The sequence below is a fragment of the Janibacter sp. CoH_79_TC_3 genome, from assembly GCF_058197955.1.
In genome coordinates this window covers 1-40,799 of sequence record NZ_JBXWIV010000020.1, presented here as the reverse complement: position 1 = coordinate 40,799, position 40,799 = coordinate 1, and the positions used below count along the sequence as shown (strand labels likewise).

General features: G+C 44.3%; 32 protein-coding genes and 1 tRNA gene. 21 read left to right on the top strand and 12 right to left on the bottom strand.

Annotation, left to right across the window (positions count from 1 at the left end; all coding sequences use genetic code 11):
• Positions 1-199: 199 nt before the first annotated feature.
• The 6 genes from AC2FA3_RS12980 to leuS all read right to left on the bottom strand — a co-directional run bounded on the left by AC2FA3_RS12980 (position 200) and on the right by leuS (position 9,105).
• Positions 200-275 (bottom strand) — tRNA-Lys (locus AC2FA3_RS12980).
• A gap of 366 nt (positions 276-641) precedes the next feature.
• Positions 642-2,693, bottom strand: coding sequence for a MacB family efflux pump subunit (locus AC2FA3_RS12975; RefSeq protein ID WP_490509930.1), 2,052 nt, complete (start codon positions 2,691-2,693; stop codon positions 642-644).
• Positions 2,694-2,783: 90 nt separating this feature from the next.
• Complete coding sequence (locus tag AC2FA3_RS12970) at positions 2,784-4,124, bottom strand: efflux RND transporter periplasmic adaptor subunit (RefSeq protein WP_490509929.1); 1,341 nt, start codon at positions 4,122-4,124, stop codon at positions 2,784-2,786.
• A gap of 189 nt (positions 4,125-4,313) precedes the next feature.
• Positions 4,314-5,393 carry a DNA polymerase III subunit delta gene (gene holA, locus AC2FA3_RS12965; protein WP_490509927.1) on the bottom strand — a complete coding sequence of 360 codons (1,080 nt, stop codon included), beginning with the start codon at positions 5,391-5,393 and terminating at the stop codon, positions 4,314-4,316.
• A 123-nt stretch (positions 5,394-5,516) separates the two neighbouring features.
• The gene (locus tag AC2FA3_RS12960; RefSeq protein WP_490509926.1) at positions 5,517-6,230 is read right to left on the bottom strand and encodes an LPS-assembly lipoprotein LptE; all 714 of its coding nucleotides are present in this window, start codon (positions 6,228-6,230) and stop codon (positions 5,517-5,519) included.
• 142 nt (positions 6,231-6,372) lie between these two features.
• Positions 6,373-9,105, bottom strand: a complete 2,733-nt coding sequence (leuS, locus tag AC2FA3_RS12955; protein WP_490509925.1) for a leucine--tRNA ligase — start codon at positions 9,103-9,105, stop codon at positions 6,373-6,375.
• Between the two features lie 170 nt (positions 9,106-9,275).
• On the opposite strand from leuS, the gene AC2FA3_RS12950 reads away from it, so the two are divergent.
• The 5 genes from AC2FA3_RS12950 (at position 9,276) to AC2FA3_RS12930 (ending at position 12,096) form a co-directional block, all read left to right on the top strand.
• Entirely contained in the window at positions 9,276-9,437 is a 162-nt protein-coding gene (locus tag AC2FA3_RS12950) for a hypothetical protein (protein WP_490509924.1), read from the top strand.
• Between the two features lie 65 nt (positions 9,438-9,502).
• Positions 9,503-9,760, top strand: a complete 258-nt coding sequence (locus AC2FA3_RS12945; protein ID WP_490509923.1) for a hypothetical protein — start codon at positions 9,503-9,505, stop codon at positions 9,758-9,760.
• Between the two features lie 87 nt (positions 9,761-9,847).
• Positions 9,848-11,269, top strand: a complete 1,422-nt coding sequence (locus AC2FA3_RS12940; protein ID WP_490509922.1) for a pentapeptide repeat-containing protein — start codon at positions 9,848-9,850, stop codon at positions 11,267-11,269.
• Positions 11,266-11,640 (top strand): arsenate reductase, encoded by a 375-nt coding sequence (locus AC2FA3_RS12935; RefSeq protein WP_490509921.1) that lies wholly within the window; start codon positions 11,266-11,268, stop codon positions 11,638-11,640. The genes AC2FA3_RS12940 and AC2FA3_RS12935 overlap by 4 nt, the downstream gene beginning before the upstream one ends.
• Positions 11,641-11,736: 96 nt before the next feature.
• On the top strand, positions 11,737-12,096 hold the full coding sequence (locus AC2FA3_RS12930) for a hypothetical protein (protein WP_201612019.1): 360 nt from the start codon (positions 11,737-11,739) through the stop codon (positions 12,094-12,096).
• A gap of 91 nt (positions 12,097-12,187) precedes the next feature.
• Here AC2FA3_RS12930 and argB read toward each other — a convergent pair whose 3' ends face one another.
• The 5 genes from argB to AC2FA3_RS12905 all read right to left on the bottom strand — a co-directional run bounded on the left by argB (position 12,188) and on the right by AC2FA3_RS12905 (position 19,233).
• On the bottom strand, positions 12,188-13,099 hold the full coding sequence (gene argB / locus AC2FA3_RS12925; protein ID WP_490509920.1) for an acetylglutamate kinase: 912 nt from the start codon (positions 13,097-13,099) through the stop codon (positions 12,188-12,190).
• Positions 13,100-13,234: 135 nt separating this feature from the next.
• Entirely contained in the window at positions 13,235-14,968 is a 1,734-nt protein-coding gene (locus AC2FA3_RS12920; RefSeq protein ID WP_490509918.1) for a phosphomannomutase/phosphoglucomutase, read from the bottom strand.
• Positions 14,969-15,077: 109 nt separating this feature from the next.
• Positions 15,078-15,542: a dUTP diphosphatase gene (dut, locus tag AC2FA3_RS12915; RefSeq protein ID WP_490509917.1), complete on the bottom strand. Its 465-nt coding sequence runs from the start codon at positions 15,540-15,542 to the stop codon at positions 15,078-15,080.
• A gap of 146 nt (positions 15,543-15,688) precedes the next feature.
• A complete protein-coding gene (mgtE, locus tag AC2FA3_RS12910) occupies positions 15,689-17,092 on the bottom strand; it encodes a magnesium transporter (RefSeq protein WP_490509916.1) in 1,404 nt (467 codons plus the stop codon).
• A gap of 107 nt (positions 17,093-17,199) precedes the next feature.
• Positions 17,200-19,233 (bottom strand): UvrD-helicase domain-containing protein, encoded by a 2,034-nt coding sequence (locus AC2FA3_RS12905; protein WP_490509915.1) that lies wholly within the window; start codon positions 19,231-19,233, stop codon positions 17,200-17,202.
• 943 nt (positions 19,234-20,176) lie between these two features.
• On the opposite strand from AC2FA3_RS12905, the gene ndhC reads away from it, so the two are divergent.
• From ndhC to AC2FA3_RS12835, 14 genes are all read left to right on the top strand, one after another.
• Positions 20,177-20,806: an NADH-quinone oxidoreductase subunit A gene (gene ndhC, locus AC2FA3_RS12900; RefSeq protein ID WP_490509914.1), complete on the top strand. Its 630-nt coding sequence runs from the start codon at positions 20,177-20,179 to the stop codon at positions 20,804-20,806.
• A 127-nt stretch (positions 20,807-20,933) separates the two neighbouring features.
• Positions 20,934-21,602: a NuoB/complex I 20 kDa subunit family protein gene (locus AC2FA3_RS12895; protein WP_201546587.1), complete on the top strand. Its 669-nt coding sequence runs from the start codon at positions 20,934-20,936 to the stop codon at positions 21,600-21,602.
• Between the two features lie 140 nt (positions 21,603-21,742).
• Positions 21,743-23,518 carry an NADH-quinone oxidoreductase subunit C/D gene (gene nuoC / locus AC2FA3_RS12890; RefSeq protein ID WP_490509913.1) on the top strand — a complete coding sequence of 592 codons (1,776 nt, stop codon included), beginning with the start codon at positions 21,743-21,745 and terminating at the stop codon, positions 23,516-23,518.
• Between the two features lie 171 nt (positions 23,519-23,689).
• On the top strand, positions 23,690-24,199 hold the full coding sequence (gene nuoE, locus AC2FA3_RS12885) for an NADH-quinone oxidoreductase subunit NuoE (RefSeq protein ID WP_490509912.1): 510 nt from the start codon (positions 23,690-23,692) through the stop codon (positions 24,197-24,199).
• Positions 24,196-25,620 carry an NADH-quinone oxidoreductase subunit NuoF gene (gene nuoF, locus AC2FA3_RS12880; RefSeq protein ID WP_149489630.1) on the top strand — a complete coding sequence of 475 codons (1,425 nt, stop codon included), beginning with the start codon at positions 24,196-24,198 and terminating at the stop codon, positions 25,618-25,620. The genes nuoE and nuoF overlap by 4 nt, the downstream gene beginning before the upstream one ends.
• A gap of 10 nt (positions 25,621-25,630) precedes the next feature.
• On the top strand, positions 25,631-28,735 hold the full coding sequence (gene nuoG, locus AC2FA3_RS12875; RefSeq protein WP_490509911.1) for an NADH-quinone oxidoreductase subunit NuoG: 3,105 nt from the start codon (positions 25,631-25,633) through the stop codon (positions 28,733-28,735).
• Between the two features lies 1 nt (position 28,736).
• Positions 28,737-29,780 carry an NADH-quinone oxidoreductase subunit NuoH gene (gene nuoH / locus AC2FA3_RS12870; RefSeq protein WP_490509910.1) on the top strand — a complete coding sequence of 348 codons (1,044 nt, stop codon included), beginning with the start codon at positions 28,737-28,739 and terminating at the stop codon, positions 29,778-29,780.
• Positions 29,781-29,834: 54 nt separating this feature from the next.
• Complete coding sequence (nuoI, locus tag AC2FA3_RS12865) at positions 29,835-30,383, top strand: NADH-quinone oxidoreductase subunit NuoI (RefSeq protein WP_079691073.1); 549 nt, start codon at positions 29,835-29,837, stop codon at positions 30,381-30,383.
• The gene (gene nuoJ, locus AC2FA3_RS12860; protein WP_490509909.1) at positions 30,380-31,117 is read left to right on the top strand and encodes an NADH-quinone oxidoreductase subunit J; all 738 of its coding nucleotides are present in this window, start codon (positions 30,380-30,382) and stop codon (positions 31,115-31,117) included. Before nuoI ends, nuoJ begins: the two co-directional genes overlap by 4 nt.
• The gene (nuoK, locus tag AC2FA3_RS12855; protein WP_490509908.1) at positions 31,117-31,524 is read left to right on the top strand and encodes an NADH-quinone oxidoreductase subunit NuoK; all 408 of its coding nucleotides are present in this window, start codon (positions 31,117-31,119) and stop codon (positions 31,522-31,524) included. The genes nuoJ and nuoK overlap by 1 nt, the downstream gene beginning before the upstream one ends.
• A 4-nt stretch (positions 31,525-31,528) precedes the next feature.
• Positions 31,529-33,403, top strand: coding sequence for an NADH-quinone oxidoreductase subunit L (gene nuoL / locus AC2FA3_RS12850; RefSeq protein WP_490509907.1), 1,875 nt, complete (start codon positions 31,529-31,531; stop codon positions 33,401-33,403).
• A gap of 1 nt (position 33,404) precedes the next feature.
• Entirely contained in the window at positions 33,405-35,030 is a 1,626-nt protein-coding gene (gene nuoM, locus AC2FA3_RS12845) for an NADH-quinone oxidoreductase subunit M (RefSeq protein ID WP_201546579.1), read from the top strand.
• 3 nt (positions 35,031-35,033) lie between these two features.
• Positions 35,034-36,512, top strand: a complete 1,479-nt coding sequence (locus AC2FA3_RS12840) for an NADH-quinone oxidoreductase subunit N (RefSeq protein ID WP_490509905.1) — start codon at positions 35,034-35,036, stop codon at positions 36,510-36,512.
• Positions 36,513-36,708: 196 nt separating this feature from the next.
• Positions 36,709-37,578, top strand: a complete 870-nt coding sequence (locus tag AC2FA3_RS12835) for a ferredoxin--NADP reductase (RefSeq protein WP_490509904.1) — start codon at positions 36,709-36,711, stop codon at positions 37,576-37,578.
• Positions 37,579-37,711: 133 nt separating this feature from the next.
• Here the strand turns inward: AC2FA3_RS12835 and AC2FA3_RS12830 are convergent, their stop codons facing one another.
• Complete coding sequence (locus tag AC2FA3_RS12830) at positions 37,712-38,509, bottom strand: hypothetical protein (protein WP_490509903.1); 798 nt, start codon at positions 38,507-38,509, stop codon at positions 37,712-37,714.
• A 344-nt stretch (positions 38,510-38,853) separates the two neighbouring features.
• Between AC2FA3_RS12830 and AC2FA3_RS12825 the strand changes: the two genes are divergently transcribed.
• Positions 38,854-39,741 carry an energy transducer TonB gene (locus AC2FA3_RS12825; RefSeq protein WP_201546576.1) on the top strand — a complete coding sequence of 296 codons (888 nt, stop codon included), beginning with the start codon at positions 38,854-38,856 and terminating at the stop codon, positions 39,739-39,741.
• Between the two features lie 103 nt (positions 39,742-39,844).
• On the top strand, positions 39,845-40,720 hold the full coding sequence (locus tag AC2FA3_RS12820; RefSeq protein WP_201546575.1) for a mechanosensitive ion channel family protein: 876 nt from the start codon (positions 39,845-39,847) through the stop codon (positions 40,718-40,720).
• Positions 40,721-40,799 lie beyond the last annotated feature (79 nt).

The window sequence follows — 40,799 nt, the reverse complement described above, 5'->3', positions numbered from 1 at the left end:
ATTAAAAGTCAACTGCTCTACCAACTGAGCTATCGGCCCTGAAGAGTGTATAAAAAAAGCACTGCTTTTTTAACTCTGCAAGAGAATTTACATTTTCGTAAATTCTGTGAAGCTTTCTAAAAGAGAACTTCTTAAACTTTCTAACTTATTACGCTACTACCGGATAGGGTAGCATACATGATAAGGATAATACTAAAGATGGTGGGCCGACCGCGACTCGAACGCGGGACCAATTGATTAAAAGTCAACTGCTCTACCAACTGAGCTATCGGCCCTGAAGAGTGTATAAAAAAAGCACTGCTTTTTTAACTCTACAAGAGAATCTTACTTATTAGGTAAAATTCTTAAAGCTTCATTTCTTTATCTATTCATGAATCAATATCAAAAGAGACAATAAGCTTGTTTACCCGTTTAGATTATTTGTATCTCTAAACGTGAGAGCACATTATATATATAATTATGACAATTACAACCCCGAATGTTGAAAAAAGTGCAAATCCATGTGAATTAATCCTATTTTTTTAAATTTAAGGCTTAATGGGTTTAGAGATATCCCAAAATCCTAGCAATTAGATGTTTTGAAGCGTAAGTTTTAAACACTTGGACTTAAACGCGGTATTCATTAATGCACTCAAAATGTTTTAATCTCTAGACAGTGCTTCTACTGGATCTAGTTTGGCGGCGTTGCGTGCCGGCAAAAAGCCAAATACAACCCCAATAAGCGTTGAGCAGACAAAGGCGGCAATAATAGAGGTTGATGAGTAAATGACTTTGAAACTATCGCCGCCGACACGGTTAATCAGCTCACCAATCGCAAATGCCATGCCTATACCCAATAGTCCGCCTAAAATACAGACCAAAACGGCTTCAATCAGAAACTGCTGCATGATATCGCTTTGACGCGCACCGACGGCCATACGTACGCCAATCTCATTGGTGCGCTCGGTCACTGATACCAGCATGATGTTCATGACGCCAATCCCACCAACGATTAATGAGATAACAGCAACCGATGAGATAAGTAGCGTCATCGTGCCTGTGGTTGATTCAATGGTCTGACGAATAGAGTCTGAGTTAATAATATTAAAATCATCTTTACCATGGCGACCTTCTATTATGTCGGAAATAGCTGACTCGGCTACACTAGATGAGACACTATCATCTAACAGTGCTATAAAACTATCAATATTTGCACTACCAGTTATACGTGACATCACAGTGGTATAAGGCATATATATGGCGGGTGTCGTGCTACTTGGTCCAAAGCCACTGTCGCTGGCTTCAAGGACGCCAACCACGCGTCCAGGCACACTACCGATGAGTATGACTTCTCCGATAGGGTTATCTATATCTGCAAAAAAAGCACTCTTGGCATTGTCATCGATAATAATATCTTGACTGCGAAGGTCGATACTTTGCGAATCGAAACCTTGACCTAATGCCAGCGTCTTACCAGTGACCTCTAGATAATACTCACCAACACCATTGATGGTCGAGTCTTCCTGCACGCTGCCATAGCGTACACTAGAGCTGGTATTGACTTGAGGGCTTACATTGGTCACATACGGTTGACTGCTGACCGCTTCTGCATCTTCTGGTGTGAGGTTGTCGTCATTATATTTACGTCGCGGGTCGCCTCTAGGGTAGCCGTCATTGACTGTGATGGTATTGGTGCCCAGTGAGCTAATATTTGCGAGAATTTGCTGCTGAGAGCCTTGACCAAGACCAACGATAGACACAACCGCAGCGATACCGATGATAATGCCTAACATGGTCAGCAAGGTGCGCATCTTGTGTGCAGCCATGGCAAGTAAGGACATCTTAAAAGCTTCGAGCAAACGATCCACAAAACTTCCAAAGGCACTTTTACGATGTCCACCAAGTATAGATTCTGGGTGTTGATTTGTAGGTTTATAATGCTCAGTTTTATAATCAGCAATGACATAGCCATCTTTTAACTCAATAACCCGTTCGGCTTGGGCCGCAAGTTTGGGATCATGAGTGACCATGATAATAGTATGACCTTTAGCATTTAGATCATGTAGGATGGCCATGACATCTTCGCCAGATTTACTATCTAGCGCGCCAGTTGGCTCATCAGCTAAGATAACATCGCCACCATTCATAAGGGCACGAGCAACAGATACACGCTGCTGTTGGCCACCTGAGAGCTGACTGGGTCGATTGTTTACCTTTTCACCAAGGCCTAGATCGGTCAAGAGTTTTTCGGCACGGTTAATTCGTGCCTCGGTATTCATGCCCGCATACACGGCAGGGACGGCGACGTTGTCTTTGGCACTGATATCGCCAAGTAGGTGGTAGCGCTGAAAAATAAAGCCAAAATGTTCTCGGCGTAACTCAGCCAGTTCATCTGCCTCTAGTTTGTTTGCTGATTGACCATAAATCTTATATTCACCTGCTGTCGCCTGATCTAAGCAACCCAAGATATTCATCAAGGTTGATTTACCTGAGCCGGATTGCCCAATGATAGCGACCATTTCACCTTGATGAATGGTCAAATTGATATCATGCAATACGCGAATAGTTTGCTCGCCGGCAGCAAACTCTCGAATAATACCCGACAGCTCCATAATGGGCTTGTCAGCGGTAGATGTAGTGTTATTCGGTGAGTTGGTTTCTATCGAAGCGCTAGTGCTGTCGGTCGGCTGTTTAGCAGATTGAGATATAGTCATAGCAATGTCTTTAATCAAAGATAGTGAGTGTCGTGATGAAAGGGCTAATATTTTTAAGCCCTTTTATCGTTAACATAGTCAAAGAATTAGTTACCTCCTTGGAGTAGCACCAGGTATACGAGTACGACCACCACCGTTACCTGAAGCGTTGGCACTACCTTCGCCGATGATAACCTGCTCACCTTCTTTCAAGCCACTTAAAATCTGCGCATTTACTCGATTATCAATTCCTACTTCTACTGTACGAGGCTCTACGGTACCGTCATCACTTAGTACGCGTACAACCTTGCTGGTTTTTGCTTGACCTTCAGTTTGATTTTTCGCGGGTCTTTCTTTTACTGCCGCTGATGGCACAAGTAGCGCATCTTTGGCTTGGTCAATGATGATATAAATCTGCGCGGTCATATCAATTCGGAACAAGCGGTCAGGGTTCGGTACTTCTACGTAGCCGACATAATAGATAGCAGCGTCCGTTGAGCTGGTACTACTGATTTGCTCTGGAGCAGGCTCGATAGCAGTCAACGTCGCATCATATTTTTGGTCGGGATTGCCAATTATATTAAAATAGACTGGCAAGCCTGCTTTGACGTTAATGACGTCGGCTTCAGAGATTTGCGCATTGATACGCACGGTGGATAAATCGGCTAAGGTGACGATGGTTGGTGCGGTTTGATTGGCATTGACGGTCGACCCTTGCTCAGTGGTCACCGATACCACCGTCCCTGATATGGGTGCACGAATGGTGGTATAGCTTAAATCTTCCTGCGCGGTACTGACGTTGGTCTGAGATTTGCGCAACGCGGCTTGCTGGCTATTGATATTCGCTTCGGTGGTAGCAATCGCCGCTTTTGCCGTCTCGATGGCAGCTCGGGCGTTAGCAACCGATGCCTGAGCGGTAGCAACCTTTGTCGCTTGCGTATCATAATCCTGCTGCGATATCGCATCGATAGCCAATAAGCCTTGTAGGCGCGAGAAATCTGCTTGTGCTTGTTTGAGCTCAGCTTGACGGCTGGCAAGATCGGCATAGGCACTTTTTAGACTTGCCTGACGGCTTAGCGACTCGGCACGGGCACTTTGTAGCGCCGCTTCACTTTGCTCAAGGCTCGCTTGCTCATTGCTTAAATTATTCTTCTGCGTCACCTGATCAATCTGCGCAATTAAATCGCCTTTTTTGACTTCATCACCGACGTCAACAAACAGCCGCGTCACCTCACCCGATACCTGCGCACCAACATCGACGGTATTCAACGCTTTTACTTTACCGGATGCCATGACGTTATTTTCGATATCGCCAATCTCAGCCGTCGCTGTTAGATAGTTGGGTGTGGTTTCTTTTGGCTTTAGGGTTTTGTAGGCTAAAAACCCTAAAGCGATGATGACGAGGGCAATAACGCCCCATTTAATAGCAGACTTCTTGCTCATTTTGCGCATGACAACAATCCAATCACAGTTAAATCAAGTGTAGCTATGATAGAGGCTTGATGGACAAAAGGGAATGGCAATTAGTTTGCGAAACGTTAAGAGGAAAAATCGCGACGGTAATAAATGTTAAATTTTAGACAAAAAATGACCCTACAGAGAGGGTTAAATAATGAAACGTGATGTTTTATCGTTAATGAATTATTGTGCTTTAAACAAACGTTGCCCTGATAGCTCAAGTGCTGCTTGTAATAATAACTCCCATGCTGGCTGGCGCACCAAGCCCTTAATTGCTTGGTCACATTTATAAAGCAGAGCTGGCCAAGTTGCAGTTTGTACTTTTAAGTGGCGTCGGCAGGCTTGTTGGTATAAGCCTTGCTTGCTACGCCAAATGCCAAGGGCTTGCGGATCTTGTCCATTCATTAACTGCATAATCTGCCGCATATCTTTACTGATTGCCCATAAAACCAAAGTTGTTGGCTCATCAGTCGCTTTCAGCTGAAAAATGATTTTAGCAACTTGGGCGCTATTGCCAGCAAGCATCGCATCGGATAAATCAAATACACTGAACTGGGCATCGCTGACCAATGCTGCTTGTAGATCATTAATATCTAATGCCACGTTTGTCACAGGCTGGCTTGAGGTGCTTGCAGAATTAGCATTTGTGATATCAACCTCGGCCATCAATTGCGGCGCAAATAAATACGATAACCGCCACAAGGTTTGATACGCACTGAGCAGATGGTGTTCGGTATGTGACATCAGCAGCTGCCAAGCTTCTTGCGATAATGTTAAGCCAAACTGCTGGGCTTGTATCTGCAATAACTGCTGGCGCTGCTGCTCGTTATACAAATTGCAATCGATAACGTGACCATATTGCGCAAATGGCGTAAACCATTTGCTGGTCTGCGCGCGTTTGTCTTGCTTTGGCGTCAACCATAATAAGCTATGGCTATGCGCTCCTGTCTGCGCATCGACGGCAAAACGTTCGAGCTCGGCAATAACGGCTTTATCAGGTTTATGATTGCCAGTCACGATAAGCGCACTCGCATCATCGAATAAAGACTGACTGCCAAGCTCTGATAAGACCTCTTGCCAGCTCTTAACTGACACCAGCTCGATACGCTTAATGGCGTAATTCTGCGCGCGCCAATGCGGACGCAGCGCATCGATAAGCCATTGACTGAGCAACGGCTCATCACCGTGCGCCAGCCACAAGCCCGCTACTGCAACGGATGGTCGTAGTAGTTTTGGATAAGCTTGTATAAAGGTGTCTTGCATAGAGAGAATGACACAAGGTTATGAATAGGGGAGTAAAGCTGCCATTATTTAAAAAAGTACTTTAGAAAAAGAGCCATTTAAATAAAGGCAACTTTAACAAAGGTGTTATTAAAAACAGCAACATTAAGAACTCGGTACGATAACGGCGGTGGATACTGAGCCTTTACCATTTTCCTTAGCGGCACTGTTAGGCGCGACTTTAGGCAGTGCAATCGCCACATATTGGTCGGTAATTCGGCGCGCTAAGCTATCGTAAAGCCAATCACGAATTTGGTCGCCCTGCTGATCATCGGTACTCACCGACGCTTCGTTATATTGGTAGCTACGCTCAACTTGGATAGGGTTGGTAAGCGTCACAGGTTTGCCATTTTCCACACTTTGATAGCTGACATCTGCTGATATCACCAAGCGAATTTCTGTCAATACGCCAACCAGCTCATAACGCTTAAAACGTATATTATTAACGGCAATAGTAGAGATGGTTTCAGCACCCAGTTTTTGGTTATTGCTAGCCACATCAGCTAAAGTCATGTTATCAATAACCTCGACACCTAGTGATTGTAGGCGTCTGGTCAGTGGACGTTTCAACGGAAATGAGGTGCGATTGTCTTCGATAATCACCGCTGTCTTAGCAACATCAAATAACATCGATGCATCATAGCCGCGTAGCTGAAAACCGCAACCACTGAGACTGGCACCTGCTCCCAAAACTGCGAACATTGGCAAGGCAGTCAGTAGCGCTGTTGCTAGTTTTTGGACGCCTGATTTATGAGTCATGGTGCTTTTTCCATCTGATTTTGCTTGATGTGCCTGCAAAGCTTGGTATTTATACGACATAATCGCTATCCTTATTTTTATAAGAAGACCTCAAACGCAATTTCTAACAATGCTTGTTTTAAAAACCCTAGGTTTGAAAACGCTGCCTGTAAGATCACAACGTCTAAAAACCCAGTATTTGAAAACTTAATGTTGAAAAGGTCTAGCCTGCAACCACAATATTAACCAGTTTATTCGGTACGACGATTTCTTTTTTAATATCACCAGTAAGGAATTTTGCCACGCCTTCAAGTGCTTTTGCTTGCGCTTTTAGCTGCTCAGGGTCGCTATTAGGAGCGACATCCATTTTACCGCGCATTTTACCGTTAACCTGCACCACCATGGTAATTAGGTCTTGCACTAAAGCGCTTGTATCGACTTCTGGGTAGCTTAGGGTAACGGTATCCATTCCTAGTTGCTCAAGCAAATGCTCACCAATGTGCGGCGCGTATACCGATAGAATAATCAATAAATCAATCAATGCTTCATGCTGTACTTGCAGATCTTGCTCACTGCTAGCTTTAAAGTTACTCAGCTCATTGGCAAGTTCCATCAGGCTGGAAACTGGCGTATTAAGTGCTAAGCGTTTACCCAAGTCACTATCAATCTTGCCGATAGTTTCATGGGTCTTACGGCGTAAGGCTTTGGCTTCTTTGCTTAAGTTATCGGTATTTAAGGCGTTATTATTGAGCGTACTATTATTAAGCTCATCAATGCTTAAGTTGGCAGCAGCCAGTGCTTGCATATGCTCAGAAGCAATACGCCATACTTTTTTCACAAAGTTATAAGGGCCTTTTAGCGCATCGTCTGACCATTCAAGAGTTTGGTCAGCAGGTGCAGTAAATAGGGTATATAAACGAACGGTATCCGCGCCATATTTGTCAATGGTAATTTGCGGGTCAACGCCATTATTTTTTGACTTTGACATTTTTTCTATTTTACCAATCGTCACTGGCTGACCGTCTGATTTTAAAATGGCTTTAATCGGTTGACCGCGCTCGTTAAAATCAATATCGATGTCTTCGGTGAAATAATAAGTGGTACTGCCATCGGCATTGACGCGGTAGAATGTACCGGCAAGTACCATACCTTGGGTCATCAAATTGGCAAATGGCTCATCGCCTGATACCAGGCCTTCATCGCGCATGAGCTTATGGAAAAAGCGGGCATAAAGTAGATGCATAACCGCATGTTCGACACCGCCGATATATTGGTCGACAGGCAGCCATTTACTGGCAGCAGATTTATTGACCATGTTGGTCGTATCATGTGGGCTAGCAAAGCGCGCATAGTACCAGCTTGATTCCACAAAGGTATCAAAGGTATCGGTTTCGCGCTCAGCAGGATTGCCACATTTAGGACAAGTGGTATTGACAAATTCTGGGATGTTTTTTAGCGGATTACCGCGACCATCAGGGACGACGTTAGTTGGTAGGATAACTGGTAAGTCCTGCTCTTCAACCGGCACCGTACCGCAATGCTCACAGTTGACCATTGGGATAGGGCAGCCCCAATAGCGCTGGCGAGAGACGCCCCAATCACGTAGACGGTATTGAATTTTTTTCTTAGCCAATTCTTGTGGTTCAAGTTTGGTTAGCATCGCTGCAAACGCTTGCTCAAAATCCATACCATCAAACTCACCTGAATTGACTAAGGTATTGCGTTCGGTATAGGCACGATTACTTTCCGTGTTACTTGCTTCGGCATCAGCTTCTACAGCATCGAAATAGCCAGCAGGGATGTCAATCACTTGCTTGATAGGCAAATTGTACTTAGTTGCAAACTCATAATCACGCTCATCATGGGCTGGTACTGCCATGACCGCGCCTGAGCCATAGCTCATGAGTACATAGTTGGCAACCCATACTGGCACTTCTTCACCAGTGAGTGGATGAGTGACGGTAAGACCGGTATCCATACCAATTTTTTCGGCTTTGGCCAAATCCGCTTCAGCAACTGAACCTTTTTTGCACAGCGCATTAAACTGGGCAATAGCGTCGTCATTTTCAGCGGCATATTGTGCCAATGAATGCTCAGCGGCAACGGCGACATAGGTGACGCCCATTAAAGTATCTGGACGCGTAGTGAATACATCTAAGGTACTGGTTTCGCCAGCAAGCTCATAAGGGAAATGAACTTCCATACCGGCACTACGACCAATCCAGTTACGCTGCATAGTCAGTACTTCAGAGGGCCAGTGACCTTCTAACTGGTCTAAATCATCAAGCAGCTCATCGGCATAATCGGTGATGTTAAAGTAATACATTGGAATATCGCGCTTTTCGACCGCCGCGCCACTACGCCAGCCTTTACCGTCAATAACTTGCTCATTGGCTAACACGGTATTGTCGACCGGATCCCAGTTAACGGTGGCAAGTTTTTTATAAACCAAGCCTTTTTTGTATAACTGCAAAAATAACCACTGCTCCCACTGATAATACTCAGGGCTACAAGTGGCAAATTCACGTGACCAGTCAATAGACAAACCAAGCAGTTTTAGCTGCGCGCGCATGCTGTCAATATTAGCAAACGTCCATTCAGCAGGAGGTGTTTGATTGGCAATTGCGGCGTTTTCAGCTGGCAAGCCAAAACCATCCCAACCCATTGGTTGCATCACTTCGTAGCCTTTGAGGCGATAATAACGGCTCAGTACATCAGAGATCGTATAGTTACGCACGTGACCCATATGCAGCTTACCGCTTGGGTAAGGGAACATCGACAGCATATAACGGCTTGGCTTATCGCTTGGCTCATTGCTCACTTCAAAGCGCTTGTCAGTTGCCCATTTGGCTTGCTGCGCGGCTTCGATGAGTTGCGGCTGATACTGGGCGTTGTCGATAGAAGTATTATTGGTATGGGTAGTATTAGCAGTTTCTGCTGTCACGGCGTTGCTCATAGTTGGCTCGGAATAGGTTGTTACAGATAAATTGGGTAAAATTTTATAATGCCATAGCATAGCGTAATTTGGCGAAAATTGCGATTGATTGTGAGGTTGTTATAGTCGAGAATAGTTGATTAATCGTTATAAACAGATGATATTCCTATCAACTATAAAGTAGATAAAACATGAGTGAAATTATTCTCAAGCAACCAGTCAGCTTACTTAACCGTAACGTCAAATTTGATTTGAAAGCTTTTTTTATTCAAGCATCGTCCACTGTAGCAGGCACTGCAATTCAAGTTGCTACCGTAAATCCTATTGGAGCATTGACAATCATCATATATTAAGTCAAGAGAATCTATTAAATGAATCCAATCTTCTTCTCATATTCGATGGTTTGGATGAACTGTCAATGCAAGGTGCCAACTCGAAAGAGGTGGCAAACAATTTCACAGAAGAATTGAAAGAAGTGTTGAGGGAAAAGAGGAGTTTGAACTGGAAAGCAATTGTTACAGGTCGTGAATTATCTATACAACAGCAAAAAAATAAATTAAAAAAGCAGAAAACGATTTTATATTTATTACCATATTTTATTAACGAAGATGATAGGGATGGGTTTGATGATCCTGATAATTTATTATTAAAAGATCAACGTAACGAATGGTGGTAGAGTTTTGGTGAGCTGAAAGGTCAGGGGTATGACGGATTACCCGAGATACTAGCAACTGAACATTTAGAACCTATAACGAAGGAACCTTTGCTTAACTATCTTTTGTCGTTAAGTTATCTACGACAGGATATAAAATTTACATCAGATACTAACCTTAATCAGATATATGCAGATTTACTAGATTCAGTACATGAACGAAAATATACAGGTAGCCGTACTCATACTGGAATAAATAATCTTGAGAAAAATAATTTTATACGAATTCTCGAAGAAATTGCTTTAGTAGTTTGGCATGAAAATGGTCGTACTGCTAGCATTGATAGGATTATGGAACGATGTAAAGAGGCTAATATTGCAAGCTATTTTGATGAATTTAAAGGTGATGCGGAGTCAGGCGTTATTCGGTTACTAATGGCGTTTTATTTTAGAGAGTTTGATGGTAGTCAAGGAGATAAAACATTTGAGTTTACTCATAAAAGTTTTGGTGAGTATCTGACAGCAAAGCGAATAATGCTAGAATTAGACATAATGTTAGATGAAGTCGAACGTGGAAGAAGTCGTGCAGGTTCAGGCTGGACAGTAGAGTATGCATTTGAAAAATGGATAAAAATTTGTGGTGCCCAATATATCTCCTATGAGTTAAATCGATTTATAGGTGGTGAGCTTAAAATAATGATGTTAAAACAGAACGGACTAGAAAAAGTAAAAAAATATCAGAGTTTAATGATCGAATTAATACAAATGTCAGTAAATGGACAATCGCCTATAAAAAACCTTAGTTTAAGCTCTTTTAAAGAGGATTTAACATATAGCAATATAGCTGAAATTGATATGTTAATAATACATTCACTATGTGCCAGATATACTAATGATGTAATTAAAAACGTTAAATATAATGATGAAAAAGCCTTTGATAGCTGGATACATAGGCTAGATTATAATATTGACGGGCAATTTAATCATTTAGATCTTAGAAAGTGTGACTTAAGAAATATATTCTTAGGTTGTAATTTTGACTCCACAATACTAGATGATGGTAACTCGCTTTTTTCCTCCTTTTTTATGTCGACATTTAAAAATGCAAGTCTTAAAAATGCCAAACTATATGTTACTAACTTTGAAAATGTAGACTTTGAAGGTGCAAATTTTGAAAACGCAAAACTTGTAGAGTCTTCCTTGAAAGGTGCTAATATAAAAAATGTTTGTCTTTCAGGTGCTAACTTAGAAAGAACGAATTTTACTAAAGTCCAAGCTGAAGGCGCGGACTTCATGATTGCCAACCTTGAGGATGCTAATTTGAATGAAGCAAATTTTACGAATGCTAATTTCGTAGGTGCTAATTTTAAAAATGCTAATCTTAATGGCACCGATTTCACTAATGCAAACCTTGAAAATGCGAACTTTGAATGCACTAACCATGAGGATGCTATTTTCATTGGATCAAATTTAAAAGGTACTATTTTAGAAAATATATACATATCAGAAGAGAAATTAGAGGAAGAAAAATGACCATCACTATCTACGGCATCAAATCATGCAGTACGATGAAAAAAGCCTTTACTAAACTTGATGAGCTAGGCGTCAGCTATGATTTTCATGATTATAAGAAACAAGGCATTGATAAAGCAACGCTACAGTATTGGGTTAACCAGCTTGGTATCGATAAAGTACTGAATAAGCGCGGAACAACATGGCGCAAGCTGACTGACGAGCAGAAGCAAGCCGCTGATAATAACGTCAATAACGCCATAGATTTGCTGGTAGAAAACACCAGTATGATCAAGCGTCCGATAGTTGAAGGTGAGCGGACAGATAACAATCAGCCGATACTATTATGCGGTTTTAATGAAGCTGAGTTTGAGGCGGCTTTTTATAAATAAACCGTTCTCATAAAAACGCTATCAGTTTGGCACATTATAAATTATTATTAGAATTAAGTTTGCCAGTTTATAATGTTCAAGGACGAGGAGAGGGTTATGAAGAAATTAATATTGATTGCTGCGCTTGCCGTTGCACCATTGATGGTTACAACCGTACAAGCAGCAGACACATCTACCAAGATTACCTTTGCTAAAGACAGCTATTGTGGTAATTTTAGTGGTAACCTTAAAAACGGCAAAGTATTTCGTTTATGGTTACTGTCCGATCAAAACTTAGTGATTCGTAACGTCGGTGACGACCAAATTAATGTCGCTTATGTCTCAGGACCAAATGGTCGCTTAAACGGCGATCGCTACGAAAATGAAAACTCTTATATCACCCAGCGCAAAGGCAATCACCATATGAAGGTGTATGGTAATAGTAGCCATAGTAATGTGGAGTTTTGCGCTTATTAAACGCTTCTAAGTTAAGCAGCTTTGATAAATAAAAAGCCCAAACTTAAATGTTAAGCTCGGGCTTTTTTATATGAAAAATTACCACAGCTCGCTAGCTCATTGACGAATCCAAATCACGGCTAATCAAGGTGCCGACGCCTTCGTTGGTGAAAATCTCTAACAGCGTGGCATGCGGCACGCGACCATCGACAATAACCGCACTTTTTACGCCGCTACGTACCGCATCAAGTGCGCATTGAATCTTAGGAATCATACCGCCCGAGATAATACCATCTGCAATCAAACCATCAACTGTCTTTGGCGTCAATCCAGTCACGACTTCACCATCACGACCCAATACCCCTTTGATATTGGTCAGTAGCATAAGCTTTTCTGCTTGTAAAAACTCTGCGACTTTACCCGCAACCAAATCGGCGTTGATATTATAAGTATTGCCTTCTTCATCGACACCAAGAGGGGCGATAACGGGAATGAAATCAGAGCCAATCAGCATATTAATCACGTCTTTATTAACGCTGACCACATCACCGACAAAGCCCAAATCAACGGGAACCGCTATACCATCAGCGCCGATTTTTTCCATCATTAACTTTTTAGCTAGGATTAAATTAGCATCTTTACCGGTCAGACCAATGGCGCGTCCACCGTGCTTATTGATTAAGCTGACGATAGATTTATTGACGCTACCGCCGAGCACCATCTCAACGATATCCATGGTGCTTTTGTCAGTCACGCGCATGCCGTCGATACGATCAGATTGACGACCAAGCTCTTTTAACAAGTTATCTACTTGTGGACCACCGCCGTGTACAACTACGGGATGCATGCCGACGGTTTTTAATAAGACGATATCACGGGCAAAGGAGCTCTCAAGCGCAGGGTCGGTCATAGCATTGCCGCCGTATTTGACTACAATGAGCTTATCAACAAAGCGTTGAATATAAGGCAGCGCCGTGGTTAATACTTCTGCGGTAATTTTGGCTTCATCCAAATTAAGCGTCATGACAAGCTCCTAAAAGACAGGGTTTAGCGGTTGATTGATTGAGAGTTTTTGTTTCTTGCTAGTATTCTCGAATAATGCGCTTTCTAATTAGATGTTCTCTAATAAAAAAAAGGTAAAAAATCAGTTAAATAATAGCTATTCAGCAACGATAGATAGTATTTGAGTGACTAAATGCTCGTCAAATGGGCGGCATAAAGCGGCGAACCTCGTTTGAATTTCGATAAGATCATCGATACTATCACCGGCAAAGCGCACGGTCAGATTTTGACTGGTATTTGATTGACGCAATACGCCAAACCCGCGCGCAAAATCCAAGCGTACCCCATCAATACAGCTTAGTGTTGTGCCAATTGGCAAGAGCTTTTTTGCTGCTTCTAAAGTTATAGCGTGTTTTTGAGCAGAACACGTACAATGCGCTGGTGCACAGTTGATGACAACGTGATCATTAGAATGAGTCGAGCAAAGTGCTGTGACTGTTATAAGTTGTTGTAAATAAAGACATAGACGGGTCAGCTGCTCGACGATTGAGCACTTTGTCAAAGCTGTTTCTGGCAGCGGTAAATAATGGTCAGCCGTACTGACGATAACCGGTAAACCATCAATAATATCGGCTAATTTTTTTATACCAGTCGGCTTGGTAGACTGTAGTTTTGCTAGCCAATGAAGCAGTCTTAACGCGGCATACATGGCATCATCATAAAGTATAAAGCGGCTATCATTAAAAATAAAATGCCCAGATAACTCACCGGCAAAGACAATTTGACCGCCAGACTGCTGCATTTGTTGCCGCATCAAACTGCTACCTGTTTTACTAATCACAGGCGTTGCGCCAAGTTCAGTAATGAGCTTTGGTAAATGATGACAGCATTTAATATCAAAAAGCACTTGAGCGTTTGATAATGACTCATTTAACGGCTGAGGGCACTGATTGACAGCTACTGTTGCCAACATATAAAGAAGATGGTCAGGCGTGACGACTTTGCCATTATTATCCACCACCATTAACCGATCGCCATCACCATCAAAGGCGATACCTATATCTGCCTGATGCAGAAGTACGCTTTGTTGTAACTGATTAAGACGCTGCGGCTCAGTAGGATCCGGATTGCCGGCAGGAAAATCACCGTCTGGCGTATCATTCAGCATAATGACACTTTGGCAAAAATTGGTAAATAAAGGCTTGGCGATATTGCTGGTTGCGCCATGCATACAATCAATCACCACCACTAAATCAAGTTTGGAGGAGGGTGTATGACTATCTTTTGCGCTTTGGCTATTTGACTGGTTGTTATATTGATAAATTTGCTTAAAAACTTGTTTAATAGCGTCGATATAAGCGCTTGCGACTTGATTAACAGGTAAATGTTCCTGTTTATGATAAATAGGCTTATCAATAGCGACTAAAAAATTATCTTGTGCGTCGCCGCTAGCTAGCTGCTGATAGAGAACTTGAATGTCTGCGCTGCTCGGAGAGGTATGGTTGACTAGCCACTTGACCCCTAAAATGTCTTTAGCGGAATGACTGGCAGTGACAATAATGCCATGCCCCTGATATTGCTCCGCCCAAAAAATCATCATGGGCGTGGTAACAAGACCTAATTGAATGACCTGTATACCTTGCTGGGATAACACATCAGTAAGTGTTTGGGCAATGGTATCGCTACCGCAGCGTACATCATAACCAGTGACGATGATGGTTTTTTTGTTAGCGCTTTGGCTATGTTTTTCGTTATTAGTTTTTTGCTGAACTCGATAAAGATGAGCAAATGCGTGCCCCAATGCGTGAATAAAGTCATTGGTAAAATGCTGGCGCGAACCACGAATATCATAAGCACGAAATAAGGATTGCTGCGCAGCAAAAGATGGCATCGCTTACTCTCCTTATTGTCGTGATAAATGGGGTAATGGTGATTATTAAATTACTATGATTTCTAGATTGCCATCATGATAAACAATTAAAATGATAAATCAGTACGGACTATTGACGACCAGAATGTCCAAAACCGCCCACACCGCGCGCACTGGTATCACTAAATTCTGCCACCAATTCAAACTCAGGACGAGCAACCGGTACAACCACATATTGCGCCATACGCTCGGCAGGATTTAACACAAAATCTTCATTGCTGCGATTCCAAATACTGACCATCAGCTCGCCTTGATAATCGGCATCAATCAAGCCGACCAAATTACCCAAGACGATACCGTGCTTATGACCAAGACCTGAGCGCGGTAAAATCATACCCGCAAAATTAGGGTCTTGGATATAAACCGCTAAACCCGTGCCAATCAAATGCGTCGCACCGGCTTTAATCGTCAAAGGCTCGTCAATACAAGCGCGTAAGTCGATACCTGCGCTGCCATCGGTTGCGCGTGTCGGTAGCGAGAAAGCTTTATCTTCAGTAATCTTGGGGTTTAATACTTTAACTTGTACAGCTTGCATAACACACTCACTTAACGATGTAATGGTTGTATAAACAGAATGAATCACATTTTTAACTTTTAGTTTTTAAATGCTTAACAACAACTATTTTTATAAATAGCTGCTGATTTCTAACTTTTGGTTTTTAACTTTTCATAGGCGATTGACTAAAGAATCAGCACGCTTGCCAAGCCCAAGAACGACATAAAGCCAACAATATCCGTTACGGTGGTCAAGATAACCGAGGCGGATAGCGCAGGGTCGATATTCATACGTTTGAGCATCAGCGGAATACTGATGCCTGAAACGTTGGCGGCGGTCATGTTAATCGCGATAGCCAGCCCAATGACAGCGCTGATTTTAATATCATGAAACCACAATTGGGCAATAAACGCCATGATTATCGCCCATATGATACCGTTTATCGCCCCAACCCACAGCTCTTTATTGAGTAGCCACAAGCGATTTGAACCACCGATTTGACCCATTGCCATACCGCGAATGACCACCGTCAGCGTTTGCGAGCCTGCAATACCGCCCATACTAGCAACCACTGGCATCAGTATCGCTAGCGCCACCACTTTTGCTAATACTGCTTCGAACTGCCCAATCACCGCCGCGGCCAGTAGCGCGGTGCATAAATTAATACCGAGCCAAATACTCCGACTCTTGGCACTGGTCAAAATAGGGGCAAACAGCTCTTCATCTTGGCTGACACCAGCAAGGTTTTTCATGGTGCTATCGACATCGTCTTGGATAATCTCCATGATATCTTCGCCATTTAATTGACCGACCAGCTCGCCATGACTGTTAATCACAGGCGCAAAGCGAATGTCTTCTGAACGGAAAATCGCTGCCGCATCTTGAATATCTAAGCGATCATTGACAGTGATGGCGCTATCGATTAAATCAGCGACTAAGGTGCTTTGTTCATGCTTAATTAAATCAGCCAGACTTAATAAGCCAAGCAGTTGCTGGCTTTGGTCGACGACCAACAGCTCTTGGCTCTCGTCATCGAGCAAGTCCGCATTTTCTCGCAGCCAGTTTTGTACTTCTGCAAGGGTGATATCGTCCCTGATCTGAATGAGGTCAGGATCCATATAGCTGCCAACTTCCCAGTCGGCATAGGTATCAAGCTTATTAACCTGAATGCGAATATCTTCATCCAAAGTCGCCATCACCGAAGTACGCACACTTTCGGTAACGGTATCTAGAATCTCGGAGATATCTTGCGCATCAAGGTCTTGTGTAAAAAGTGATATCTCTTTTGAAGAGACGTTTTCTAACAGCGGCTGGCGTGTATCAAACTCTAACTCCGCAAGCACTTCACCTTTGATATCTTCTGGCACCTGTGCCCATATCAATAAACGGTTTTGGCTAGGGAAAGATTCTAATAAGCTGGCAATCTCATATTCTGATTGCTTTTCTAAAAACTCAGTAATCGCCTCGTACGCCTTGTCAGCAACCAAACCTTGCAAATACAGAAGCTTATATTCGCCGCTCGACTCTGCCGGATTATAGTCGCCTTGTCGTGTCAATGGTCGTTCAGGATTCGGCGTCGAGGTGGGCATAAAGGTTCCAAGTTTTTCAAAAGTGTAAATAAAAAGTTAAGCTTAGCGCTTATTTTAAGCGCGGTAAGCATAAGCATAAGCATGAGCGGCTTTTCTAAGTGCTAGGCTTAGCGATTCCCTAATAACGCGCGAATATTGGCCAAGTATTCATCAGCGACAGCTTCTGGATCTTTGCTGGCTTTTTTCTTTTTCGCTTTTGCTGGCCAGTCGATATGTTCTTCTGGCAACTCATCTAAGAATCTGGATTCAGACGTCACGCGCATTTGACCGCCCGCGCGGCGCTGAGTGGCGAGCGTCAAGGTTAGCTCACGACGGGCGCGGGTAATACCTACGTACATCAAGCGCCGCTCTTCTTCGACCGTCTCGCTCAGGATAGAGTTGCGGTGCGGTAGCATCTCTTCCTCAAGCCCCATGATATAAACAAAATCAAACTCCAAACCTTTTGCCGCATGTAAGGTCATGAGGTTCACTTTATTGGTGTTTTCTTCTTCTTGCTGTTGTTCGAGCATATCAAGCAACACCAGCTTACGAATGATGGTATCAATGGTGCGGTCTTCATCTTCTTCGGCACGATTAATCAGCGATTGAATACTGGTATAGAGCATATCGATATTATCGATGCGGTTTTTTTCTTGTTGTGGCGTTTTTGAGTCACCGCGAACAAAATCAATATAACCAGTCTCATCAATCATTTGACGCACGATAGGTACAGGATCAGGATGCTGATCGAGCTCACGGGTATAGTGGCCAATAAAGTCGCCAAACTCTTTTAAGGTGCCATACGCTTTAGACGGCAAGACGTGAGCAAGCCCGGCATGGGTACAAGACGCCAATAACGAGATGCTATGCTCTTGTGAAAATAAGCCAAGCTTTTCGAGCGTTGCCGGTCCCATTCCACGCTTCGGCGTATTGATAATGCGTAAAAATGCACTGTCATCTTCAGGGTTAAGAATCAGACGCAGATAGCCCATGATGTCTTTGATCTCACTACGGGCAAAGAACGATTGACCACCCGATAACTTATAAGGCACTTGCAGCTGGCGTAATTGTGCCTCTAGCATCCGCGCCTGAAAGTTACTACGATAAAGAACGGCATACTGTTCCCACTCATTACCAAAACGCAGTTTATGCGTGACAATCTCTTTTGCAACGCGCTCTGATTCATCATCGTCATTACGGCAATTAATAATACGAATTTTCTCGCCTTGACCTTTATCTGACCAGAGTTTCTTTTCAAATAAATGTTCGTTATTGGTAATAACGGCGTTGGCAGAGGTCAAGATACGCGTGGTTGAACGGTAATTTTGCTCAAGCATGACGATTTTAAGCTTTGGAAAATCTTCTTTGAGCAGCGCCATGTTTTCAGGTTTTGCGCCGCGCCACGCATAGATAGACTGATCGTCATCACCAACGACAGTAAAGCGCCCTTGTGGTCCGACCAGATATTTAATCATCTCATACTGAGCGGTATTTGTATCTTGATACTCATCGACTAATAAGTAGCGAATACGGTTTTGCCATTTATCGCGCAGCTCTCTGTTTTCACGTAATATTTTGGTTGGCAGGACAATCAAATCATCGAAATCAACAGCGTTATAAGCCCGCAAATTGCGCTCATATAATGCATAGAGGGTGGCAAAAATCATATCTTCCGGATCGTCTAAGGTTTCCATCGCCTTGTCCGGCTCAATCAGGTCGTTTTTCCAGTCAGAAATCATTTTTATCGCTTTACCAACCAACTCGCGGCTTTCCGCGCCACTTAAGTTGTCACGCATCATTAGCTCCATCAGCAAACGCTTGCTATCGTCGCTGTCCATGATGGAAAAGTTGCCTTTGAGTGGGGTATGAAGCAGCTCATAACGCAAAAACTGTAGCCCAAATTGGTGAAAGGTAGACACCGTCAGCCCGCGGGTTTTTTCACTCGGCAGCAATTTACTGACACGAGCTTTCATCTCACGTGCCGCTTTATTGGTAAACGTCACCGCCGTGATACGCTCGGCTGGCATATTACATTCTTCGATCAGATACGCAATCTTACGTGTAATCACCGATGTCTTACCGGAGCCGGCACCTGCTAGCACAAGCAATGGACCAGATACGTAGAGCATCGCTTCTTGTTGTTTGGGATTAAGTTGACTCATAAGGTGACCTGTAAGACAAAAGCAAAAAAAGAAAGCAAAAATAGGCTAGCGCTGATTAAGAGCGGCTAAATCAAATAAATACTGCGCGTATTAAGCAAATGGATAGAGCAACATGACAACATAGCGTTATGGCTTATTGTGTCATCTCGATATCAAAACATGGCATCGATAAGGGTATTTAAACCATCCGCTCATTAAGCGCATCGCAGTTAATATTTTGTGACAATTAATCATAACCGCTGTCATTAAAACAGCCGCTGATATAACCATGAAATTCGGTGGGTCATTATAAAGCAAAAACCCTATCTTTGGGTGAGGAGTTAGTAGATGAGTGCGCAGTAAAAAAGCGTTTGGATTGCGCGACTTACACTATATATAGCAGTGACTTTTTAGAAATATGGATTTGGGCTTAATATAAGGTAACGTCTATATCATAGTTTGTGGTAAAAAAAACATATTTTTTTTGCAGAGAAAATGACCGTTCAATGCAGTTAAAAACTAGCTTTTGATTACCGATATGCGTATAGTACGTAAATAATTTATGCCAGTTGTCACGTCATTGTTGACCACGTGTAATGAGCTATTAAATCAATTAAGTAAGCGATTGAATACGATATTGATTTAATACGTTGATCTTACGTTGTTAAAAGATGCGTTAGGCGACCAGCCTTTTTATCCGTGTACAGAGCGGAACATCTACAGTTGGTCATGTCTGACATCGTCGTCAATAAGCTTGATAATTGGTTATTACCAGCACAGTAGCTATAATAGTCATTGATTGATCATAATCACTGAGTTATTTAAACAAATTTACTCAAATAAAGTGACTCAATGACAGTTACTTTGTGTTTTCGTCTGCGTTATGCCTGTCGCCATTACCACCATTATTTGTGAGTATTCGCGGTGCGCTTGACACTCGATTGGGTGAGGAGCACGTATTATCATGTCTGCTTTTAATTGGTCAGCAATTGCTTTTATTTTAGCCGCCATTGGGCTAGTTGTTTTTATGCTGGTCGTTCCGCGCTTACTGGGCGGTCGCTCTCATGGCTCACAAAAAGAAGAGATATTTGAAGCGGGTGTTGTCGGAGCTGGCAACGCCCGCATTCGTTTGTCTGCCAAATTCTATTTGGTGGCCATCTTCTTTGTCATCTTCGACTTAGAAGCCCTGTATTTGTATGCATATGCAGTGTCAGTGCGTGAGACGGGCTGGCTTGGCTTTGCGACAGCCGCGACTTTTATCGTCGACTTGTTGATTGGTCTGGTTTATGCCTTGAGTTTAGGTGCATTGAACTGGGCACCAGCAGATAAGCGCCGTAAACAAGCACGTTTATATGCCGCTCCAGCAGGTTTCAATTTGGCAGATATCACCAAGTTTGATGGCGTTGATGAGCTGATGGTCGACCCGACGGGTAAAATACCGGCGCAGTCATCTGGTCAGATTAATGTCTCGAATAATATTGAAACCAATCGCCGTCATTTGCAGAATATCGATCATAATATTAATACTACAGGCAATGTTACCTCCGTGGATTTTGCCACTTCTGCGCAACAAGAAAATGCTAAAGGCGTTTAAAGCTAGTTGCTTTTGGCTATCTTGCTGCAGTTGTACACCAGAATGGTTACTTATTAATAATAGAAGTTATGGCGATAATAATATCAATCTGATTGCTACAAGTCGCTTAAAATAAAGGTTGTATGTTATGAAATACACATTAACAAAAGCCAACCCTGATGCAGATATCTATCCTGCACAGACTAGTCAAACGGTCAATGATCCGCTCGAAGACGAAGTCAATAAAAACGTCTTTATGGGTCGTCTTGAAGACCTTGTCCATTCAACAGCAAACTGGGGGCGCAAGCACTCACTATGGCCATTTAACTTTGGTACTTCTTGCTGTTATGTCGAATATGCCACTACCTTAACCGCGGTCCACGATTTATCACGCTTTGGTGCCGAAGTTATTCGCGCCTCGCCGCGTCAGGCGGACGTGATGATTGTCGCTGGTACCTGTTTTGTGAAAATGGCACCGGTTATTCAGCGTTTATATGAGCAAATGCTTGAGCCAAAATGGGTCATCTCAATGGGTGCTTGTGCCAACTCGGGTGGCATGTATGACATCTATTCAGTGGTACAAGGCGTGGATAAAATTATCCCTGTCGATGTCTATGTACCCGGTTGTCCGCCGCGTCCAGAAGCCTTGATTCAGGGTTTGATGCTGCTACAAGAGTCTATTACCAAAGAGCGTCGTCCGCTGGGTATTCATGTCAATGAGCAAGGTATCTATCAGCCACAAATGACGCCTGAGCGTGACCGTAAGCAAGCAGATCGTATCGCTGTGAAAAACTTGCGTAGCCCAGATAGTATCTAGCTATAAGTTATTTAATAGTTAACGTTATAGTTTGGCTCAATCATTCATAATCCGTAAAAGTGCTCAGTACGCATATATTCATCGTAGTTTGGTTATGTTTAACATAGCTCGGTTATGATTAATGAAGGAAGACATCATTCATGGTCACGGTAGTTGAAAACATCGATCCTAAGATCAAGCCTGTTCCAGCAGTTATCAAAGAGCTGGAAGAAAAATATGCCGGTAAGTTTGTCGTACAGCACACAGTGGATGAGATTCCAACGGTGTGGGTGGCGCGTGCCGACTTATTAGACATTCTATTATACCTGCGTAAATTGCCAAAACCTTATGTCATGCTGTTTGACTTATCAGCGATAGATGAGCGTTTGCGTCAACATCGCCAAGGTTTGCCTGACAGCGATTTTACGGTGTTTTATCATTTGATGTCGCTTGAGCGTAATAGCGATGTGCGTATCAAAGTCGCGCTAAGCGAAGACGATCTCAATGTACCGAGCGCCACCAAGATTTGGCCAAATGCCAACTGGTATGAGCGTGAAGTGTGGGATATGTTCGGTATTGTCTTTAGCGGTCATCCACATTTGACCCGTATCTTATTGCCAAAATATTGGGAAGGTCATCCACTGCGCAAAGAATATCATGCGCGGGCGACTGAATTTACCCCGTATTTCTTGAATACCGCCAAACAACAATACGAGCAAGAAAACCTGCGCTTTGTCCCTGAAGAGTGGGGCATGAAACGCTCGGGTCGTGATGAAGACTTTATGTTCTTGAACATTGGTCCTAACCATCCATCAGCTCACGGTGCTTTCCGTTTGGTACTGCAGCTTGATGGCGAAGAAGTCGTCGATTGTATTCCTGATATTGGCTATCACCATCGCGGCGCCGAAAAGATGGCTGAGCGTCAGACCTGGCATTCATTTATTCCTTATACCGACCGTATTGACTATCTCGGCGGCGTCATGAATGAGCTACCGTACATCATGTCGGTTGAAAAGCTTGCGGGTATTACAATTCCGCCGCGCGCTGAAACCATTCGTGTGATGATGAGTGAGTTTTTCCGTATTACCAATAACTTGCTGTTTGTCGGTACCTTTATTCAGGATGCGGGCGGTATGACGCCGGTATTCTATATGTTTACCGATCGCCAAAAAGCCTATGACGTCATCGAAGCTGTGACTGGTTACCGTATGCACCCAGCGTGGTTCCGCATCGGCGGCACAGCGCACGATTTACCGCGCGGCTGGCAGCGTTTGGTTCGCGAGTTCTTAGACTGGATGCCAAAACGCTTGGATGAGTATGTCAAAGCAGCACTGCAAAACAGTGTGCTTAAAGGTCGTACCCAAGGCGTTGCGCAATATAATACCAAGCAAGCATTGGCGTGGGGCGTTACTGGCGCAGGCTTACGTGCGACAGGCTTGGATTTTGATTTGCGAAAAGCGCGTCCGTATATGGGCTACGAGAACTATGATTTTGAAGTCCCAGTCGGCTATAACGGCGATGCTTATGATCGTTGTATGGTAAAAGTAGAAGAGATGCGCCAGTCGCTACGTATCATCCGTCAATGTATGGATAATATGCCACAAGGCCCTTATAAGGCAGATCACCCATTGGCAGTACCACCGCCAAAAGATCGCACTCTAAACGATATCGAGACCTTGATTAACCACTTTATCTCCGTCTCTTGGGGTCCTGTGATGCCAGCGGGTGAGTGCACCACGATTGTGGAAGCGACCAAAGGTCTAAACAGTTATTACATCACCTCAGATAAAGCGACGATGAGCTATCGTACCCGTATTCGTACGCCGACGTTTGCGCACCTGCAGCAGATGCCATCAGTTATTAATGGTTCGCTAGTCTCCGATGCCATTATGTATTTGGCATCGATTGATATTGTGATGGCTGATTGTGACCGCTAGACGTTGACGGTGATGCGTTTATCGTCATCATCGTTTATAAATGCTAGATGTTAAATATTAAAAGTAAGACACGTTCATTAATATGTTATCGCCAAACTGGCACACCAAAACGCTGTCATTGCGCCATAAGCGCAACCTTAACAGTGGGCTGAGTGAGGAAAGAAAAAGATTATGAAAATTGTTTCCGATAAAATGCCAAAAGTAGATGTGGCAAGTATTTTAACCGCTGAAGAAATTGCAGCTATCCACGAGTTTATGCATCATTATCCCCATCCACGAGCAGCATCTTTAGATGCGCTAAAAATCGTGCAAAAGCGTAACGGCTGGGTCAATGATGCACAAGTCAATGCTATCGCCAATATTCTAAATGTGCCAATGACAGATATGGATGGGGTGGCAACCTTCTTTAACCGTATTTATCGTCAGCCAGTTGGTCGCAATGTCATCCTTATTTGTGATTCAGTGGCTTGTTATCTAACCGGTTACGAAGCGCTAGCCGCTGAATTAAAAGCGCAGCTGGGCATCGACTATGGTCAGACTACCGCTGATAACCGCTTTACGCTATTGCCGATTTGCTGTTTGGGTAACTGTGATAAAGGTCCTTCTCTCTTAATCAATCAAGATACTTATGGTCCTGTGCAGCCTGAAGAAGTCGCCCAATTGTTGGAGCTATACGCATGAGTTTAACGATTTCAGAGCAGATTGCTCGTCGCGGTCAAGGCAAAGCGCCTAGCCAATTAAATGACCAGCGCATTCCTGTTTATGGCGATAAGGCTACCGCTACCAGCGAAACCAAACCGCTTACATGGCGCCTCGCACATCACGATGCGGTATTGGATTTGGCCACTTATGAATCGCTACGTGGTTTTGAAGCGCTAAAAATGGCCTTAAACCAATCGCCAGACGATACTTTGAATACCATTAAAGAAGCTGTGGTAAAAGGTCGTGGCGGTGCAGGTTTCCCAGCAGGTATCAAATGGTCGCTAATGGCACCACCCGATGGTGGTCCACGTTATCTCGTCTGTAATGCCGATGAGATGGAGCCGGGTACCTTTAAAGACCGTTTGCTGATGGAGCGTTTACCGCTACAGCTTATCGAAGGTATGCTTATCTCTGCCTATGCGATTGGTGCAACCGCTGGTTATATCTTTATTCGCGGTGAATATATTTTAGCAGCAGAGCGTTTAAATACAGCGCTTGAAGAATTGCGTGCCAATAACTTAGTCGGCGACAATATCTTAGGGTCAGATTTTAGTTTTGATTTACACGTCCATACCGGCGCAGGTCGTTATATTTGCGGTGAAGAAACCGCTTTGATTAACTGCCTAGAAGGTCGCCGTGCCAATCCACGTACTAAGCCACCATTCCCACAAGTTGCAGGTGCATGGGGACGTCCGACGGTAGTCAATAACGTTGAAACCTTACATAACGTTTCAGCGATTATTTTGCATGGTAGTAAATGGTATCAAGATTTACCAAAAGCCAAAGGCGTGGTCGAAACTCCGGGTACCAAGCTATTTGGTTGTTCAGGTCTAGTTAATGATCCCGGTCTGTGGGAGCTCCCATTTGGTTATACGGCGCGTGAAATTATCGAAGATTTCGCTGGTGGTATGCAGGAAGGCAAAAAGCTTAAAGCATGGCTACCGGGCGGCGCATCAACAGACTTTTTAACCGCTGACCATTTAGATACCGTCGTCGATTTTGACACCATTCAAAAAGCCGGTAGTCGTATGGGTACGGGTTTATTAATGGTGGTCGATGAAGAGCAAGATATGGTGCCATTACTGCGTAACCTTGAGATTTTCTTCCAACGTGAATCATGCGGTTGGTGTACGCCATGCCGTGATGGTCTACCGTGGGGCGTGAAAATATTGACTGCCATTAACGACGGTCAAGGTCAAATCGGTGACGTTGAGAAACTAGAAGAGTTGACTCGTGATTTATGGATCGGTAAAACTTTCTGCGCGCATGCCCCAGGTGCGATGGAACCATTGATGAGTGCTATTAAATATTTCCGTCCTGAGTTTGATCAAAAAATTGCGCAGGCGGTTGGTGAAGATGTCATTGAGGCTGCAGCCAATCAACAGCCAGAAGTGAAATAAGGAGAGCGGCATGGCAGTCATACATATTGATGGAACCACTGTCGAAGTAGATAGCGCAGATAACTTGCTCCAAGCATGTTTATCACTCGGCATTGATGTGCCGTATTTTTGTTATCACCCCGCCTTAGGTTCAGTCGGCTCTTGCCGTCAGTGCGCGGTTAAGCAATATCAGTCTAAAGAAGATATGGAAGCGGGTCGTGGTCGTCTCGTGATGTCATGTATGGTCGCACCAGGCGATGATATGTACATTTCAGTGACCGACGATGAAGCCAAAGCATTTCGTAAGTCGATGGTTGAGCTATTGATGGTCAACCATCCGCATGACTGTCCAACTTGTGAAGAAGGTGGACATTGTCATTTGCAAGACATGACCTATATGTCAGGTCATAGCCGTCGTCGCTATCGTTTTACTAAGCGCACCCATCACAACCAAGAGCTTGGTCCATTTATTGCTCATGAGATGAACCGCTGTATCGCTTGTTATCGCTGCGTCCGTTTTTATAAAGACTATGCGGGTGGCGAAGATTTGGGCGTTTATGGCTCAAACGAGCGCGTTTATTTTGGTCGTGATAAAGACGGTCAGTTCGAAAGCGAGTTCTCAGGTAACTTAACCGAAGTATGCCCAACCGGTGTGTTCACTGATAAAACCCACTCTGAGCGCTATAACCGTAAATGGGATATGCAGTATGCGCCAAGCATCTGTCATGGTTGCTCAGCGGGCTGTAACATCTCTCCGGGCGAGCGTTATGGTGAATTGCGCCGTATCGAAAACCGCTATAACGGTGAAGTAAACCGTTATTTCCTATGCGACCGTGGTCGCTTTGGTTACGGTTATGTCAATCGTGAAGACCGTCCAACGCAGGCGCTTGAACGTATCAATGACAAGCATGTCAAAATCAATATCGATTATGCCCTTGATGAAACAATCAAACGTATCAAAGATAAAAAAGTCATCGGTATTGGCTCACCACGTGCGAGTCTCGAGACCAACTTTGCGTTAAAAAACATGGTCGGTTTTGATAACTTTTCAACCGGTCTTAACCATCAGCAGCAAGCACTGGTTAATAAATGTATTGAAGTGTTAAGCACCGAGGGTATTTATAACCCGGGTATGGCTGATATTGAAAGCCATGATGCGGTATTGGTGCTAGGTGAGGATATTACTCAAACCTCATCACGTGTGGCGCTATCGATTCGTCAAGCGGCAAAAAATGAAGCTATTAAGATGGCGGCAGCAACCAAAACCCAGTCTTGGTTGGCAGAGCCAGTCAAACGTATTGGTCAAGGTGTGCAAAGCCCAGTATATGTCATCGATGTTATTCAAACTAAGCTCGAAGATATCAGTAAAGTCAGCGTCGTTGCGACACCTGAAGATATCACCAAGCTTGGTTTCAAAGTCGCTGATGAGATTGCTAATTTTGCCGATGACTTAGCAGAAATAGCAGATCCACAAACCGCACAACAAGATGTCGATGATGCTAATACCGATGGTATGCAAGCGTTGGCACAGCAAATTGCTTATGACTTGATCCAAGCTGATAAGCCGTTGGTTGTTTCTGGTAGCAGCTTATCATCGACTGCTTTAATAGAAGCAGCGGCACAGATTGCTCAAGCATTGAGCAAAAAGCGGGCAGCGATTAAAGCTACTGAGCAGCAGCAGGTTGAGGCGCACAACGCTATGGTTCGTGATGAGCAGGTTGCAGCCGCCGAAGCACAAGCAGCAACCGCTCAGCAGAGCGAAGACAAAGACTTGTCTGCTAAACCCAACAAACCTGAAACAGGTGTAGATGCAGAAGCGCAAGACGATGTCGAGCGTAAGCCTGCAACCAAGCTTGAATTAAAAGAAGTCAATAAACAATACCATGCGCAAGCCGGTATTTATTTGGCGGTTCCTGATGCCAATAGTATTGGCGTCTGTATGCTTGGTGGTCAATCAGTCGAAGAGTTATTAGCGACTGACTTTGATGTGGTGATAGTCGCTGAAAACCAGTTGACTGATGCCATTGATGCGCATAAATTAACCCAGCTATTGACTGACAAAACCGTCATCGCCCTTGACCATCAGCTGCTTGATTGGCATAAAGATGTCGATATTGTATTGCCAGCCGCTAGCTTTGCGGAAGCAGACGGTACGCTTATCTCTGCTGAAGGTCGTGCGCAGCGCTTCTTCCAAGTTTATGACAACGAATATTATCATCCGCTGAGCAGTATCAAAGAAGGCTGGCGCTGGTTACATGCCGTCCATAGCAGCTTAGAAGGTCGTGATGTCGATTGGACACAGCTTGATGATGTCATCAATGCCTTGGTTGCCACCCATCCTAAGCTTGCTGGTATTAAAGGCGCTGCTCCTGATGCCGATTACCGGATGACCGGTCTAAAAATTGCCCGTCAGCCGCGTCGCTACTCAGGTCGTACTTCTATGCGCGCGCCAGTATCTGTGCATGAGCCGATGCAGCCAAAAGATTTGGATACTGGTTTAACCTTCTCAATGGAAGGCTATAGCGGTAAGCAAACACCAAGCTCGATGATTCCTTTTGCCAGTGCAGCCGGTTGGAACTCACCGCAAGCATGGAATAAATACCAAGATAAAGTTGGTGGTAGCCTCAAAAATGGTGATCCAGGTGTGCGTCTGTTTGATCAATTAGAGCGCCTAGCCACGCGTCAATATGTTGCCCCAGAAGTTACCTCGGTGACGACAACGGATATGCAGCAAGGACAAGCAAAACTGGTGCCTATTTATAACCTTTATGCCAGCTCTATGATGGCATCGCGTAGCCCAGTGGTTGCAGAGCAATTACCGCTAGCCACATGGCGCGTGGGTATTGATGATGCCAAAGACTGGAATATCGCTGATGGAGATTATCTGGCGATTGAGATTGATAAGCAGCAAATCACGTTGCCAGTACAACTTGTTGGCTATTTAGCCGAAGGTTGTATCGGTTATCCGGTTGGGCAGGTAGATATCATTCATCCGTCAATGCCAGCATCAGTACGAAAAGTTGATGCGCCGGTGACGATGATGGGCAGCATGGCGACTGATAGTGCTATAACAGCCAATACCAATAACCGCGCGACACAAGTAAGTAGCGCGCCGACCACCACACAGGAGCTGTAATATGCAAGTTACCCGCATTATCCCTGATGTGCCAAGCTTTTTGGCTGGTATGATGACCTTTGATACCTGGTCGATACTCTTTATGGTCGTGCAATCACTGGTCATCTTTTTGGTGGTGGTTATAGTGGCGGCGTTGATGATTGTCTATGAGCGCCGCATGTTAGCGCTTTGGCAAGACCGTTACGGTCCGAACCGTGTTGGTCCATTTGGCTCATTGCAACTGGTTGCCGATATGCTCAAAATCTTCTTTAAAGAAGATTGGACGCCAAACTTTACCGATAAGTTTATGTTTACCTTGGCGCCTGCGGTGGCGATGTTTACCGCGTTGGCGTCATTTGCCATTATTCCTATCTCCCCAACCCTTGGGGTCGCTGATTGGGATATCGGTATTTTGTTCTTCTTTGCCATGGCAGGCATTGCGGTCTATGCAGTGATGTTCGGTGGTTGGGCGTCTGCTAATAAGTTCTCCTTACTTGGCGGCTTACGTTCAGCGGCGCAAACCATCAGTTATGAAGTCTTTTTAGGTTTGTCGTTAATGGGTGTTGTTGCTTTAACGGGTTCATTTAACCTACGTGAAATCGTTGAATCACAAATTGACGGCTGGTATATCATTCCGCAGTTCTTTGGCTTCTTAACCTTTGTGGTTGCGGGTGTTGCCGTTACCCATAGACATCCATTTGATCAGCCAGAAGCAGAGCAAGAGCTAGCCGAAGGTTATCATGTCGAATATTCTGGCATGAAGTTTGGTATGTTCTTTATCGGCGAATACGTCAACGTGGTACTGATTTCTGCGTTGATGACCTGTCTGTTCTTCGGTGGTTGGCTTGCGCCGTTTAATTTAGATATTCCGTTTATTCCACCAGCTTTTTGGTTCATGATTAAGACACTATTCTTTATGACCATGTTTATTTTGGCTCGAGGCTCACTCATGCGTCCGCGCTATGATCAGGTGATGAACTTTGGCTGGAAAGTCTGCCTGCCGGTAACCTTGATTAATCTGTTGGTTACTGCTGCAGTCATTTTGATTTTTTCCCCAACGTTGTAATCGTTACTAGCCATCGCTGATGAACTAGAGTAAAGCTGATAAGGATAATAATCCATGTTTACTACTATAAAAAAGACGGTCATTGGTATGTTTACCATTGTCCGCAGTATGTGGATGGTTAACAGTCACGCCATCAGACCGCGCGATACCATTCTTTATCCTGAAGTGCCGGTACCAGTACCGCCGCGCTTTCGTGGACGCATCATCTTGTCGCGTGACCCCGATGGTGATGAGCGCTGCGTCGCTTGTAACCTTTGTGCGGTGGCCTGTCCAGTCGGCTGTATCTCACTTCAAAAAGCAGAACGTGAAGATGGACGCTGGTATCCAGAGTTTTTTCGCATCAACTTTTCACGCTGTATCTTTTGTGGTTTGTGTGAAGAGGCCTGTCCGACGACCGCGATTCAGATGACACCAGACTTTGAGATGGGCGAATACGTCCGTCAAGACTTGGTCTATGAAAAAGAGCATTTGCTGATTTCAGGACCGGGTAAATATCCCGATTATAACTATTATCGCGTGACGGGTATGGCGGTAGCAGATAAACCAAAAGGTGCGGCACAAAATGAAGCGGCACCGATTGATCTAAGGAGCTTGCTACCATGATGAATATCTTAAATAGTCCTGAATTGGCAGGGTTTTACGCACTGGCAGCGGTGGCAATATTTGCCAGCTTGCGCGTGGTGACCCTTGCTAATCCAGTGCATGCTATTTTATCGATGATTGTGTCGTTATTGGCGATCTCAGGTATTTTCTTCGTATTGGGTGCGCCGTTTGCTGGTGCGCTTGAAATTGTTGTTTATGCTGGTGCCATTATGGTGCTATTTGTTTTCGTTATTATGATGCTGAATCTCGGCATGAGTAATGATGAGCGCGAAGAGCGCTGGCTTGATGCTGGCACTTGGGCGGTACCGACGGGGCTAACGATTATCATCGCGGTTGTGCTGTATGCGATGATTGGTCTTAACCATAATGATGCGGCAATGATTGGCGGTACGACGATTTCAGCCAAAGCAGTCGGTACGGTATTATTTACCAAATATATTATGTTGGTAGAAGTGGCGGCATTGTTATTATTAGCCGCTTTGGTTGCCGCTTATCACTTAGGTAAAGAAGCTATCGATGACGAAATTATCGGCAACGATAGCCTAGCGCGTAACTCTAATGTCGCCAGTATCAAACACTACGATGATGATGGCATGCCCATAGATACTGATACTGATACGGTAAACAGGGCTGAACCATACGAATATAAAGATGTTGACCCGCATGACTACGTTGGTATGAAAGTAGCTAAGCAAGTGGGTATACAACGAGTCACGCGCAAGGAGTCGGACTGATGGTACTAGCAGCGAGCGTGGCACAAGAGGTTGCAAATGTGCCGTTTGCCCACGAGGTAGCAGGCTTAGTGCAGCCGGTTGCTGAGGCGCAGAATGTACTGGGTATGATACCCATGAGCCATGGATTGATTTTGGCCGGTATCTTATTTGCGATCGGTCTGTGCGGTGTCATGGTAAGGCGTAATTTCTTATTTATGCTGATGAGCCTTGAGATCATGATGAATGCGACGGCTTTGGCATTTGTGGTCGCAGGTAGCCGCTGGGTCGATCCAGATGGACAGATAATGTTTATCTTTATTCTGACTTTAGCAGCAGCAGAGGCGGCCATTGGTTTGGCAATATTATTGCGGTTTTATCATCAGCGTGGGCATCTCGATGTCGACAGCGCCAATGAGATGAAAGGATGATGTCATGAATTTATTACCATTAACCTTTATATTCCCGCTCGTTGGCTTTTTGATTCTAGCCTTTATGCGTGACAAATTAAGCGAGCAGGTAGCAGCGATTGTCGGTGTCGGTAGCATGCTGCTATCAGCACTTTGTACGCTGATGGTCAGCTATACTTTTTTAACCAGTAATCCTGCCGGTACGGTCATCGAGATTCCACTATGGACGTGGTTTCAAGTCGGCGATTTCGCGCCAAGTTTTGGCCTAAGCTTTGATGGCTTGGCATTGACGATGCTTGGGGTGATTACCGGTATTGGCTTTTTGATTCATCTTTTTGCCGCATGGTATATGAAAGGTGAAACAGGCTTTGCGCGCTTCTTTAGCTATATGAACTTATTTGTCGCTAGCATGTTATTACTGGTATTGGCGGATAACTTGCTCTTGCTCTATCTTGGCTGGGAAGGCGTGGGTATCTGTTCTTACTTGCTGATTGGTTTTTATTATCAAGACCGCGCCAATGGTCGGGCAGCAATTAAAGCCTTTACGGTCACACGCGTTGGTGATGTGTTTTTAGCCTTTGGTTTGTTTTTATTATTCCGCGAATTTGGTACGCTTAATATTCAAGAGATTATTACCCGTGCACCGGAAATCTTTGATATTAACAATCCAACGATGATTTTGACCACCATGATGTTGGTCGGTGGGGCGATGGGTAAATCGGCGCAGCTACCACTACATACCTGGCTTGCTGATGCGATGGCAGGTCCAACGCCAGTATCGGCTTTGATTCACGCAGCGACGATGGTTACTGCGGGTGTTTATCTGATTGCGCGTCTACATCCATTATTTCTCCTTACACCGGGCGTATTGTTGTACTGGGTTGGGGCAGTGGGTGCATTGACGTTAGTTGTCGCTGGATTTTGTGCGCTGGTACAAACAGATATTAAACGTATCCTTGCTTATTCGACCATGAGCCAAATCGGCTATATGTTCTTAGCACTCGGCGTTGGCGCATGGCAAGGCGCTATCTTCCACTTGATGACCCATGCTTTCTTTAAAGCCTTGCTATTCTTATCATCAGGTGCGGTCATTCTTGCGGTTCATCATGAGCAAAACATCTTTAAGATGGGCGGTTTACGCAAAAAGATACCCTTGGTATTTTGGTGCTATATCGTCGGGGGCGGTGCGCTTGCAGCGATACCTTGGGTCACCGTTGGTTTTTATTCTAAAGAAGCGATTCTTTGGGAAAGCTACGCGACCGGTCATCAAGTCCTATTCTATATGGGCGTATTCGGTGCGTTCTTAACCGCGCTTTACACCTTCCGTATGATTTGGATCATCTTCTTTGGTGAAGAAAAGACCCACGCACATAAATTATCTGGTGTGTCATATTGGCTGCCGCTTAGTGTGTTGCTAGTATTATCAACGGCAGTAGGTGCATTCATTACGCCGCCATTGCAAGGCGTATTGCCAGAGAGCGTTGGGCATTTACTAGAAGTTGCTGGTCAAGCGCATGGTAAGCATACTGCTGAATATATCGCCATGGGCGCCATGCTTGCAGGCTTGCTACTCGCGGCATTCTTATATGTCGTCGATAAAGGTCGTATGTTGACCCGCTTTAAGCGCACGACTATTGGTGCAGCGTTATATCATTGGTGCTATCACGGTATGGGCTTTGATGCGCTATACGATATAGTTTTTGTAAAACCCTTTTTGTTCATCGGCCGCTTATTTAAAGCCGACCCTATCGATAAAACGTGGCTGTTATTACCTAAGCTAGCATCTGCTGGTAACAAGGTATTGTCTGCGACGCAAACAGGGTCACTTCGAGGTTACGCTACAAGCTTTGGCTTGGGTGTGGCTGTGCTGTTGGTGCTGGTAATGATGACGGTGGTATAAGATGATTGAGTTACAACAAACGTGGATGCTACCAGCATTAATCGCAATTCCTTTTATTGCAGGGTTGCTATGTTGGTTGGTCGAACGCTTTAATAAACGTCTACCGCGCTGGATTGCTTTGATCGGTATGACGTTGACCTTTGCCTTGTCACTAGTACTGTGGCATTACGGCGATTATAGCGGTATGAGTCAGCAAGTGATTGCGCCAGATGCAAATGTGCCATGGGTCGCCGAGTTTATGGTGCCATGGATACCAAGCTTTGGTATCAGCTTTCATTTGGCGCTAGATGGCTTGTCGCTGATGATGGTTGGCTTGACAGGTCTGCTTGGTATTGCCGCTGTTGCCTGTTCGTGGAATGAGATTCAACGCCGTGTTGGTTTCTTCCATCTAAACTTGCTTTGGAGCTTAGGCGGCGTCATTGGCGTTTTCTTAGCCATTGATATGTTCTTATTCTTCTTCTTTTGGGAGATGATGCTAGTTCCGATCTACTTCTTGATTGCCATTTGGGGTCATGACGTCGTTGGAAAAACTAAAGAATATGCGGCAACTAAGTTCTTTATCTATACCCAAGCATCGGGTCTTATCATGCTGGTCGGTATTTTGATATTGGTTATTATCAGCTACGCTCAAAAAGGCATGGTCAGCTTTAATTATAATGACTTACTCGGCACCTCACTTGGTGGCTGGGAATATCCGATTATGCTGTGCTTCTTTATTGGCTTTGCCGTGAAGTTGCCAATTATTCCATTCCATGGCTGGTTGCCTGACGCGCATGCGCAAGCACCAACCGCAGGTTCGGTGGATTTGGCAGGGGTTTTGATTAAGACTGCCGCTTACGGTTTGATTCGTTTTGTCTTACCGTTATTTCCAGCAGCGTCACAAGACTTTGCGCCGATTGCTATGACCTTGGGTACTATCGGTATCTTCTATGGCGCTTGGCTCGCCTTTATGCAAACCGATATGAAGCGCTTGCTGGCTTATACCAGTATCTCGCACATGGGTTTTGTGGTCTTGGCAATCTACGCTGGTACCTTACTCAGCTTGCAAGGCTTGATGATTCAGATGCTGGCGCACGGTTTAAGCTCGGCGGCACTGTTTATCATGGCAGGGCAGCTATATGAGCGCCTGCATACGCGCGATTTGACCTTGATGGGCGGTATGTGGGGTCAGTTTCGTTATTATGCTCCGATACTGATGTTCTTCTGTGCCGCTTTATTAGGTATTCCGGGAACAGGTAACTTCATCGGCGAGTTTATGATTTTATTTGGCGCGTTTGCCGATTACCCGGTGTTTGTGGTCTTAGCGACATTCAGCTTGGTATTGGCAGGTTTATACTCGCTTATCTTAATTCATAAAGCGCTGTTCGGTACTAATAACATTAAAGAAGTGGCGTTACAAGAAACCAAATTACACGGTTTACCTGAGCGCCCGCTAAAAGATTTAGGCAGGCGCGAGCTGTCATTATTACTTATGCTAGCGGCAGGCTTGGTCTGGCTCGGCCTGTATCCACAGCCGTTCCTTGATACCTCAAGTCACGCGATGCAGTGGATTAATAACGCCTATATATATAGTCAAGTGACACAAGTAGATGCCTCGCAGCTGCTTGATGCAATGGAGGCACGTTAAGTCATGAATGAATTTACGATGAATGATTTGATGGGGCTAATGCCTTATGCACCAATCATTGCAGTAGTTGTTACGGTTTTGGTGGTGATGATTGCCATCACGATTAAACGCTCACATATGGTGATCGGTACCATCTCGGTCGTCGGTTTGAACGTTGGTCTGTTTGCGCTTATCGCGCAAATGGCAGGCATCATCGATAGCGGCTCGCTTGTGCCAACGGCTGAGCAGTTATTTGTTATCGATAACTTTGCCCAGTTCAATATGGTGATTATCCTTATCTGTGCATTGGCCTGCTTTACACTGTCTTATGCTTATTTAGCCGATTTAAATGATCATAAAGAAGAGCTGTATTTGCTGATGCTACTATCGACTGTTGGCGCATTGCTGATGGTTAGTGCTCAGCATTTGGCTTCATTCTTTATGAGTCTTGAGATGCTATCGATACCGCTATACGGCATGCTGTCTTATACCTATATGCGCAACCGCTCGCTTGAGTCGGGGCTGAAGTACTTGGTGCTATCAGCGACGGCATCGGCAACGCTGCTGATGGGTATGGCATTTATTTATGCGGAAGTAGGCTCGCTCGCTTTCAAGCCTATCAGTATGATGTTGGTTGATATCTTTGAATCGCCGCTGTTAATCCTTGGCGCGGCAATGATGATGTTTGGTATTGCCTTTAAACTGTCTGCGGCACCGTTTCACATTTGGACGCCAGATGTTTATGAGGGCGCACCAGCACCTGTTGCTACTTATTTAGCATCGGTCACAAAAGTGGCGATGATGGCGCTAGCGGTTCGTTTCTTAATTGATACGTCGTTATTGGCGCTGCCATCGGTACAGATGCTGCTTATGGTTATGGCGACTTTATCTATCTTGGTGGGTAACTTACTAGCGGTCCGTCAGACTAGCCTTAAACGTCTACTGGGTTATTCGTCAATTGCTCATATGGGTTATGTGCTTATTGTAATCGTTAGCATTGGTTCTGCCGCTGATAGTATCTCAAGCATGTATATGGCGATTTATGCCTTTACCTCTATTGGTGCCTTTGGTGTCGTAACCTTGATGTCGAGCCCTTATCGCTTGGCTGGTGAAGCCGATGAGCTCATTCATTACCAAGGGCTATTCTGGCGCCGTCCAGTATTGACTGCTGTCATGACGATTATGATGTTGTCATTGGCGGGTATTCCATTGACCGCAGGCTTTATCACCAAGCTATTTGCGATTCTTGCCGCCGTACAAGGGACCAACTGGTTCTTGGCTGCGATGATTATCTTGGGTAGTGCCATTGGTTTGTTCTATTACTTGCGCGTCATGCTCACGCTCTTTAAACGTCCAAAACAATTTATTGAATTTGACGTCTCTGGGCAGTGGGGTCTACGTACCGGTGGTATCATGGTCATCGCCGTCACCGCAATTATTGTATTCTTCGGTGTGTTGCCGAATACTATGATTGAGTGGGCAAGCTTGGCTCGTATCTGGTAAGCACAGAAAAGTATGATAAATAGCGGTACCTTGCTGCGGCTACTTATCGATTGTAACGGTTAGAAAACCAAGATGCGCCAGCTTTATGATAAGCTTGGCGCATCTTTTCGTTTGTAGCCTTTAAAAGTTCATAAAAACTACCATCTACAATAGAGTATCGATAATTATTAATAAAAGAAGAGGGTGAGTCATTATTATGAGTGACAATATTCAGAAAGTAACGGTGCTCAGTAAAACCACTTGGACGCCCAATCTATTTAGCTTTACCGTCAGTCGTCCGGATAGTTTTAAATTTACCGCTGGGCAATTTGTGCGTTTAGGCGTTAATCCCAGTCAATTAAACTACTATAAGCAGCTGAGTGCAGTAGCTGACTATGATGAAGATGATGATGATGATGATGAAGAGCTGAACGAAGCACTAAATGAGGCGCTGAATGAAGATATTTTCCGCGCTTATTCGATTGTATCGTCACCCTTTGATGAGATATTAGAGTTTTTCTCTATTGTCATTCCAGATGGCGCATTTACCTCGCAGCTACAACACTTAGAAGTCGGTGATGAGCTGCTGCTTAATACCATGCCCTTTGGCTTTTTAACCTTGGCACGTTATCAAAAGCCGCTGCCCAAAGATTTGTGGTTGCTGGCTACTGGTACGGGTTTAGCACCTTTCTTATCAATGCTGCAAGACTTAAAAACATGGGAAGATTACGAGCATATCGTCTTGGCCTATAGCGCGCGCTCGACAGAAGAGCTTGCTTATATTGATAAGATTGAAAGCTTACAAGAAGACTTTGGTTCCTTGGTTGATAATCCAGCCAAATTAATCTTTATTCCTATCGTTACTCGTGAACCGGTTGAAGGCGCTTTAACAGAACGTCTGCCAAAACTCTTATTAGATGCAACGCTACAAGAGCGCGCCGGTATTGCCTTAGATGTTGATAGCACTCACGTCATGCTATGCGGCAACCCAGAGATGGTAGAAGATACTAAAGAGATGTTAAAGAGCTTAGGACTGGTGATGAATCGCCGCGGCGAAGGCAATATCGCGGTAGAAAATTACTGGTAGTTGTATGACTGCTTCAAATTAATGTAGACAGCCTTAATTAAAAAAGCGCTGAGCCTTAAAGATAATCGTCTTTAAGGATTAGCGCTTTTTTATGGTAAGCGTTTAAATTGCATTTAGGCAGCTTTCGGTCTGCTTATGAAGAGGGTTCTAAACTTGGCTCAGTGGCATCATCAATCGGGTTGATAGGACCTTGCATTAGCTGCGGCTCATCTTTATCACTAATGATATCTTCATTGGCGCTACTGGCTAATAGGTCGCGATAATTGATTTGGGTTTTAAGCACCAGTTGCTCTTCTTCAAGCTCGCCGTAATTGACCTGTACTTTGTGTAAGGTGCTGATGATTTTCTTATTATTTTTTAGCCAGCGATTGATATCAAGGTAGATGATTTCCTCTTTGGCGCGGGCAATATTGATATAAGATAAAATGAAACCCAAAGGATCTTTTTTGAGTACGCGATGATAAAACCAGATGAAGAGCTTGATACCTTGACGTTTAATAAAGGATTCGCAGCGTAGGTTAAGGACATCGGTATAAGTCTGCTGACCAAATACAAGGCGCTGAACGTTGCGATCAAGCTGTACATGAACCAAGCTAAAGTTACTCGCCACCTCCGCATAGATACCGCCAGCATCGACGGTACAATACAAGCGAAACCAGTCGTCATGTATTTCAACACGCAGCTCTAAAATAGCTTTCACGTTGTCCGTGACAAACTTTTGCAGTGCATCGTTGACGTAGGTTTGAGCAACTGGCAAGGATATTTCATCCTCAAGCTTATCGGTGGTTTTGTTATAAATGTTTTTAATCGCTTGGGTAAGACGTTCCCAGCCATCGCTAAATGACTCGTCAAAACGGTAACCAATATCCTCAAAGAATTCCTCAAAACTGTCTGAATCATTCATATTGTCCATATTATCAAAGTTACTCAAACTTATTATCCTTATAATGATGGGGTCGTCATGTAAGCGTTAGGGTAATAATTGCATCTGCGTTTATATTTTATATGGTGCAGGCAAAAATTCATATTTTCTAATTTCTGACTTATAAAACAGTATATATCAAAATGGACGTATGCTGAATGAACGTCTAGGTTTTGTCTGATTGAGCAGGTTTAGTAGATATAGATAAGCAGACAAGTTGATAGCCGCAGTATACGGTTGTGCTAGCGACACAATTCTATGTCATGTTATGATAGCGCCGGCATTGGTCGACAGACTCTTATATTATCATGCTTCTTGCCAATAACCCTTATATTCATTAGCTGAGATTAACTGTGGCCTCTATTAAAGACTCGCAAAGCTACCATTTTTCAGCGCAAGCGCCCAAGCGTGATATCAGCTTGCCGATGGCTGTGGTGATTGCCGTCAGCGTTCATGCGCTGATTATTTTTGGGATTAGCTTCTCGATGGGGCAAGATCCCGCTGGTATGATCCAAGACGTTGCTAAAGCACTGACCGATAATATGCAGCCGAATGAAGATGCACAATTTATTGCCAATGCCTCACAAGAAGGCGGCGGCACTGTGCAGGAGCAATTGCGCCAAGAGACTGACCAGAGCAGTCCGTTGTCAGCTGAACAAATGAGCGAGACGCAAGACGTGATTAACTTGCAGCGCCAAGTACGTCAGCAGCGTTATCAAGAAAGCTATCTGCGTACGACGCTAAGCTGGCGTGAAGCAAGCGTCGAGTCTGACAACGATAGCAAGCAAGAGCAAGATGATATGAAGGCGCAAGAAGAGCGTCTGCGTAAGCAAATTGCTACTTTAGAGGCGCAGCTGTCTCAGCGGCAACAGCTGTATGCGACCAAATCAAAAGTCGTGACTGTCGATAGTAATTCGACAACGCGCGGTGCAGCAGCGGATTATATCAATACCTTTCGTGAGCACGTCGAGCGCGTCGGTAATCTGCAATATCCTACCCAAGCGCGCGCTCAAGGTATTACGGGCGAGGTGCGTTTGATGGTCGTCATCGGTAATGATGGTAATATTAAAGCCATTCGTCTTCTTGAGAGTTCGAACTCGACAATATTAGATGAGGCTGCCAAACAATCGGTCAGACAAGCGGCGCCCTTTGGTAAATTTACCGAAGACATGAATGATATCGTCGAGCTGCGTCTGATACGTACGTATCGCTACAGTGATAAAGTAGATGTGACTTATTAGGTATGCTTAAACTCAGTGAATATCTTATTGGATGATAAATAATGATAAACATCTAAAAGACAAAAAGTATTTATAAAAAACAGTTTTTAAATAAAGAGTCAGTATGGAATTTTTAGGTTTTACCCTTGATATTGCTAGCTTAACAGAAAGTGCTATCAGCATTGCGCTTAAACTTGCTTTTGCCTTATTGATATTTATCGTTGGGCGCTGGTTGGCAAAGAAAGTTGTGGTTATCAGTAATCGCATTATGTTACGTAGCCATTTAGAGGCAACGGCGGCCAATTTTTTAAGCCGCTTATTATATGGCATACTATTGGTTGTTGTTATTTTGGCCGCACTGAGTAAAGTTGGCGTCCAGACCACTTCGGTCGTTGCTATTTTAGGCGGTGCAGCCGTGGCAATTGGCTTGTCACTTAAAGACCAGCTATCGAATTTTGCCGCTGGTATTATGATTGTCACTTTTCGCCCGTTTGTACGCGGCGACTATGTACAGGTTAGCAGTTACACCGGTACAGTGACCGAAATCACCTTGGTCAATACCCATTTGACGACCATCAACAATCACGACGTCATCATTCCCAATAGCGATATCACCACCTCAGCGGTCATTAATTATACGGCGTTGCCCAATCGCCGCGTCGATATCACGGTCGGTATTGGTTATGATGCCGATATCAAAACTGCCAAAGATATTATGCTAAATTTGGCAAAAAACAATCCGATGGCGTTTACTGATCCTGCCCCTGTGATACGTGTGACCAACTTGGGTGACAACTCAGTCGACTTGACCTTAAATGTCTGGACCACCAACGGTGATTGGTGGGCAATGCAATGCGATTTATTAGAACAATTCAAAAACGCGCTCGATGATAAAAATATCGATATTCCATTCCCGCAGCGCAGCGTGCATGTCAAAGGTTTAGATCAAATGATTAACCAGATGGATCAAGCGCAAAAAACCATGTTAAAAAAGGGTTGAAATGAACTGACCCCCAAATATTGGACGGTTTAGTTTACCCCAAGGACTGAGTTCTGTATTGCACAGGACTCAGTCCTTT

Bases quoted from the DNA above. Each gene is read 5' to 3' on its own strand.
- AC2FA3_RS12975 (WP_490509930.1), bottom strand. From the start codon at position 2,693: ATGACTATATCTCAATCTGCTAAACAGCCGACCGACAGCACTAGCGCT.
- AC2FA3_RS12970 (WP_490509929.1), bottom strand. From the start codon at position 4,124: ATGCGCAAAATGAGCAAGAAGTCTGCTATTAAATGGGGCGTTATTGCC.
- holA (WP_490509927.1), bottom strand. From the start codon at position 5,393: ATGCAAGACACCTTTATACAAGCTTATCCAAAACTACTACGACCATCC.
- AC2FA3_RS12960 (WP_490509926.1), bottom strand. From the start codon at position 6,230: ATGTCGTATAAATACCAAGCTTTGCAGGCACATCAAGCAAAATCAGAT.
- leuS (WP_490509925.1), bottom strand. From the start codon at position 9,105: ATGAGCAACGCCGTGACAGCAGAAACTGCTAATACTACCCATACCAAT.
- AC2FA3_RS12950 (WP_490509924.1), top strand. From the start codon at position 9,276: ATGAGTGAAATTATTCTCAAGCAACCAGTCAGCTTACTTAACCGTAAC.
- AC2FA3_RS12945 (WP_490509923.1), top strand. From the start codon at position 9,503: ATGCAAGGTGCCAACTCGAAAGAGGTGGCAAACAATTTCACAGAAGAA.
- AC2FA3_RS12935 (WP_490509921.1), top strand. From the start codon at position 11,266: ATGACCATCACTATCTACGGCATCAAATCATGCAGTACGATGAAAAAA.
- AC2FA3_RS12930 (WP_201612019.1), top strand. From the start codon at position 11,737: ATGAAGAAATTAATATTGATTGCTGCGCTTGCCGTTGCACCATTGATG.
- argB (WP_490509920.1), bottom strand. From the start codon at position 13,099: ATGACGCTTAATTTGGATGAAGCCAAAATTACCGCAGAAGTATTAACC.
- AC2FA3_RS12920 (WP_490509918.1), bottom strand. From the start codon at position 14,968: ATGCCATCTTTTGCTGCGCAGCAATCCTTATTTCGTGCTTATGATATT.
- dut (WP_490509917.1), bottom strand. From the start codon at position 15,542: ATGCAAGCTGTACAAGTTAAAGTATTAAACCCCAAGATTACTGAAGAT.
- mgtE (WP_490509916.1), bottom strand. From the start codon at position 17,092: ATGCCCACCTCGACGCCGAATCCTGAACGACCATTGACACGACAAGGC.
- AC2FA3_RS12905 (WP_490509915.1), bottom strand. From the start codon at position 19,233: ATGAGTCAACTTAATCCCAAACAACAAGAAGCGATGCTCTACGTATCT.
- ndhC (WP_490509914.1), top strand. From the start codon at position 20,177: ATGTCTGCTTTTAATTGGTCAGCAATTGCTTTTATTTTAGCCGCCATT.
- AC2FA3_RS12895 (WP_201546587.1), top strand. From the start codon at position 20,934: ATGAAATACACATTAACAAAAGCCAACCCTGATGCAGATATCTATCCT.
- nuoC (WP_490509913.1), top strand. From the start codon at position 21,743: ATGGTCACGGTAGTTGAAAACATCGATCCTAAGATCAAGCCTGTTCCA.
- nuoE (WP_490509912.1), top strand. From the start codon at position 23,690: ATGAAAATTGTTTCCGATAAAATGCCAAAAGTAGATGTGGCAAGTATT.
- nuoF (WP_149489630.1), top strand. From the start codon at position 24,196: ATGAGTTTAACGATTTCAGAGCAGATTGCTCGTCGCGGTCAAGGCAAA.
- nuoG (WP_490509911.1), top strand. From the start codon at position 25,631: ATGGCAGTCATACATATTGATGGAACCACTGTCGAAGTAGATAGCGCA.
- nuoH (WP_490509910.1), top strand. From the start codon at position 28,737: ATGCAAGTTACCCGCATTATCCCTGATGTGCCAAGCTTTTTGGCTGGT.
- nuoI (WP_079691073.1), top strand. From the start codon at position 29,835: ATGTTTACTACTATAAAAAAGACGGTCATTGGTATGTTTACCATTGTC.
- nuoJ (WP_490509909.1), top strand. From the start codon at position 30,380: ATGATGAATATCTTAAATAGTCCTGAATTGGCAGGGTTTTACGCACTG.
- nuoK (WP_490509908.1), top strand. From the start codon at position 31,117: ATGGTACTAGCAGCGAGCGTGGCACAAGAGGTTGCAAATGTGCCGTTT.
- nuoL (WP_490509907.1), top strand. From the start codon at position 31,529: ATGAATTTATTACCATTAACCTTTATATTCCCGCTCGTTGGCTTTTTG.
- nuoM (WP_201546579.1), top strand. From the start codon at position 33,405: ATGATTGAGTTACAACAAACGTGGATGCTACCAGCATTAATCGCAATT.
- AC2FA3_RS12840 (WP_490509905.1), top strand. From the start codon at position 35,034: ATGAATGAATTTACGATGAATGATTTGATGGGGCTAATGCCTTATGCA.
- AC2FA3_RS12835 (WP_490509904.1), top strand. From the start codon at position 36,709: ATGAGTGACAATATTCAGAAAGTAACGGTGCTCAGTAAAACCACTTGG.
- AC2FA3_RS12820 (WP_201546575.1), top strand. From the start codon at position 39,845: ATGGAATTTTTAGGTTTTACCCTTGATATTGCTAGCTTAACAGAAAGT.